This window comes from Halostella pelagica, from assembly GCF_004762015.1.
Lineage (GTDB): Archaea > Halobacteriota > Halobacteria > Halobacteriales > Natronoarchaeaceae > Halostella > Halostella pelagica.
In genome coordinates this window covers 111,718-164,349 of record NZ_SJES01000005.1, presented here as the reverse complement: position 1 = coordinate 164,349, position 52,632 = coordinate 111,718, and the positions used below count along the sequence as shown (strand labels likewise).

At 65.9% G+C, this 52,632-nt stretch carries 60 protein-coding genes and 1 tRNA gene (2 of these 61 cut by a window edge); 33 read left to right on the top strand and 28 right to left on the bottom strand.

All coding sequences use genetic code 11. The annotated features are described in order from the left end of the window. The 3 genes from EYW42_RS13315 to EYW42_RS13305 all read left to right on the top strand — a co-directional run. Window positions 1-314: the 3' portion of a TIGR04053 family radical SAM/SPASM domain-containing protein gene (locus EYW42_RS13315; RefSeq protein ID WP_237561333.1), read on the top strand. Its footprint begins 796 nt before the window's first position; 314 of the gene's 1,110 nt are visible here — the last part of the coding sequence; its start codon lies beyond the left edge, outside the window; the stop codon is at window positions 312-314. A 2-nt stretch (window positions 315-316) separates the two neighbouring features. Then, entirely contained in the window at window positions 317-610 is a 294-nt protein-coding gene (locus EYW42_RS13310; protein ID WP_135535782.1) for a hypothetical protein, read from the top strand. 101 nt (window positions 611-711) lie between these two features. Next, a complete protein-coding gene (locus EYW42_RS13305; RefSeq protein ID WP_135535781.1) occupies window positions 712-1,221 on the top strand; it encodes a halocyanin domain-containing protein in 510 nt (169 codons plus the stop codon). Between the two features lie 332 nt (window positions 1,222-1,553). On the opposite strand, the gene EYW42_RS13300 is transcribed toward EYW42_RS13305, so the two are convergent. From EYW42_RS13300 to EYW42_RS13290, 3 genes are all read right to left on the bottom strand, one after another. Continuing rightward, complete coding sequence (locus EYW42_RS13300) at window positions 1,554-2,750, bottom strand: TIGR04347 family pseudo-SAM/SPASM protein (RefSeq protein ID WP_135535780.1); 1,197 nt, start codon at window positions 2,748-2,750, stop codon at window positions 1,554-1,556. Beyond that, on the bottom strand, window positions 2,747-3,046 hold the full coding sequence (locus tag EYW42_RS13295) for an Htur_1727 family rSAM-partnered candidate RiPP (RefSeq protein WP_135535779.1): 300 nt from the start codon (window positions 3,044-3,046) through the stop codon (window positions 2,747-2,749). The genes EYW42_RS13300 and EYW42_RS13295 overlap by 4 nt, the downstream gene beginning before the upstream one ends. A gap of 90 nt (window positions 3,047-3,136) precedes the next feature. After that, window positions 3,137-3,508 carry a cupin domain-containing protein gene (locus EYW42_RS13290; protein ID WP_135535778.1) on the bottom strand — a complete coding sequence of 124 codons (372 nt, stop codon included), beginning with the start codon at window positions 3,506-3,508 and terminating at the stop codon, window positions 3,137-3,139. A 126-nt stretch (window positions 3,509-3,634) separates the two neighbouring features. Here EYW42_RS13290 and EYW42_RS13285 point away from each other — a divergent pair, with 126 nt between their 5' ends. Next, window positions 3,635-4,432, top strand: coding sequence for a ZIP family metal transporter (locus EYW42_RS13285; RefSeq protein WP_135535777.1), 798 nt, complete (start codon window positions 3,635-3,637; stop codon window positions 4,430-4,432). A 92-nt stretch (window positions 4,433-4,524) separates the two neighbouring features. Here EYW42_RS13285 and EYW42_RS13280 read toward each other — a convergent pair whose 3' ends face one another. Then, window positions 4,525-5,055 (bottom strand): DoxX family protein, encoded by a 531-nt coding sequence (locus EYW42_RS13280; protein ID WP_135535776.1) that lies wholly within the window; start codon window positions 5,053-5,055, stop codon window positions 4,525-4,527. Between the two features lie 462 nt (window positions 5,056-5,517). Here EYW42_RS13280 and EYW42_RS13275 point away from each other — a divergent pair, with 462 nt between their 5' ends. The 7 genes from EYW42_RS13275 to EYW42_RS13245 all read left to right on the top strand — a co-directional run bounded on the left by EYW42_RS13275 (window position 5,518) and on the right by EYW42_RS13245 (window position 14,365). Continuing rightward, window positions 5,518-8,679 carry a molybdopterin-containing oxidoreductase family protein gene (locus EYW42_RS13275; RefSeq protein ID WP_135535775.1) on the top strand — a complete coding sequence of 1,054 codons (3,162 nt, stop codon included), beginning with the start codon at window positions 5,518-5,520 and terminating at the stop codon, window positions 8,677-8,679. Then, window positions 8,679-9,860, top strand: a complete 1,182-nt coding sequence (locus EYW42_RS13270) for a 4Fe-4S dicluster domain-containing protein (RefSeq protein ID WP_135535774.1) — start codon at window positions 8,679-8,681, stop codon at window positions 9,858-9,860. The genes EYW42_RS13275 and EYW42_RS13270 overlap by 1 nt, the downstream gene beginning before the upstream one ends. Before the next feature lie 4 nt (window positions 9,861-9,864). Continuing rightward, a complete protein-coding gene (locus tag EYW42_RS13265) occupies window positions 9,865-10,551 on the top strand; it encodes a TorD/DmsD family molecular chaperone (protein ID WP_135535773.1) in 687 nt (228 codons plus the stop codon). Between the two features lie 80 nt (window positions 10,552-10,631). Beyond that, window positions 10,632-11,567 (top strand): ethylbenzene dehydrogenase-related protein, encoded by a 936-nt coding sequence (locus EYW42_RS13260; RefSeq protein WP_135535898.1) that lies wholly within the window; start codon window positions 10,632-10,634, stop codon window positions 11,565-11,567. Further along, entirely contained in the window at window positions 11,564-12,454 is an 891-nt protein-coding gene (locus EYW42_RS13255) for a HEAT repeat domain-containing protein (protein WP_135535772.1), read from the top strand. The genes EYW42_RS13260 and EYW42_RS13255 overlap by 4 nt, the downstream gene beginning before the upstream one ends. Then, complete coding sequence (locus EYW42_RS13250) at window positions 12,451-13,089, top strand: hypothetical protein (protein ID WP_135535771.1); 639 nt, start codon at window positions 12,451-12,453, stop codon at window positions 13,087-13,089. Before EYW42_RS13255 ends, EYW42_RS13250 begins: the two co-directional genes overlap by 4 nt. Window position 13,090: 1 nt before the next feature. Continuing rightward, window positions 13,091-14,365: a P-loop NTPase gene (locus EYW42_RS13245; protein WP_135535770.1), complete on the top strand. Its 1,275-nt coding sequence runs from the start codon at window positions 13,091-13,093 to the stop codon at window positions 14,363-14,365. Between the two features lie 100 nt (window positions 14,366-14,465). Here EYW42_RS13245 and EYW42_RS13240 read toward each other — a convergent pair whose 3' ends face one another. Further along, the gene (locus tag EYW42_RS13240; protein ID WP_135535897.1) at window positions 14,466-14,858 is read right to left on the bottom strand and encodes a MoaD/ThiS family protein; all 393 of its coding nucleotides are present in this window, start codon (window positions 14,856-14,858) and stop codon (window positions 14,466-14,468) included. An 88-nt stretch (window positions 14,859-14,946) separates the two neighbouring features. Between EYW42_RS13240 and EYW42_RS13235 the strand changes: the two genes are divergently transcribed. From EYW42_RS13235 to nirK, 3 genes are all read left to right on the top strand, one after another. Then, complete coding sequence (locus EYW42_RS13235) at window positions 14,947-16,341, top strand: hypothetical protein (protein WP_135535769.1); 1,395 nt, start codon at window positions 14,947-14,949, stop codon at window positions 16,339-16,341. 203 nt (window positions 16,342-16,544) lie between these two features. After that, the gene (locus EYW42_RS13230) at window positions 16,545-16,844 is read left to right on the top strand and encodes a cupin domain-containing protein (protein ID WP_135535768.1); all 300 of its coding nucleotides are present in this window, start codon (window positions 16,545-16,547) and stop codon (window positions 16,842-16,844) included. Between the two features lie 171 nt (window positions 16,845-17,015). After that, entirely contained in the window at window positions 17,016-18,083 is a 1,068-nt protein-coding gene (gene nirK / locus EYW42_RS13225; protein ID WP_135535767.1) for a copper-containing nitrite reductase, read from the top strand. Window positions 18,084-18,233: 150 nt separating this feature from the next. Here nirK and EYW42_RS13220 read toward each other — a convergent pair whose 3' ends face one another. Together EYW42_RS13220 and EYW42_RS13215 are read right to left on the bottom strand one after the other, a co-directional pair. Continuing rightward, window positions 18,234-18,845: a hypothetical protein gene (locus EYW42_RS13220; RefSeq protein WP_202613900.1), complete on the bottom strand. Its 612-nt coding sequence runs from the start codon at window positions 18,843-18,845 to the stop codon at window positions 18,234-18,236. Between the two features lie 138 nt (window positions 18,846-18,983). After that, entirely contained in the window at window positions 18,984-19,307 is a 324-nt protein-coding gene (locus EYW42_RS13215; protein ID WP_135535766.1) for a DUF7521 family protein, read from the bottom strand. A gap of 100 nt (window positions 19,308-19,407) precedes the next feature. On the opposite strand from EYW42_RS13215, the gene EYW42_RS13210 reads away from it, so the two are divergent. Together EYW42_RS13210 and EYW42_RS13205 are read left to right on the top strand one after the other, a co-directional pair. After that, entirely contained in the window at window positions 19,408-19,827 is a 420-nt protein-coding gene (locus EYW42_RS13210; RefSeq protein ID WP_135535765.1) for an SRPBCC family protein, read from the top strand. A gap of 153 nt (window positions 19,828-19,980) precedes the next feature. Continuing rightward, window positions 19,981-20,295, top strand: a complete 315-nt coding sequence (locus EYW42_RS13205) for an MTH1187 family thiamine-binding protein (RefSeq protein ID WP_135535764.1) — start codon at window positions 19,981-19,983, stop codon at window positions 20,293-20,295. 21 nt (window positions 20,296-20,316) lie between these two features. On the opposite strand, the gene EYW42_RS13200 is transcribed toward EYW42_RS13205, so the two are convergent. Continuing rightward, the gene (locus EYW42_RS13200; protein WP_135535763.1) at window positions 20,317-20,715 is read right to left on the bottom strand and encodes an arsenate-mycothiol transferase ArsC; all 399 of its coding nucleotides are present in this window, start codon (window positions 20,713-20,715) and stop codon (window positions 20,317-20,319) included. Between the two features lie 106 nt (window positions 20,716-20,821). Here EYW42_RS13200 and mch point away from each other — a divergent pair, with 106 nt between their 5' ends. The 3 genes from mch to EYW42_RS13185 are packed head-to-tail and all read left to right on the top strand — an operon-like array spanning window position 20,822 to window position 22,952. After that, window positions 20,822-21,754, top strand: a complete 933-nt coding sequence (gene mch / locus EYW42_RS13195) for a methenyltetrahydromethanopterin cyclohydrolase (RefSeq protein ID WP_135535762.1) — start codon at window positions 20,822-20,824, stop codon at window positions 21,752-21,754. A gap of 12 nt (window positions 21,755-21,766) precedes the next feature. Further along, window positions 21,767-22,249 (top strand): hypothetical protein, encoded by a 483-nt coding sequence (locus EYW42_RS13190; protein WP_135535761.1) that lies wholly within the window; start codon window positions 21,767-21,769, stop codon window positions 22,247-22,249. Between the two features lie 31 nt (window positions 22,250-22,280). After that, window positions 22,281-22,952 (top strand): HAD family hydrolase, encoded by a 672-nt coding sequence (locus tag EYW42_RS13185; protein WP_135535760.1) that lies wholly within the window; start codon window positions 22,281-22,283, stop codon window positions 22,950-22,952. Between the two features lie 9 nt (window positions 22,953-22,961). Here EYW42_RS13185 and EYW42_RS19885 read toward each other — a convergent pair whose 3' ends face one another. From EYW42_RS19885 to EYW42_RS13175, 3 genes are all read right to left on the bottom strand, one after another. Beyond that, window positions 22,962-23,135 (bottom strand): DUF7556 family protein, encoded by a 174-nt coding sequence (locus EYW42_RS19885; protein ID WP_202613907.1) that lies wholly within the window; start codon window positions 23,133-23,135, stop codon window positions 22,962-22,964. Window positions 23,136-23,294: 159 nt separating this feature from the next. Further along, window positions 23,295-24,239 carry a M48 family metallopeptidase gene (locus tag EYW42_RS13180; protein WP_202613899.1) on the bottom strand — a complete coding sequence of 315 codons (945 nt, stop codon included), beginning with the start codon at window positions 24,237-24,239 and terminating at the stop codon, window positions 23,295-23,297. A 111-nt stretch (window positions 24,240-24,350) separates the two neighbouring features. After that, entirely contained in the window at window positions 24,351-25,157 is an 807-nt protein-coding gene (locus EYW42_RS13175) for an SDR family oxidoreductase (RefSeq protein WP_135535759.1), read from the bottom strand. Between the two features lie 85 nt (window positions 25,158-25,242). Between EYW42_RS13175 and EYW42_RS13170 the strand changes: the two genes are divergently transcribed. Next, window positions 25,243-25,899 (top strand): helix-turn-helix domain-containing protein, encoded by a 657-nt coding sequence (locus EYW42_RS13170; protein ID WP_135535758.1) that lies wholly within the window; start codon window positions 25,243-25,245, stop codon window positions 25,897-25,899. On the opposite strand, the gene EYW42_RS13165 is transcribed toward EYW42_RS13170, so the two are convergent. Together EYW42_RS13165 and EYW42_RS13160 are read right to left on the bottom strand one after the other, a co-directional pair. Then, complete coding sequence (locus tag EYW42_RS13165; RefSeq protein WP_135535757.1) at window positions 25,896-27,521, bottom strand: GTPBP1 family GTP-binding protein; 1,626 nt, start codon at window positions 27,519-27,521, stop codon at window positions 25,896-25,898. The genes EYW42_RS13170 and EYW42_RS13165 overlap by 4 nt on opposite strands. Window positions 27,522-27,627: 106 nt before the next feature. After that, the gene (locus EYW42_RS13160; protein WP_135535756.1) at window positions 27,628-28,179 is read right to left on the bottom strand and encodes a J domain-containing protein; all 552 of its coding nucleotides are present in this window, start codon (window positions 28,177-28,179) and stop codon (window positions 27,628-27,630) included. Between the two features lie 90 nt (window positions 28,180-28,269). Here EYW42_RS13160 and EYW42_RS19880 point away from each other — a divergent pair, with 90 nt between their 5' ends. Then, window positions 28,270-28,431: a zinc finger HIT domain-containing protein gene (locus EYW42_RS19880; protein ID WP_135535755.1), complete on the top strand. Its 162-nt coding sequence runs from the start codon at window positions 28,270-28,272 to the stop codon at window positions 28,429-28,431. A 67-nt stretch (window positions 28,432-28,498) separates the two neighbouring features. On the opposite strand, the gene pyrF is transcribed toward EYW42_RS19880, so the two are convergent. After that, complete coding sequence (pyrF, locus tag EYW42_RS13150; protein WP_135535754.1) at window positions 28,499-29,314, bottom strand: orotidine-5'-phosphate decarboxylase; 816 nt, start codon at window positions 29,312-29,314, stop codon at window positions 28,499-28,501. A gap of 24 nt (window positions 29,315-29,338) precedes the next feature. Continuing rightward, a complete protein-coding gene (locus tag EYW42_RS13145; RefSeq protein ID WP_135535753.1) occupies window positions 29,339-29,815 on the bottom strand; it encodes an HTH domain-containing protein in 477 nt (158 codons plus the stop codon). A gap of 193 nt (window positions 29,816-30,008) precedes the next feature. Here EYW42_RS13145 and EYW42_RS13140 point away from each other — a divergent pair, with 193 nt between their 5' ends. Further along, a complete protein-coding gene (locus EYW42_RS13140) occupies window positions 30,009-30,677 on the top strand; it encodes an HAD family hydrolase (RefSeq protein WP_135535752.1) in 669 nt (222 codons plus the stop codon). Here EYW42_RS13140 and EYW42_RS13135 read toward each other — a convergent pair. Then, complete coding sequence (locus EYW42_RS13135; RefSeq protein ID WP_135535751.1) at window positions 30,674-31,111, bottom strand: hypothetical protein; 438 nt, start codon at window positions 31,109-31,111, stop codon at window positions 30,674-30,676. The two genes, EYW42_RS13140 and EYW42_RS13135, sit on opposite strands and share 4 nt — an antisense overlap. Window positions 31,112-31,192: 81 nt before the next feature. Then, complete coding sequence (locus tag EYW42_RS13130; RefSeq protein WP_135535750.1) at window positions 31,193-31,645, bottom strand: DUF2240 family protein; 453 nt, start codon at window positions 31,643-31,645, stop codon at window positions 31,193-31,195. Window positions 31,646-31,844: 199 nt separating this feature from the next. Between EYW42_RS13130 and EYW42_RS13125 the strand changes: the two genes are divergently transcribed. Further along, window positions 31,845-32,219 carry a 30S ribosomal protein S8e gene (locus EYW42_RS13125; protein ID WP_135535749.1) on the top strand — a complete coding sequence of 125 codons (375 nt, stop codon included), beginning with the start codon at window positions 31,845-31,847 and terminating at the stop codon, window positions 32,217-32,219. A 5-nt stretch (window positions 32,220-32,224) separates the two neighbouring features. On the opposite strand, the gene EYW42_RS13120 is transcribed toward EYW42_RS13125, so the two are convergent. Next, on the bottom strand, window positions 32,225-33,475 hold the full coding sequence (locus EYW42_RS13120) for an outer membrane protein assembly factor BamB family protein (protein WP_135535748.1): 1,251 nt from the start codon (window positions 33,473-33,475) through the stop codon (window positions 32,225-32,227). A gap of 68 nt (window positions 33,476-33,543) precedes the next feature. Beyond that, window positions 33,544-34,539 carry a PhoU domain-containing protein gene (locus EYW42_RS13115; RefSeq protein WP_135535747.1) on the bottom strand — a complete coding sequence of 332 codons (996 nt, stop codon included), beginning with the start codon at window positions 34,537-34,539 and terminating at the stop codon, window positions 33,544-33,546. Window positions 34,540-34,829: 290 nt separating this feature from the next. Here EYW42_RS13115 and EYW42_RS13110 point away from each other — a divergent pair, with 290 nt between their 5' ends. From EYW42_RS13110 to phoU, 5 genes are read left to right on the top strand one after another with little or no spacing between them, the layout of a single operon-like run. Then, window positions 34,830-35,798, top strand: a complete 969-nt coding sequence (locus EYW42_RS13110; protein ID WP_135535746.1) for a PstS family phosphate ABC transporter substrate-binding protein — start codon at window positions 34,830-34,832, stop codon at window positions 35,796-35,798. A 34-nt stretch (window positions 35,799-35,832) separates the two neighbouring features. Then, complete coding sequence (gene pstC / locus EYW42_RS13105) at window positions 35,833-36,768, top strand: phosphate ABC transporter permease subunit PstC (protein WP_135535745.1); 936 nt, start codon at window positions 35,833-35,835, stop codon at window positions 36,766-36,768. After that, window positions 36,769-37,650 (top strand): phosphate ABC transporter permease PstA, encoded by an 882-nt coding sequence (gene pstA, locus EYW42_RS13100; RefSeq protein ID WP_135535744.1) that lies wholly within the window; start codon window positions 36,769-36,771, stop codon window positions 37,648-37,650. 2 nt (window positions 37,651-37,652) lie between these two features. Then, window positions 37,653-38,519 carry a phosphate ABC transporter ATP-binding protein PstB gene (pstB, locus tag EYW42_RS13095; protein ID WP_135535743.1) on the top strand — a complete coding sequence of 289 codons (867 nt, stop codon included), beginning with the start codon at window positions 37,653-37,655 and terminating at the stop codon, window positions 38,517-38,519. A gap of 6 nt (window positions 38,520-38,525) precedes the next feature. Next, window positions 38,526-39,203: a phosphate signaling complex protein PhoU gene (gene phoU / locus EYW42_RS13090; RefSeq protein ID WP_135535742.1), complete on the top strand. Its 678-nt coding sequence runs from the start codon at window positions 38,526-38,528 to the stop codon at window positions 39,201-39,203. Between the two features lie 11 nt (window positions 39,204-39,214). On the opposite strand, the gene EYW42_RS13085 is transcribed toward phoU, so the two are convergent. Next, window positions 39,215-39,775, bottom strand: a complete 561-nt coding sequence (locus EYW42_RS13085) for a hypothetical protein (RefSeq protein ID WP_135535741.1) — start codon at window positions 39,773-39,775, stop codon at window positions 39,215-39,217. 219 nt (window positions 39,776-39,994) lie between these two features. Between EYW42_RS13085 and EYW42_RS13080 the strand changes: the two genes are divergently transcribed. Together EYW42_RS13080 and EYW42_RS13075 are read left to right on the top strand one after the other, a co-directional pair. After that, window positions 39,995-40,357: a DUF7344 domain-containing protein gene (locus EYW42_RS13080; RefSeq protein ID WP_135535740.1), complete on the top strand. Its 363-nt coding sequence runs from the start codon at window positions 39,995-39,997 to the stop codon at window positions 40,355-40,357. A 140-nt stretch (window positions 40,358-40,497) separates the two neighbouring features. Continuing rightward, on the top strand, window positions 40,498-40,707 hold the full coding sequence (locus EYW42_RS13075) for a hypothetical protein (RefSeq protein ID WP_135535739.1): 210 nt from the start codon (window positions 40,498-40,500) through the stop codon (window positions 40,705-40,707). A 292-nt stretch (window positions 40,708-40,999) separates the two neighbouring features. On the opposite strand, the gene EYW42_RS13070 is transcribed toward EYW42_RS13075, so the two are convergent. After that, entirely contained in the window at window positions 41,000-43,786 is a 2,787-nt protein-coding gene (locus tag EYW42_RS13070; RefSeq protein WP_135535738.1) for a M14 family zinc carboxypeptidase, read from the bottom strand. 345 nt (window positions 43,787-44,131) lie between these two features. Further along, window positions 44,132-44,283 (bottom strand) — tRNA-Met (locus EYW42_RS19510). Between the two features lie 105 nt (window positions 44,284-44,388). Between EYW42_RS19510 and EYW42_RS13065 the strand changes: the two genes are divergently transcribed. Further along, window positions 44,389-45,405: a DUF7115 domain-containing protein gene (locus EYW42_RS13065; RefSeq protein ID WP_135535737.1), complete on the top strand. Its 1,017-nt coding sequence runs from the start codon at window positions 44,389-44,391 to the stop codon at window positions 45,403-45,405. A 28-nt stretch (window positions 45,406-45,433) separates the two neighbouring features. Here the strand turns inward: EYW42_RS13065 and EYW42_RS13060 are convergent, their stop codons facing one another. Next, window positions 45,434-45,787 carry a DUF5830 family protein gene (locus EYW42_RS13060; protein ID WP_135535736.1) on the bottom strand — a complete coding sequence of 118 codons (354 nt, stop codon included), beginning with the start codon at window positions 45,785-45,787 and terminating at the stop codon, window positions 45,434-45,436. An 83-nt stretch (window positions 45,788-45,870) separates the two neighbouring features. Between EYW42_RS13060 and EYW42_RS13055 the strand changes: the two genes are divergently transcribed. Next, window positions 45,871-46,527, top strand: coding sequence for a TVP38/TMEM64 family protein (locus EYW42_RS13055; RefSeq protein ID WP_135535735.1), 657 nt, complete (start codon window positions 45,871-45,873; stop codon window positions 46,525-46,527). Between the two features lie 32 nt (window positions 46,528-46,559). Here EYW42_RS13055 and EYW42_RS13050 read toward each other — a convergent pair whose 3' ends face one another. The 3 genes from EYW42_RS13050 to EYW42_RS13045 form a co-directional block, all read right to left on the bottom strand. Further along, window positions 46,560-46,739 (bottom strand): hypothetical protein, encoded by a 180-nt coding sequence (locus tag EYW42_RS13050; RefSeq protein WP_135535734.1) that lies wholly within the window; start codon window positions 46,737-46,739, stop codon window positions 46,560-46,562. Window positions 46,740-46,814: 75 nt separating this feature from the next. Beyond that, window positions 46,815-46,949 carry an HVO_2523 family zinc finger protein gene (locus EYW42_RS20355; RefSeq protein WP_259371295.1) on the bottom strand — a complete coding sequence of 45 codons (135 nt, stop codon included), beginning with the start codon at window positions 46,947-46,949 and terminating at the stop codon, window positions 46,815-46,817. 90 nt (window positions 46,950-47,039) lie between these two features. Beyond that, window positions 47,040-50,195 (bottom strand): adenosylcobalamin-dependent ribonucleoside-diphosphate reductase, encoded by a 3,156-nt coding sequence (locus tag EYW42_RS13045; protein WP_135535733.1) that lies wholly within the window; start codon window positions 50,193-50,195, stop codon window positions 47,040-47,042. Between the two features lie 470 nt (window positions 50,196-50,665). Here EYW42_RS13045 and EYW42_RS19875 point away from each other — a divergent pair, with 470 nt between their 5' ends. Continuing rightward, window positions 50,666-50,863, top strand: a complete 198-nt coding sequence (locus EYW42_RS19875) for a hypothetical protein (protein ID WP_135535732.1) — start codon at window positions 50,666-50,668, stop codon at window positions 50,861-50,863. A 4-nt stretch (window positions 50,864-50,867) separates the two neighbouring features. On the opposite strand, the gene trpG is transcribed toward EYW42_RS19875, so the two are convergent. Both trpG and trpE read right to left on the bottom strand, forming a co-directional pair. Then, window positions 50,868-51,515 (bottom strand): anthranilate synthase component II, encoded by a 648-nt coding sequence (gene trpG / locus EYW42_RS13035; protein ID WP_135535731.1) that lies wholly within the window; start codon window positions 51,513-51,515, stop codon window positions 50,868-50,870. Further along, window positions 51,512-52,632, bottom strand: partial view of an anthranilate synthase component I gene (gene trpE / locus EYW42_RS13030; protein ID WP_135535895.1) — the 3' portion only. 556 nt of this gene lie beyond the right edge of the window; the window shows 1,121 of its 1,677 coding nt (coding positions 557-1,677); the start codon falls outside the window, past its right edge; the stop codon is at window positions 51,512-51,514. The genes trpG and trpE overlap by 4 nt, the downstream gene beginning before the upstream one ends.

The following is a 52,632-nucleotide window of genomic DNA, read 5'->3' as shown; positions in this document are numbered from 1 at the left end:
TCGCGTTCGTCAGCCACGTCGGCGAGGTGTATCCGTCCGGGTTTCTTCCGGCGGCAGCGGGCGACGTTCGCGAAGACAGCCTCGTCGACGTGTACCGACACGACGAACTGTTCCAGTCGCTCCGGAACCCTGACGCGCTGGGCGGGAAGTGCGGTTCGTGTCCGTTCCGCTTCGTCTGTGGCGGCAGTCGCTCGCGAGCGTACGCCCACACCGGCGACCCGCTGGCGAGCGACCCGCTCTGTGCGTACGTGCCGGAGGAGTACGACGGACCGCTCCCGTGGGACTCACCGTCTGATGCCGTCTCTGCGGACTGACCATGTCGGACGACGAACGGAGTGTCGTCGTTGACCCCGACGCCGCGGCCGACCGGATCCGGCGTCGCGCCGAGTCGGTTCGGCGGGCGGAACTGGACGACGCGCTCGGCAAGCTAGAGACAACGGACGGACTCACGCCCGGACAGCGACGGGCGGTTCGACGAATGAGTGAACGGATCACGGAGACGCTGATCGCGTCGCCGATGTCGTCGCTCCGCACCGCCGACGACGCCGAGACGGTCGCTGTTGCGGTCGAACTATTCGGCGGCGACGACGGCCGAGCGGACCAATCCTGAGGCCCCGGGACGACGCTTATAAACCTTTCCCCGGTTCCCACTGGGCAGGGACGTCGCCACTGTCTTAAATACGTGAGGTGCTTCGATTCGAGTGAAGAGAAATGACCGACAGAGACTCACTCGACAGGCGGCGCTTCCTCGCCGCGACAGGAGCCGGTGCCGCAGTACTGATCGCTGGTTGCTCGTCGGACAGTGACGGTTCCGACGACAACGAGGACAACGGGGACAACGGAGATAGCGACGGTAACAACGACGGTAGCGGCGACGCCCCGGCCGCGGTTGACGACTTCCTCGGAGACGCCAACAACTACGACGGCGTCGTCGACGAAACGGGGTCGGATGAGGTGACAGTCTCCGTCGGTGACGGGGGAAGCAACGAGTTCGCCCCTGCCGCGGTCCGTATCTCGACCGGGACGACCGTTACCTGGAAGTGGGACAGCGACACCCACAACGTGTCCGTCAAGGACGCCCCGACGGACTGGAGCGGCCACGAGAACATCGAGAACACCGACTTCACGTACGAGCACACGTTCGACGAGGCCGGAGAGTACATGTACGTCTGTACGCCCCACGAACAGATGGGGATGAAAGGCGCTATCGTCGTGGAGTGACTGCGGGAATTCCGCCTCGAACTCCGGTCGCCGCCGGTTCGTCAGCGGTCGCGACACCAGCGCTCGAACGCGGTCACACGCCCGACCACGCGATTGCGTACGCTCGGATGTAATCCGGTTGTACGCTCCCGTCTTCTGTTATCCCGTCGCGCGGTTGCCGGGCCGTACGGTTTTCCGATACTGCCGGACGCAGTCCGCGTAGGATTTCGGCACTCCGGAGAGTCTAATATCGTCACGAAGATCCGCCCGAGACAGTGTCAGTCTCGGGTCACGTCCTGGACGCCCGCCAGCGTCAGGCTCCGGCCGCGCCTGCCGGCCCGTTCGGGCCGGACTCAAACGGAAACGTCGTCGCCGGCGACCTCCTCACTCGTCAGATAACACTGCGGGTCCGGCCCGAACGGGTGGTCGTGGACGCCGAGCGCGCGCAGTCGCGACGCGCCGCGGCAGACGTCCAGATATCGGCAGTCGGCGCACTTCCCGGTCAGGTGGCTCTCCCGCTCGCGCAGCGCCGCGAGCAGGGGGTTGCTGTCGTCGTCCCAGATGGCGCTGAACGGGCGGTCGCGGACGTTACCCAGCGAGTACCCCTGCCAGAACTGGGTGAGGTGGACGTTGCCCTGATAGTCCACGTCGGCGACGCGCTCGCCAGCCGGATCGCCGCCGTTCCGTCGGAGGTACTCGCGGACGCGGGCGGCGGTGTCGTCGCCGAGTTCGGCGCGTGCGTACTCGACGAGATAGGCGGCGTCGCAGTAGTTGCCCACCAGCAGCGTCTCTATCTCCTCGCCGCGCTCGTGGTACTCCCGAGTCATCTCGCAAACGCGCCGAACGGCACGGCGCTTCTCCGCGGGCACGAGGTCGGCGTCACGGATCGCCGCGCCCCGACCGCCGTAGTCGAGGTGGTAGAAGCAAAAGCGGTCGAGTCCGACATCGTAGAGGAGATCGACCACGTCCTCCAGGTCCGGCGCGGTGCGCTCGGTGATGGTGTAGCGCAGCCCGGTTTTCAGGCCGGCGTCGAGACAGGCCTCGATACCGCGGACTGCGGCGTCGAACGCGCCCTCTTGCCCGCGGAAAGCGTCGTTGCGCTCGCGGAGGCCGTCGACGGAGACGCCGGCGTACGCCAGACCGGCGTCGCGGAGTTCGGCGGCTTTCTCGGGAGTGATGAGGGTGCCGTTGGTCGAGAGGACGGGTCGGATTCCGAGGTCGGCGGCGTACGCGACTAACTCGACCAGGTCCTCTCGTACGAGGGGTTCGCCGCCGGAGAAGAGGACGACCGGAACGCCGTAGTCGGCGAGGTCGTCTAACAGGCGCTTCCCCTCGTCCGTCGAGAGTTCACCGGGGGCGCGCTCCTCAGTTGCCGCGGCGTAGCAGTGCTCGCAGTAGAGGTTACACTGCTTCGTCAGGTTCCAGACGACGACTGGCTTTTGCTGCTTTCGCTCGCGGATCTGGTCGGCATCGGAGTCGGCGGCCGCGTCGTAGCGCAGGCCGTCGCCCTCGGCGTCGAGGTCACAGAGGAGTTTGCTCACGGAGATCATAGTTCGTGTGTCCGGCCCTCCTCGCCGTTCGGATGCGGGGCAGGTGTCGCGTCGTCGTCGAGGTCGTGCGTGGAGAACCGGTGTGTCTCCTCGGCGGGGCAGATCCACACGTCCTCGGCGAACCAGGCGAACAGCCGCGTCGCCTGTTCGTGAGCCACCTCGGGCGAGGGGGCGCTAACGCTGCCGACGTGTCGCATGGGATCAGTATCGTCCTTGCGGACGAACACCTCCCACTCGCGCTGGTCGCCGCCGCGCGGGGAGTCACCGACGTTCGACCGACGTGTTTTCTCGACCATGTGCTGTCGTTCGCCGAAGCGCACAAAACACCTCTCGGGCGTTCCCGGGCGGTGAGAACGCGGTCAAACGTGTTCGGGGTAGCATCGCCTTCACCGCGGGTCGAACTCGCCCCGGCGAAGGCCCTCGCGGACGAGTTGGTGGTCGGCGTCGCTCGGCGGCGGCGCGGTCACGAGCGTCGCTTCCAGCCGTTCGCCCTCGGCCCGGACGCCGCGAGCCTCGCCTGCGGGGACGGCGACCACGTCGCCCTCGCTCACGTCGTGTTCGCGTTCGCCGTCTTTGATCGTCCCGCGCCCGGTGCGGACCGTGATGACGACGTCGCTGTCCGGCGCGTGGACGGGGATGAACTGCCCCGGTTCGAAGAAGCCGAGGACCGCTTTCGCGCGCTCGCTCCGAAATATCTCCCTCGCGGTGAACTGGTCCTCGTCGTACGTCCGTTCGGCGTCGAAGTCGGTCGCGACCATGATCGGAGCGTCGCCCGGCGGCCGATTGACGGTTCCCGCGAACACGTTCGGCGGCCGCGGTTCGACGGGTGCGAGACGAATCTGGTCGGGGGTGCAGTTATACCGCCGGGACACAGTACGAAAGACATGGATCTGCTGGCGAATCTGACACTCGTGTTCGTCGCCGGCCTCGTCACCGCTCTCGCGACCGGTCTCGGGGCGGTACCGTTTTTCCTGGTCGACGACGTGAGCGACCGCTGGAACGTCGCTCTCTGGGGGCTTGCATCGGGAATCATGGTGTCGGCGTCGGTGTTCGGCCTGATCTTCGAGGGCCTCGCCGAGGGGACGATGAGAGACGTCGCTCCCGGACTCCTCGCCGGGGTCGTCCTCGTCGTGGCTGCCCACCGCGTCATCAGCGGGATGGAGGTCGACCCGCACGAGTACGAGGAGGCCGACTTCAGGAAACTCGTGTTGATACTCGGCGTACTCACGGTCCATAGCTTCCCGGAAGGCGTCGCCGTCGGCGTCTCCTTTGCGGATCTGAACGTCGGGCAGGGGCCGGCCGTGCTCGGGTTCACCGTCCCGGTTCTCGCTATCTTCATGACCGTTGCTATCTCCATCCACAACGTCCCCGAGGGCGTCGCTGTCTCTATCCCGCTTCGCGGCCTCGGCGTGAGCGAGTGGAAGATGGTCTGGTGGGCCGTCTTCTCGAGTCTCCCCCAACCGATCGGCGCGGTGTTAGCCTTCGCGTTCGTCAGGGTCGCGCGGGAGTTTCTCCCGTTCGGGTTCGGCTTCGCCGCCGGAGCGATGATCTATCTCGTCGTCACCGAGTTCATTCCGGAGGCGCTTTCTATCGGGGCGTCGCTCCCCGACGGAGGCCGACCGGAGTTGATCGGCGGTCTGTTAGCAGGGGTCACTCTCATGCTACCGCTCGCGTTCGTGTAGCCGTCGACACGAAAGCGGTACCTACGGTCCGTCTCACCCGCTGAGATACCGGTCTCTCAGCGGTCTGTCACAGGAGAAAAAACGACGCGGCGTCAGCCGAGCAGGTGTCGTAGTTTCGGGTACCGCTCGACCAGGTCCAGGTCTTCGAGGCGGGCGTCGAGGCCCGCGATACGGCCCGCGCCGACCGCCCCGAGACCGAACAGGAGCAGGGCGTACACGACGTGGTCGTCGATCACGATTCCGTTCTCCAGCGGCAGGCTGGCCGCCCAGTAGAACGCCATCATCACCGCGCCCCAGAACGCCGCGAAACGGACGAATCCGCCGACGAGCAACGCCGCACCGATGAGCGTCAGCCCCCAGGCGTTGAGGGGGTCGATCAGCCACAGCCAGTCGGCCGCCAGCGTCGCCCAGAGCCCGCCGAAGGGGTTGCCCTCCGGCACGGCGTGAACGAGAAAGCCCTCGGCGGTCCACGCGGGGTCGAGGAGTTTGTCGACGCCCGCGTAGAAGAACGTCCAGCCCATCACCAATCGCAGGGTGAGCAGGGCGTACCCCACGGTGTTGCCCGAGTATTCTACGTCGCGCTCCCGACCGAGCAGGTCGGCTTCGAACCGGTTAGTTGCCATCGGTGGTCACCTCTACATGTGAAACACGTTCGGGGACGCACCTAAACAGGTCAGCAGGTTCTCATCGCGTGGGAACACGCGGAGGGAGTAATGAGCAGCGGCTACCAATCATCGAATACGCTCCTAATCATGGGCACTACACGGTTCCTCTCGGCGATACGCCGCCAGCATCCCAGTCCCGTCGAGGCCCGGTCACGCGCGCTTGTCCGTCGCGGCGGACTGATAGAGCCGGTCGCACGGGGGTTCGGTGTTCGACAGAGCCGGTTGTTTCCGCGGATCGAGGGCGGTGAAATCCGCTACCGAATCACGGCAGACCCTGTGGCCATGCACGGAAGTCCCAGCGCCCGAACAGGTTCGCCCCGGTTCTCGGCCTCTGAAAACCCGCTCGTCGTTTGAACAGGGGATAGGCCAGACGTGTGTCTGTATGCCAACCGAACGTACCGCAACCAGAGGTGATCCGCGGTGAGCCTCTCGCGGCGCGACTTCCTCGCGGCCGCCGGCGCGGGCGCGGTCGGTGCTCTCGTCGGAGCGTCCTGGAACGCGACCGAAGCGGTCGACACCGTGACCCAGGTGGACAACCCCCTCAAGTCGTACCCCAACCGGGAGTGGGAGCAGGTCTACCACGACATCTACGCATACGACAGCGTGGACTGGACCGTCTGTCATCCCAACTGCACGCAGTCGTGTGCGCTGAACTTCTACATGAAAAACGGGGTGCCGATCCGGGCCGAGCAGATCTACCACGAGGAGGAGGGTAGCCCCGGTCCGGGCGGCCCCGGCGGGTACGAGAACGCGGGCGTCACCCGCCACTGGAACCCCCGCGGGTGCATGAAGGGGCTGACGCTCCACCGGCGGACGTTCGAGCCCAGTCGGATCAAGTACCCTATGGTCCGCAAGGGCTGGGATCCCGACGACCCCAACCCGGAGGGGCGTGGCGAGGACGAGTTCGAGCGAGTCTCGTGGGACGAGGCGATAGACCTCATCGCCGAGAAGATGGCGAGTCTCGAGGACGAAAAGCGGTTCCACATTTTCAACGCCATCAAGTCCGACGGGCTGATCACGCGCCACGGTGCCGGCCGACGGCTGGCCTCTATCTTCGGCGGCTGCGAGTGGACGGAGTACGACTGGTACGCCGACCTGCCGCCAGGCCACGTCATCACGACCGGGTATCAGACGAGCGACTCCGATGCGTCAGCATGGCGAGCCGCCGATTACACCATTATTCAGGGGAAGAACCTGATCCACAACAAACTCGCGGACAACCACTTCCTCCAGGAGACCCGCGAGCGCGGCGGGAAGATGGTCGGCGTCTACCCGGACTACTCGCCGACGGTTCAGAAGTGCGACCGGTGGCTGCCCGTCCGGCCGGGCAGTGACCCGGCGTTCGCGCTGGGCGTCGCCCACGTCATCATCGACGAGGAACTGTACGACGCCGAGTTCATGCGGAAGTTCACTACCCTGCCGCTTTTGATCCGGCAGGACGACGGGAAGTACCTCCGCGCCCACGAGGTGTTCTCGGACAACGAGCCCCCCGCCGAGGACAGCGAGGAACGCCACGAGGAAAACGACTGGGGCGACTTCGTCGCCCTCGACGAGAACGGCGACCCAGTCCCCATCACCCGAGAGGAGGTCGGCGACGAGACACCCGTCACACCCCAACTCGAGGCCGATACGGAGATCAGGCTGGCAGACGGCGAGTCGGTCGGCGTCCACACGGACTTCACCCGGCAGAAGGCGAACATCATGGCGAACTACGATCCGGAGACGGTCGAGGATATCACGACGATCCCGGCCGACGCGCTCCGGACGACAGCCCGGGAGTTCGCCGACGCCGACAAGGGACAGTGGTTCACCGGCGAAGGGATCAACCACTGGTTCCACTCGAACGACTCGCTCCAGCGGACGATCTTCTTCGTCCAGTCGATGCTCGGCAACATCGGCGAGCGGGGGGCCGGCTACTACAACTACTCCGGCCAGTACAAGATCGAGATGCTCGACGGCTACCCGTCGTACGTCAACCCTGACGGCAACTCGGCCCACGGGATGTATCCCGGCTACGCGTTCGCGTTCTTCGGCGGCGAGAAACTCGACGCCCACGAGATCCGCGGGGACTTCGACCGCGAACTCGACCTCGTGCCACAGGGTGACGCCGAGGAACCGGTGATGCCGACGAACGCGGAGTCGTACACGATGTCGAAGCCGACGATCCTGTGGACGATGAACTGCAACCTCCTGAACCAGACCAAACATCAGGAACACGTCATCGAGAACTTCGTCAAACATCCCGACACGAGCAACGAACTCTCGATCGTCTCGGACATGCACATGACGTACTCCGCGCGCCACGCGGACATCGTGCTCCCGGTTCCCTCCTGGCTCGAGTGTGACTATCCCGATATTACGGTCGGCCCGGAGAACCCGTTCATCCACATGGACCACGGGGTCATGGACTCGCTGTACGACACGAAACAGGACGGCGAGGCCGTTGCACTCGTTGCCGAGAAGTTAGACGAGAAGATCCCGCCGGAGGAGCGCAACGTCGACTCCTACCGGGCGTACTTCGACAAGTTCCTCGACGACGACAAGGACGTCCGCGACTACATCCAGCAGACGCTGGATGCGGGGATGACGACCCGCGACATCGACGTCGAAGACATCGAGGACGGCCCAGAACGTCTCCAACTGAAGACGTATCCGCGGATCCCGTTCTACTCGCAGATCCACGAGGACCGCCCGTTCTACACGAAGACCGGGCGGATGGAGTTCCACAAGGAGGAAGACCGGTTCCTCGAACTCGACCGGGCCGACCTCGACCACATCGAGAGTCCCGAGGGAACCCCTTACGGGGTGAACCAGAAGTGGGACGAGGCGAAAGACGAGGAGAACCCGCTGTACCACGACGAGGAGTACCAGTTCTACTACAACACGCCCCACCCGAAGTACCGGACCCACTCCTCGTGGGGGATGACCGACTGGAACCTGATCTGGTCGGCGCGGGACTTCGGGTCGACCAGCGGCGATCCGGACGGAACCGAGCGACTAGTCGACGACTTCTCGTTCCCCACGGGCGAGGGCGACACGGAGGACGCGCCGCCGCTCGGCGAGGCGTTCGTCGAGATGCACCCCGAAGACGCCGCGGACATCGACGTCGAGAACGGCGACTACGTCCGTATCAGCGGGAAGCGCGGGGACCTCGTCGTTCGCGCGATGGTGAGCGAGCGCCAACGGCCCCGGTCGGCCGGCGACATGGGCCAGCTAACCATCTGGCACGGCTGGTGGCCGCAGCACTTCCCCGACGACGAGGAGGACGAGGACGGAGTCAAGGGGTACAACGTCACGACGAACATCTGGCTCGACCCCGCACAGGAGACCGACGACCTCGTTCACAAGTCGGTCTTCGGCGACCCGAACATCTCCGAGGAGGTCGAGGACGACATCGCCTGGCACGGGGCCGAACTGGAACACGGGTACGAAGAGACCGTGTGGGCACCGACCGGGACTAACCGCGACGACCTCGTGGAAGTCGAGAAGTACGAGGAGGCGGACTGGTGGCCCGGCGACGCGCGCCGCGACGATCTCGTCCAGAACTACATCGACGGAACGCTGCAGGGAGGTGACAGCTGATGCCCGAAACCTACAACCCCCAACTCGGCCGCGAGCACAGCTACCCCTACGAACACCGCGACGAGGAGCGCGACTGGCACTGGGGGATGATCATCAACACGAACCGGTGCATCAACTGCAACACCTGCTCGTTCGCCTGCAAGTCCACGTGGACCAGCGGACGCGGCGAGGAGTACATGTGGTGGATGAACGTCGAGACGGAGCCCTACGGCGGCTATCCGATGGGCTGGGACATGCGTCTGCTCGACGACCTCGACGGAGACGAGACGATCTTCGACGCCGCTGACCAGACTGAGCAGGTCAAGGGGTACGTCGCCCAGAAGGAGGAGTGGGAGTACCCCGCGCTCGGCGACGACCAGGTTCACGGCGAGTATCCGACGGGCGATGTCGTCGAGAGCGACCCCGAGAACGAGCAGTACCACGACATGTGGCAGTTCTACCTGCCCAGGCTCTGTAACCACTGTAAGAACCCGGCCTGCCTGGCGGCGTGCCCGCGGAAGGCCATCTACAAGCGCGAGGAAGACGGCATCGTCCTGCTCGACCAGGAGCGCTGTCGCGGCTACCGGAAGTGCGTGAAGGGGTGTCCGTATCACAAGCCGATGTACAATCCGGAGACGGGCGTGTCGGAGAAGCCGGTCGGCTGCTTCCCGCGCATCGAGGAGGGCAACGTCCCGCGCTGTGTCTCCTCCTGCATCGGGAAGACGCGCCTGCACGGCAACATCAATCGCGGGCCGGACGCGGGACACCCCAACGGCGTGAAGTCGGCGGCGGACGGCCGGAGTCCGACGAATTACCTCGCCAAGAGCGACGAGAAGGTCGCGCTGCCGCTGTACCCGCAGTTCGGCACCCGCCCGCAGGTGTTCTACATGCCGCCGTACCACGTGCCGCCGGAGTTCCTCACCCAGATGTTCACCCCGAACACGGACCAGAAGCGCAACGACTGGCCCGGAAGCACCTACGAGGAGTCGGTGAAGATCGTTCAGGAGCGCGTCCGCGACCCCAGTCACCACGTCCTCGGGATACTCCAGTTGTTCGGCGCGACGACCCGTCTCATCGAGACGTACACCGTGAAAGAACACCGCGTGAAGGGATGGGACCGCAAGGGGAACCAGGTCGTCGACATCCCGTTCGAGGAGGAACTCGAGGTCCGCGAGGGCGAGATGTGGACCAACCAGCCCTAAAGCCATGCACCGAAACACCGACCCAGAGTACCACGCCGCGCGGGCGACGCTTTACTGCGCCGCCGCCGCGGCGTTTACCTATCCGGACGAGCGTACCGTGAGCGAACTGACCGATTCGGAGGCCCGAGAGGGGATCGAACGCGCCGCCGAACGACTCACCGTATCCGAGGAGGCGAGCGCGCTACTCGCCGGCATCGCGCAGACGCCGCTCGACGAGTTGCAGTCGGCGTACAACGACCTGTTCGGCGTCCCGGCCGACGAGGGAACGTACGCGGTGATACCGTACGAGGCCCACTACACGACCCGGGACGAACTCAGCATCGAACAGCGGCGGATCGCTACCGTCGTCGGGCTGATGGAGGAGTTCGGCGTCGAGCCGAGCGACGACTTCGCGGAGCGCCAGGACCACGTCGCGGCCGAACTCGAACTGGCGCAGGTGCTCGCCGGCCAGCGGGCCGTCGCCCTCGACGGCGGCAACGCCACCGCTGCCGACCGCATCGCACAGGCGGAGGCGACCGTGCTCGCGGACCACCTCGTCGAGTTCGTGCCGGCGTTGGCGTACGACCTGCGCCGGGCTACCGACGACACGGCGTACGTCGCCGCGGCGGATCTGGTCGAGGAGTTGGTGACCTACGACAACGGGAAACACCCGGAACAAGAGGAGCCCGCAGTCGGGGGTGAAGCACCGTGAAACGCCGCCTCCGCTCGCTCGTAGGCGTTTCGGTCGACCGCCGCGCCGCCCGGCGCGCGACGAAGTTGGCAGTCGTCGTCATGTGTCTGGTGATGGTCGCTCAGGTGGCGCTGGTCAGCGTCGTCACGGCGGGCACACAGCCCGTCGAGTCGGTCGAGCAGGTTCCCGCCGCGCCTGACGCGGCGAAGTGGGAGGACGCGCCGACCCGCGACGTGTCGCTGTCGCAACAGCAGATGGCGCTCCCCTACGGCGGGGGAAGCGTCGACGAGATGACGGTCCAGACCGTCACGAACGACACGCACGTCGCCTTCCGTCTGGAGTGGGAGGACCCGACGAGCGACATGAACATCAGCGAACCCGGGGCCTACAGCGACGGGGTCGCGGTGATGATGCGCGGCGGTAGCAAACCGCCGATCACGATGGGTGCGAACGGCGACCCAGTCAACATCTGGTACTGGCGGGCCGCGTGGCAGAACTCCGGCGACGAAGGCGGCGGGGACATGTACAGTTACCCCCACCCAGACGACGAGACTCGACCCGGAACGGCCGCCGGGAATCCGATGTCGCAGTCCGACTACGAGCAGAACGCCCAGAACTATTACGCGAAGGGGTACGGCTCGCTGACCCACGCGCCGACACAGGACGTCTCGGCGAACGCCGAGCGCACGGACGACGGCTGGGAAGTCGTCTTCGTCCGCGAACGCGGCGCTGACGGCGAGTTCGACGCCGCCTTCGAGGAGAGCGACCAGATGTATCTCGCGTTCGCCGTCTGGAACGGGAGCGCGGACGAGGTGAACGGACAGAAGTCGATCACGCTCCAGTACTCCGTCCTCGACACCGAGAACAACGAACTGAGCGCCGCGGAGAACGGCGGCGACGGTGGCGCGACCGAGGTCGCCGAGGAGACCGGCGAGTCGGTGATGTGGCTGGCGCGGTCGGCGACGAACTGGATCACCGCGCTCGTCCTGGCGACGGTCGCCGCGTGGCTAGTCAGTTACTGGAGGCTCAGACGATGACCGAGTACGCGAACCGCAGCGCCCGCGGCCGGGCGGTCACGGAAGACGAGGCCGAACTGTGCGACCAACTCGACGCCCAAGGGGAGCGCGACCGCGAACGCGCCGCCCTGGGGCTCGTCGATATCGCCGATAGCGCCGGTCTGGAACCCGAGACGACCGTTCGACTGGCCGAGCGGGCGACCGGAGACGAATCGGAGGAAGTCCGTCAGTTCGCCGTCGAAGCGCTCGGCCACGCGGCAAGCGCGGGATCGGAGGCAGACGGAACTGCCGAGGCAGCGATTCGGACGGCACTGGACGACGGGCACGAGTGGGTGCGAGCCGAAGCCGTCGTCGCACAGTCACGGGCCGCGCCGGGCGACGAAGAGACGCTCCGCGCGGCGCTTTCCGACGAGAGCGGGTGGGTGCGGCGCAACGCCGTCGTGGCGCTCGCGAAGACGGGAGCGGCGTCCCAAGAACTGCTCGTCGAGCGGATCAAGTCGGACCCGCATCAGGGCGTTCGGGAGTACGCCGCCGACTTCCTGCGGGAGTACGCCGACGACACGGGCGAAGCCGTGCGAATTCTCGCCGCCGTGCTGGCCCGCGACCCGGAGGCGTTCGTCCGGGCGAAGGCGGCGAGCAGCCTCGGCGACCTCGGCACGGACCGCGCGGAGGAGGCGCTGGAGCGTCACGGCCTGAACGACCGGAGCGACGACGTACGGCGGTCGGCCAAGCGGGCGCTCGCGACGGCCCGCGGCGTGGACCCCGAGCAGATAGACGCCGACCTGGACGGTCCGGCCGCCCCCGGCGGCGGCCCGGGGTCGAAACGTGACCGCGGCCGGCAAGGCCCCGGCGGCGGTCCGGCCGACGTGAACGACGGCCTGACTCAAGGACAGCGTGACCGACGATGACTGACACCTACGACCTCGACACTTCGACGGACGAAACGCACCGTGACCACGAACACGGCGACGCCGCCGAAAGCGACCGTAGCGATGAAACCGCGAGCCTCGACGAGTCGCTCGGCGTCACCGTTCCGGAGGACTACGTCGGCGCGTTCGTCGCGGAGGCGTTCGAGGACGTCGAACGCTCGACCGAGTGGGCCGACGCCGTCGACGCCGTCGTGGCGGACGGGGCCCGCGACGAGTGGGAGGCGCTCGCCCCCCGGGAACAGGTCGTCGAGATGTTGCGGATGGCAGACGAGTTCGACCGGAAGGCCGTCGAACGGTTCGACGGTATCCCCCTCGACCGCGGCAGTCCGACCGACGAGATGCGCGAGCGGTTCGAGGAGGGGAAACGTCTGCGTCGGAACGCCGACGTGCTCCGGGACGGCATCGCCGCGGCGTACGCCGACGGGTACGTGAGCGACGACGACCTCGTCGAGGCAGTCGAGTCGTTCGGCTTCGACACCGACCGGGTCGGCGCCCGCGAGGACGCGCTCGACACCGTCGCCAATGCGTACGACATGGATTTCCGCCCGTACGGAGGAACCCTGATGACCGAGCGTGAATCGGACGAGGACGCGGAAGAGTTCGAGGCGTGGTAGCATGGCCGAAGAGAACGTAACGCCGGACAGAGGCGACCGAGTCCGCGATGCGCTGACCGCCGTCGAGGACCCAGACCTTGGGACGGACGCGGTCGCATCGGGTCTGGTGACCGACGTGAACGTGCGCGACGGCGCGGTGACGATCGGCGTCGACCTCGCCGGGTTCGACGAGGCGACCGCGGAGGACGTGACCGAAGCGCTCCGTCGCGAGGCCCTTTCCACGCCGGGGGTCGAACGGGCGACCATCGAGGGCGAGACGCCCGACGCAGACGGTGACGGCCGAGTCGACCGTCCGGACGACATCGACGCGGTGATCGCCGTCGCGAGCGCGAAAGGCGGCGTCGGAAAAACCACCGTCTCGACACAACTCGCCCGGGCGCTGGCGGCGGACCCCGACCGCGACGTCGGTCTGTTCGACGCCGACCTGTACGGTCCGAACGTGCCCGAACTGCTCGACGTGGCGGGGCCGGTGTCGGCCAACGACGAGGGGGACGCCGAACCGATAGACGTTGGCGGACTAACCGCGATGAGCGTCGGCCTCATCGCCAACGACGCGCCGATAGCGTGGCGGGGCGCGATGGCCCACGAAGCCGTGACGGAACTGTTCGAGGACACGGCGTGGGGCGACCTCGATGTCCTCGTGGTCGACCTTCCGCCGGGCACCGGCGACATCGTCCTGACGGTGTTGCAGACGCTCCCCGTCGACGGCGCGTTGCTGGTCACCACTCCGTATCCCACGAGCGTGTCGGACACGGGCCGGAGCGCCACTCTGTTCAAGGAAAACGGCGTTCCGGTGCTCGGAACCATCGTCAACATGGCCGGGTTCACCTGCGACTGCGGACGCGAACACGACCTGTTCCCGGCCGCGGACGTCGAGGGGGAACTGGACCTGCCGGTACTTTGCGAACTCCCGTTCGATGACGACGTGCGGGATATGGACGGCGACGTACCGGACGCCGTGGCGACGCTCGGCGACGAAGTACTCGAACGCCTCGACGACCGGGCGGAGTTCGCTGTTCCGGACCACGCGCTCGACATTCGCGGGCTCCCCCCGTCCATTCGGCACGAGCAGGCGATCGAGGAGTTCCGGGCGCTTGACCCGGGCGAGACGTTCTACCTCGTCAACGACCACGATCCGTCGCCGCTGGCCTCGATGCTCGCAGAGGCGGTGGGCCACGACGGCCCCCTCGAAGACGCGTTCGACCGGTGCGACGTGCGGCGTGCGGCCCCCGACGAGTGGGTCATAGCCGTCTCGCGGCCCGCCGGGAGCGCCTGATCCGTCGACGGCGGCGGTCGCACTTCCCGTCGGGCTTTCTGTTTCAGCTATGTCGCGGTAGCATCCCCGCGAAGCGTTCAGCGACTCACGACAGCCAGTATCAACAGCAGAAGATGAACGGGTAGATCAGGGCCACGCGGTCGCCGTCGTCGAGTTCCGTGTCGAACCCGTCGAGATGCTCGTTGAACTTGCCGTTAACGGCGACCCGAGCGTAGGTTCGCGTCTGTTCGCCCTCCGGGTTCTTCTCCCAGGTTCCTGGCAGTTCCTCGGGCGGGTCGGCCCACCCGTCCGTCGACGCCTCCTCTTCCGTCTCCGCGACGAGCATCTCCTCGACGTCGTACGACTCGAAGAAGTCGTCGAGGAACTCTCCCAGCGTGTCCCCCTCGAACGCGTACGAGAACTCCGGTTCGCCGACCGCCGTGCGGACGTGGCCGGTGCATTTCACCGTGACCGTCGTCCGTGCCGTCTCGGTCGACTGCGTGGCCGTGGTCATGTCGGAGAGTTCGGGCGGCTCCCCTCTGGTTCCCAGTGCGAACACGTTCGGGAGTACGGGCAGGGCGCGCGACGCCGAACGAACCACCATGAGCGTCGTTCCCGGCAACGTCGAAACCGATACCCAGCCGCCGATGTCGGTGCCGCTCCGCCACTTCGTCGTCGCACTCGGGTTTCTCGTCGCCGCGGTCGTGGCGAGCGAGTTCACGGGCGAACCGTCGGAACCTCTCGCTCACGTCCATCTCCTGCTCGCCGGGTGGGTCTGTATCACGATCATGGGCGCGATGACGCAGTTCGTCCCGGTGTGGTCCGGAACCGAACTGCACTCGCGTCGCCTGGCGACGGCCCAGTTGTGGCTCGTCACGGCCGGGCTGGCGGGGTTCGCCGGTAGTCTGCTGACGGACAGGTACGACCTTCTGCCGTACGCAGGGGGGTTCATGCTCACCGGCTTCTGGACGTTCGTCTACAACGTCGGCCGTACGCTGGCGACGGCGCGACCGCTTGACGTGACCGAGCGCCACTTCGCGCTGGCGCTGGCGTACTTCCTCGTCCTGACGGTTCTCGGGCTGTCGCTGGCTGTCGGATTCACCCGCCCCCTGTTCTACGACAGCCCGGTCGCGCGGGGCGACGTCGTCGCGACCCACGCGACGCTCGCCGTCTTCGGCGCGGTTCTGACGACGGTGTTCGGCGCGCTCTACCAGCTCGCGACGATGTTCACCCAGACGGAACTCCACGGGATTGACAGCTCTCTTCGGACTGTCGAGGAGGTCGGCTATCCGGTCGGCGTCGTCGCGCTCGCAGTGGGGCGACTGTTCGGGAACGTCTCACTGGCGCGCGTCGGCGGCGTGCTCGTCGTCGGAAGCGTCCTCTGCGTCGCCGTTATCCTCGCCCGGAAACTGACCGAAACGAGCGTCGAGTGGACGCCGATGCTCTCACGCTACGCCGTCGCCGCAGGCGCGATGGCGGTCTGGGCGATCCTGACGCTTCCCGCATGGGTCGCCGACCCGCTCGCCCGCGACGCGACGTTCGGCGCGCCCGGAGCGAGAACACTCCTGTTGTTCGGCGTCGTCGGGTTCGTCGTGTTCGGCACCCTGTACCACGTCGTTCCCTTCATCGTGTGGGTCCACAGGTACAGCGACCGCCTCGGCTTCGAACCGGTCCCGATGATCGACGACCTCTACGACGACCGGATCGCCGCGGCCGACTTCGTCGCCCTCGTCGTCGGCATCGGCGTGCTGGCGGCGGCGGACCTGCTCGAGGCGGCGGACGCACAGTCGGTTCCCCGGTTCGGCGTCGACGCCGCCGGCGCGTTCGTTCTGGTCGGCAGTCTCGCGTTCGCGACCAACCTCCTGCTCGTACTGCGGCGTCACGGCCCGCAGTCGCTCCCCGCGGTTCTCGTCGGAGGGCGCGTCGGCAACGGCGATGCCGCCGGCGACGACGGGGGAGACGCAGGCGATACCCTCTCGTCCGGCGGCGAGCCGTGACCGGCGCCCGCTCTCGGCAGCAGAGACTGATACTGTCGGCTGTACTCCCTTGCAGAATATCGGACCCCCCGGAGGTCCGAGTATCGTACCGAAGGTACAGCCGACAGTATGACCAACTGGCGAACTGTGGCCGACCACAGGCGAACGGGTGCCGAACTAGTTCGGGTGAACGCGGAGGCACCCGGCGGACGTTTTTTCGAACGATGCCAGAACAGACAGCAGTCGACGAACTCGAAGAAGCCCCCCACGCCGAGGTGTTCGAGGAGCGGAGTCCGCGGACGGTCCGCCTGCAACTGGACGCCGGCGAAGCTGTGCCCCCACATCAACACCCCGGACACGACATCGTGCTGTACGGGATCGAGGGGTCGATCGATCTCCGACTGGACGACGACAGCTACGGCGTAGACCCCGGCGACGCCGTCAGGTTCAGCGGCGAGCGCGAGATATCGCCGAAGGCCGTCGACGACGCGACGGCGCTGGTCGTGTTCGCGCCGTCGGAGTGAGCCGTTCGGAACTGACGGCGAACGTCGGATAACGTATCGCACGGCCGCCGAGCGATCCCGGCGACCTTTTTCGGGCGAACGTGTTCGTCCCGTTCTCGCGCCCTGGGAACAGTGAAACCGTTTGATAGTGGTTAGGCGACTATCTCCACCTGTAAGGGAGGAAAAAGGACAATGCTCGAAACTTCGCGGCGACGCGTGCTCCAGGCAGTCGGGATCGGCGGTGCGACCGCCGTCGCCGGCTGTGCGAACGCCCCCACTGCCCAGGAGCGCACGGAACAGCGCGACCGAATGGAACAGGCGGAGACGCCGACCGTCGAACGGGTCGCCGCGGATCCCACTGACATCCCGGAACCCATCGAGCGGGACGAACCCGCCGAGGTCGACGTCGAACTCGTCCCCAGAGAGGTGACCGCCGAGGTCGAGGACGGTGTCACCTTCGACTACATGACCTACAACGGTCAGGTGCCCGGACCGTTCATCCGAGTCCGGCGGGGCGACACGGTGAACGTGACGTTCCGCAACCCCGAGGAGAACACGATGCCGCACAACGTCGACTTCCACGCCGTGGCCGGCCCCGGCGGCGGCGCGGAGGCGACGATGACTATGCCCGGCGAGACGGAGCACCTGCGGTTCAAGGCGACGTACCCCGGTGCGTACATCTACCACTGCGCCGTGGCGAACCTGGACATGCACATCAGCGCGGGCATGTTCGGCATCATCCTGGTCGAACCCGAGGACGGCATGCCGGACGTCGACGAGGAGGTGTATCTCGGACAGCACGAGATCTACACGGACACGGACGCCGGCGAGGAGGGTCACCACGGGTTCGACATGCAGGCGATGGCCGACGAGGACCCCACCTACGTGGTGATGAACGGCGAGGCGTACGCCACGACGCCCAACAGGTACGGTCCGGCGGCGACCGTCGACACCGGCGACACCGTCCGGACGTACTTCGTCACCGGCGGCCCGAACCTCACCAGCAGCTACCACCCCATCGGCAACGTGTGGGAGAAGCTCTACCCGGAGGGGTCGCTGAGCACTGACCCGCAGACCCACATCCAGACCAAGCCGGTCGCCCCCGGGAGCACGACCATCGCGACGATGGGCTTCCAGGTCCCCGGCGATTACAAGCTGGTCGACCACGCGCTGAGCCGGGTGGCGCGCCGCGGCTGCATGAGCGTCGTCCGCGCCGAGGGAGAGGAGAACCTCGACGTGTTCGACCCCGACCCGAACTGAGCGGCCATCCCTCGCTGTTGTTTTTGGCTTTCGATACGTCTCATAGCTCGTTGTAACTGTGTGCAGGTGTTCGCCGACCCCGCGTCGACGGACTCCCGGACTGACTAAACAGCCCCTATCACGGCGTTGGAACCGCCCGAAAGCGCGGCGTCAGAACGGAGACGTGGGTCCGCTGCTCGGTTCGTCTCCCGTCGATCCCCCGCTCGGTTGGCGCGTCGGCGAATCGGCGGCCTCGCCGACCGAATCGGTCTCCAGATACGTCGCTTCGAGGTCGCGCATGTCCTCGTTTATCTCCTCGCTGTTGTGATGCATCCCATCGACCCGCACCCGGACGAGGTCGTAGTCGTGTCGCTCCGACAGCCCGTTCCACGCGCGGAACGACCCCCGGGCGAGCGTGTCACTCTGGGGGCAGAACTCCGTCGTCGGCGTGAATTCGGCACGGAGAACGGTGCTGTCGGCTCCGTTCGAGTCAGACCCCAGCGCGCTTTGCTCTACGGCGTACCGGTACCCCGCACCGGGATGCCGGCGGTCGAGATTCAGTCTCGCGAGGTTGTAGCCGAACGTCATGTCGTAGACGCCGCGCTCCTCGAAGAGGTCGCGCGTCAGTTCATGGAACTCGAGGTGCGCGTCGTCGGCGAGAACGTCGTGGCCGTCGAGGAACGACCCCGGTTCCGGGAGGGACTCAGGAACGTACTCGTCGTATTCGTCGAACGTCTCGTCGTCCGCCTCGTCGGTCGAGAACGGCGAGGGGATTCCGGTCATACCGAACGTCGGTCCGCAGCGTCTCTTGGCGTTCCCCCGAACCTGTTCGGTAGCGCCCGGAGACCGATCGGTCGTTCTTACTCGGCACGACAGCCGCGGAACGTTCGCCGGCGAGGACGGTCGGTCTGACGGGCGCGGTCACGGGTCCGTTCGCCGTTCCACGACGCTGGTGTCGCTGTCCGGTTCGGAGCGAGCGTACAGCGAGTAAGCCAGAACGACGTAACCGAGAGCGCTGAACGTACTCTGGACGGCGACGCCGGTTCTCAGCGACATGCCTACCAGACGGTGGAGTGCGCCCGCAATCAGTGCGCCGACAGTGACGAGACCGAGACCAAACGCGAGCGCCCGCAACGCCGGCGATCCCGTCCGTTTGGAGGCTCGGTAGGCAAGCGACGTGACGAGACCGCCACACAGTAACGTCGCCGTTTTGCTCGCGACGATCAACAGTTCCTGAGGCCGCATAGATAGATATTGCGCGACACAGCGTCGTAAGTAGCGGTGTGCGTTATCAGTCCGTGAGAACGGGAGCGACGTTCAAGGAGTGTACTACCGATTCAGTACCATGGAGACCGTTTCCGTTACGCGAACGACTGACGGGTCCGCGGCAGCGGTGACTGAACGATTCGACGACAGAAAGGAGTTCATGGAAGCGGCGGGGTTCGACGAGGTGACGGTCGACGGCGACCGCATCCAGATCGCGAACAACGTCGGCCTCGCGACGATGGAACTCACGGTGGACGTAGTAGAGACGGACGCCGCGTTCGCCTACGAGCAGGTCGACGGGCTCTTCGAGGAGATGGTGACTCGCTACGAGATCACAGAGGCAAACGGGGAGACGACGATCGCCGCGACGACGGAGTTCGAAATCGCCGCGCCGTTCGTCGGGAAACTGCTCGACGCCACCGTGATCACGAGACAGCGACGGCGCGAACTGGTCGCACAGCTATCGTATCTTGACCCGAACGACAGCGCGGAAACGTAACCGCCCTCGATGTGCCCGCTCCCGGAAGCTTGGCCTACCAGTCCCAGACCGGGAACGGGTTTCGGGGGCGGCCCCGCGAGACACCGAGTGTCCGACTCCGCTACCGACGCCGCGACGGCAACCGCTTTGTCCCCGGCGCGTCTCCACCGAACCATGACGACTGTAGCGCTCCTGTCGGTTGCACCGGTCATCGAAGACAGCATGGCGAGCGAGGTCGCGAAGGCCGTCGAGGCCCTCGAAGGGTTCGACGTGACGTACGAGACGAATCCGATGGGGACAGTTATCGAGGCCGAGGCGGCGAGCGAGGTGTTCGCCGCCGCGGAGGCCGCCCACGAGGCGGTCGACGGCGACCGCGTCTCGACGTTCCTGAAGATAGACGACAAGCGCGAGAGAGACAGCAGCGCCGGGGCGAAAGTCGAGGCCGTCGAGGACGAACTCGGCCGAGACGCGCGAAGCGACCGAGAGTAGGCGTCGGGGTCACCGGGCCGGTCACGCCGCTCGCTGGGCCTCGATCTCGTCGAACAGTTCCGCGACTCGGCGCTCGATCTCGTCGCGTTGCTCGCGGGTCTCGTTGGCCTCCAGATCCCACTTCCGACTCTCTCCCGACCATCCCTCGGGTCGGAACTGGTCGACCGAACAGCCCATCGTCACGACGTAGTCGGCGTCCTCGATGTCACCAGGCGATATCTCTCGGGGAGCGCGGTCGCCGATGTCGATATCGACCTCTCGGAGCGCCGCGACGACCTCGTCGTGTACGCTTTCGGCCGGGTCGACGCCACCGGTGACGATCGCAGCGTTCACCCCTCGCTGGTCCCGTTCCCGTTCGGCCAGCGCGGCCGCCATCTGGCTCCGACCGGCGTTGCCGACACAGACGAATGCGAGCTTCATCGGGAGAACGTAGGAGGCGAAGCGCCAAGAACGTGGGTGCTCGTATCCGGTCGCGAGCGCTGCGCCGACTGACAAAGCCCTTGTGCCGGGCGCTCTTTCTCCGCATATGGACAGTCTCAACCGGATGGCCATCGAACTCGTCGACGAGGCCATCGACTTCGCCGAGGAACTCGGCATCGGGGCGTATGAACTCGACAACGATGCGACGGTGCTTGACTTCGGCGTCGACGTCGAAGGCGGCATCGAGGCGGGCCTCCTGCTCGGCGAGATACAGACCGCGGGTCTCGCGACGATCCAGACCCGGATGGACGACGTCGCGGGCGCACCGCTTCCCCACGTCGAACTCTCGACAGACCACCCCGGACTCGCGATGCTCGGCTCCCAGAAGGCCGGCTGGGAGGTAAGCGTCGGCGAGTTCGAGGGCCTCGGCAGCGGCCCCGCCCGCGCGCTCGTCGCCGAGGAGGACGAGTACCGTCAGATCGGCTATCACGACGCCTTCGAGTTCGCCGTCCTCGCGGTCGAGGCGGACGAGTATCCCGACGAGGCCGTCGCCGAACACGTCGCCGACCTCGCTGAGGTCGATCCGGGCGGCGTGTTCCTCGCCGTCTTTCCCACCGCGAGCGTCGCCGGAAGCGTCACGATGGCCGCCCGCGCCGCCGAACTCGCCGTCTTCCGCCTGACGGAGCTCGGATACGACCCCCTCGACATCGTCACCGCGACCGGGAGCGCGCCGGTCGCACCCGTCGCGGAGTCCGAGGAGGCCGCTATCGGACGGACGAACGACGCGCTGGCGTACGGCGGGCAGGTCCACGTCGTCGTCGAGGAGGAGTTCGACCGCTTCGACGAGGTGCCGTCGACCGCGACGGCGGAGTACGGCACGCCGTTCGAGCAGGTGTTCGAGGACCACGACTGGGAGTTCTACGACGTGCCCGAGAGCGTCTTCGCGCCGGCGCAGGTGACGATCGACGTGGTCGGCGGCGGGACGCACGTGCTCGGCGAGCGAAACGAGGACCTGCTGGCGGAGAGTTTCGACCTGTGAGGTGACCCATCCGTGAGATTCAAGGAGATCCCGGCCCCGCCGGAATCGCTCGATTTCCTCGCCGAGGCCCAGCGCGCGGTCCCGCTCGTCCCCGAACCCGAGAACGACTGCTGCGCCCGCCTGACGGACCGCACGTCGGTCAGCGAGCGCGAGACCGCCCGGACGTGGCTTACGTTCCTCCGGGCACTGGAACTCGTCGAGGAGACGGACCGTGGCTACGCCCGCGTTCGCGGGGATCCGGACCCCGACGAACTGGCGGGGGCGTTCCGCGAGCGCGTCTTCGGCGCGAGAGAGGTGCTGTCGCTGCTGGGGGACCACCCGCTGACCGTTGCGGAGGTGTTCGAGCAGTTCGAGCCGACGGTCCCGCAGTGGGAGCGCCACCGGAACCCGCAGACGTGGCGGTCGCAGTGGAAAACGCGGGTCGAGCGACTGCTGGAGTGGGCCGCGCTGTTCGGTCTGGCGGAGCGGACCGGTTCGGGGTACGAAGCCGCCTGATTTTTACCGGTTCGCTGCCACTCTCCGCGTAATGACTGCCGTCGACGCCGTCCTGTTCGACCTGGACGACACCCTTTGTGAGTACCGGCGTAGCGGCGAGGAGTTGCTCGCCGCCGCGTTCGACGACGTCGGTGTCGAACACTTCTTCGACGCGAGCGAGTATTACGCCCGCTACGAGGAGTTCCTGGAGGCGACCGACTCGATGGTCGACCTCCGTCGGGAGTGTTTCGCCGCTATCGCCGAGGAGTGCGACCGCGACCCCGCTCTCGGGCGCGCCGTCGCGGACGCCTACGCCGCCGAGCGCGACCACGGGAACGTCCGCCCGCTACCGGGCGCGGGCGATGCCGTCGAAGCGCTATCGGTGGACCATCGGCTCGCAGTTCTGACCAACGGCGCGCCGGAGATGCAGGGCGAAAAGCTGTCGCAACTTCCCTTCCGCGACGCTTTCGAGGCGGTCGTCCACGCGGGTTACGACGCGCCGCGGAAGCCGCAACCGGACCCGTACCACCACACGCTCGAACTGCTGGACGCGACGCCCGAACGGGCCGTCCACGTCGGCAACTCGCTAACGACGGACGTCCCCGGCGCACACGCCGCGGGCGTCCGGTCAGTGTGGCTTTCGGACGGCTCCGACCCCGACCCGGTGCCCGACTATCGTCTCGACTCGATGAGCGATCTGGCGACGCCCCCGTGGCAGGAGTAGTCCGCGGCCCTACCGCCAGTCGCCCAGAGAGACGCTCGCGGTCTCGGCTGTCGAGATCCAGGCGTCGTCCCGTGCCACGTCGGCGATAACGAGATGCGGGCGGCCCTCGATCTCGTCGATCGCCGCCATCACATCGCCGTTTTCGCCTCCGCGCCTCATGACCGACTCCATTTCTGAGGCCATGTTTGTGTTTCTTCTCTACTCCGGGATGAACGTTTTGATGTGTATTCTCCGACTGGACGAATGGCCATATATATTCGAATATAGTCATTGGATCCACCGTATTTATCTCCGCAGTCGTCTCCGGCTGTAGACCGGCGGTTCGGCGCGTCGTCGTCCGTGTCACCGGACGGGGGTCCCGTTCGCCGTCCGCTCGGCGCGCTCGACCATCCGCTCGATGCGGTCGTCCATCGGCGGGTGCGTGGCGAGCAGTCGCGCGAGCGCGTCTTCCTCCTCCTGGCCGTAGATGTACAGCGACGAGAGCGGACCGTGTCGCGGCCGCGAGGCGCGCTGGATGCGCGTCAGCGCCCGGGCCAGCGCGAGGGGGTCTCCCGTCACCGCGACGGCGCGGTCGTCGGCGGCGAGTTCGCGACGCCGGGAGTGCGCACGGAGTGTCAGCGTCAGGGCGAGCAGGAAAACGAGGACGAACTGCGCTACGCGGAGGTGGATCCGGACCAGGTGGCGGTCGAACGGGTCCGGACGGCGTCCCAGGAGCCACGCCGTCGCGCGCTGGACGCCGGCGACGACGAGTCCGGCCGGGAGGAGGAGAACGAAGAGGACGCCGCTGACAGTCTGGACGAGACTCGATCCGAGCGTCTGGAGGAGGGCGTCCCGCGTTTCGAGGTGGGCGAGTTCGTGGGCGAGGATCGCCTCCATCTCGTCGCCGTCGAGGATGCGGAACAGGTCGCGGTCGAGCACTACCACGCCCTCGCCCGCGCCGACCGCGAGTGCGTTCGGTGCCGGAAGCGCGGCGACGTAGATTGAGGGGTTCCCCGCATCCATCTCGGCGGAGAGGCGGTCGAGGCGGCGGTAGAGCCACGGCGCTCGCGAGCGCGGCAGTTCGACGGCACCCAGCCCCGAGACGATCCGCTTCGCCCCGGCGCGGTAGCTCGTGTAGCCGAACACCAGCGCCGACCCGACCATACCTCCGACGAGAACCCACGGGTCGGGTCGCACCGCGAACAGCCACGCGGCCGCCTCCACGACGACGAGACCGACCGCGAGGTAGACGCCGAGCAGGCCGAGACCGACGGTCGCCATCAGAATCCGCGCCACGAGCCGTCGCATACCTCGGGATACGAAAGGCGGCGAGAAAAACGACCCGGAGCGGGACAGTCCGGCGTCTCCGATTCGCCCGGCGGTACTCGACGGCGGCCGAATCGCCCCTGCGCGGTCCTGTCACGACGGCGACGCGGACGGGGTCGTCGCCGGACCCTCGGAGCCGTACCGCTCCGCCAGCCACCGCTCCCACGTCACCGTCCCGACGGCACGGTCCGGGCGCGTTCCGTCGCCGGCCCGGAACCCACCGGCGACGTTTCCGGGGACCGGCAGGCGGACGATCGGCCGCCGCAACCCCCTTGCGCTCCGGTAGGCCGACGCGATCTTGCCGAGGGTCAGCACTTCAGGGCCGCCGCAGGGGGCGACTCGGCCGCCGGGTTCCGTAGTCGCGTGCTCGACGACCGCGTCGGCGGCCTCGCCGACGTCGATCGGTTGCAGCCGAAACCGGGTCGGCAGCGGCCAGACGGGGAGACGCGACAACCCACCGAGGAGGCCGTCGATGAACGAATGGAACTGCGTCACCCGTAGGACCGTCCCGGGGACATCGCTTTCCTCGACGGCTCGCTCGGCCGCCAGTTTGTGCTCGTAGTACGATAGCGGTATCTCGTCGACGCCGACGATCGAGACGTACAGGACGTTCGCGACGCCGGCCTCGGCGGCCGCCGCCAGCAGCCGCTCAGTCCCCCGAACGTCGACCGCCTCGCTGTCACCCCGCGGCGCGGTGGCGGCGTGGACGACGACGTCGACGTCCGCGACTGCGGCGTCGACGCCGCTCCCGTCGGCCAGGTCCAATTCCACCCACTCCGCGTCGCCGTCGCTCGGCGGTGACCGACTCGCCGCGCGCACGTCGTGGCCGGCGTCCGCAAGCCGCGGTCGCAGCGCGCTCCCGAGCGTTCCGGTCGCACCGGTCAGTAGCGTTCGAACCATACCGTACCGTACGTTCGACTCCACCGAACCGATGGTGCAGGAGTGGCACGGGGGATTTAAGTCGCGGCTCTCGAACGGTGACGCTATGAAACACGTCCGGCTACGGATCAGCGCGGGCGGCCGGGAGGACGAGATCCACCCGATGTACGACGTGATGGCGAACGCCGAGTTCGTCGAGTACGCGACGGCGCTCCAGTGGAACTTCACGGGGGAGGAACTCGGCATCCTGCACTACGTCGAAGGCGACCCCGAGCGGTTCGAGGCGGCGGTGCAGTCTTTCCCGGAAGTGCTTGACTACGAACTCGAACGCGCGGGCGACCGGGCGTTCTACGCCTACATCCGGGACGACACGAACGCTGCAGTGCAGGAACTCTGGGGCGTAACGGCCTGGCGCAGTCTCGTGTCGGTTCCGCCCATCGAGTACCGCCCGGACGGGACGGTCACCTTCTCTATGTTCGGGCCGAGCGACGAGATACAGGCCGCCATCGACGCCGTCCCGGACCCGGTGTCAGTCACCGTCGAGGAGATAACCGGGCTGCAGGCGATGCCACACACCGTCGCGTCGTCGGTGACCGATCGTCAGCGCGCGGCCGTCGAGGCGGCAGTGGGCGTCGGGTACTACGACGTGCCCCGAACCGGGTCGCAGGCGGACGTTGCCGAGCGCCTCGGCTGTGCGCCCTCGACGGCGGCGGAACACCTCAGGAAGGCGGAAAGCAGGATACTACGCGGCCTGTTCGGTTAGTCGACGTCGGTCACGTCCGTCACCGTTCCGACGCCTTTCGACCGGCCCTCGCGGAAGACGAACCGCTGGCCCTCCTCGACGAGGTACGGGCGGAACTTGAACCGGACGCGGGTCTTCCCCGTGTCGCCGGGGAGTAGCCGGCCGCCTTCGGGGTAGAACGCGGCGGCCTCGCTGACGGTTTCGAGGTGGACGACCGGTTCGTAGCCGTCGCCGATGCGGGTCGGATGGTTCAGCACCATCACCTCGGCCTCGAACTCGCGGACCGGGTCGGGGTCGGCCTCGCGTGGCAGCAACACCATTCCGCGCTCGATATCGGCCTCGCGGACGCCCTTGAGCGCGATGCCGACGATGCGTCCGGCCTTGGCCCGGTCGACGCGGTGGTAGTGCATCTCGATGGAGCGGACCTCCACCTCGCGGAACGCGCCGTCGGCCATCGGGCCGATCAGGAGTTCGTCGCCGGCCTCCACTTCACCGGACATGATCGTTCCGGAGGCGACGGCCCCGACGCCGGTGACGCTGTACGTCCGGTCGATGTACATCCGGAAATCCCCGTCGACGCCGGCGGTCTTGGGGAGGCGCTCGAACAGTTCGTCGAGCGTGTCCAGGCCCTCTTTCGTCACGGCGCTCGTCGTGAGGACGGGGACGACGGTGTCGTTTATCTCCTCGACGGCGGCGTCGACGCCGTGGCGGTCGACCCGGAGCGGCGTCTTGTCTACGTCCCGGAGCACGCGTTCGACCTCGCGTTCGACCTCGGCGACGCGCTCGTCCGAGACGGCGTCGGCCTTCGTGATCGCGACGATGGTCGGCAGTTCGGTCGCAAGCAGCACGCCGAGATGCTCGCGAGTGGTCTTCGTCGGCCCGTCGTCGGCCGCGACGGTCAGCAGGCCGTAGTCGAGTTTCTGCCCGACCAGCCCACGGATGGTGGTGCGGAGCCACGGTTCGTGGCCGACGGTGTCGACAAAGGACACTAGCCGGTCCGACTCCTCGACCACGCGGGCACGGTCGGACTTGCGGTGCGGGTTGTCCATCCTGACCGGGCCATCCCCGTCGAAGCCGTAGACGCCGTACGAGAGGTCGGCCGAGAGGCCGCGTTCGACCTCGTGGGGCTGGACGTCCATGTAGCCGCGCGTGCTCCCCTCGCCGTCGTCGGCCTGTCCGGTGACGAGACTGCCGACTAGCGTGCTCTTGCCGTGGTCGACGTGGCCGGCGGTGCCGATGACGATGTGCTCGTCGTCGGTGTCCAACATGGCCCCCTCGCGGACGGTCGCGACGCCGACGATGCCCCGCCCGTCCCCGTCGTCTTCGACGCCGTCGACTCCCCACGTCTGCACGTCTTCGATGTGAGCCCCGGCCTCCTCGGCCAGTAGCGAGAGCACGTCCATGGATTCGGAGAAGTCGTCAGGTTCGATCCCGGCGAGGCCGCCGTCGTCCGTCACGCCGACCACGTAGGTCGCCTCGCCGTCGCCGGAGAGAACGCGGTGGCGAAGCTGTGCGGCCAGACTTTCAAGTCGCCCCTCGGAGAGGTGGAGGTCCTTGGTGAGTCGCTCTTTGAACTCGACGTTGCCGCCTTCCTGCTCGCCGCGGTCCAGGGCCTGTTGAAGAACGGCCCGGTCAGGGCTCATATCCCCGGGTTAGTGGACGGTAGACAAAAACCTTCGCGTCACGCGGTAACGTACCTCACACGGGCGTTCGAGGGGAGCGCCCGCGGCCGTCGCTGACGCGTCACGTTCAGCGGTTCCGCGCTCCGCTCGTCCGCCGGGAGTCCCCGTCGGTGAGACGCTCGTAAGCGTCGTTGACTCGCTTGAACCTCTCCTCGTCCCCGCCCTCGGCGTCCGGGTGAACTTCTTTCACCTTCTCTCGATAGGCGGCTTTCACCCGGTCGTCGCTCGCGTCGGGCGACAGGTCGAGTATCTCGTAGGCCGTTCGCTCCGACGGTCCACTGGACGGTTGCGGTCCGGGAGGCCGACGGCTTCTGCGGCGTTCTCTCCGGGCCTGCTGTCTGGCTTCTCGGCGGCCGCGAGTCTCGCGGGCGGCACGCCGCGCACCGGCCCCGAAGCCCGCGTCGCGGGTCGACTGACGGCCGTTCGTCGCCGCCCGTCTGCGCGCTCGCTCGGCGAGTTTCCCGGTCCCCTGGTACCACAGCACGTACGACAGGAACGCAAATGGCGCGGCGAGAATCAGGACGAACGGGTTGCGCTGGACGAGCGTTAGGATACCGAGTACGGCGGCTAATCCCGCGAACACCGCCGCGAGTCCGACGAGGAGAGGTCCTCGCGACACGGGGCCACATTAGGTCTACAGCCAAGTAAGCCTCCCGCCCGGGCGGTCGCCCGCCCTAGGTACAAGCCCATCGATGTGGTATCAGTCCACATGAGCGTTACCGGACTGTGTCAGATCTGTCAGTCGCGCGAGGCCGAGGCGCGCTGTGACCGCTGTGGCACTATCGTGTGCAGCCAGCATCTAGAGGAGTCACTCGGGATCTGTGCGGACTGCGCAGCCGAGTCCGACCCCACGGGCGGCCGAACGTTCTAACGGGACTCGACCGCCGAGACGAGTTCTAACGCGACTCGGCTCCCGAGGCCGGGTCGACGCCCCCGCGCTATCGGTACCGGTTCAACCGCTCCTTCAGTCGCTTCGCCGCCTGTCCGGCGGCGCGGTCGAAGTCCTCGCCGGCGTCTTCCCCGGCGAAGATGATCCCCCGGGACGAGTTGACGAGGCCGACGCCGGCGGAAAGGCCGTATTCGACGGCCGCCTCGGCGTCGCCGCCCTGCGCACCGACGCCCGGGACGAGAAACGGGATATCCGGCACCCGCTCGCGGATCGCTTCCAGTTCGTCGGTCGTCGTCGCGCCGACGACGAGGCCGACGTTGTCGCGTTCGTTCCACAGGTCCGCGAGGGCGGCGACACGTTCGTACACGGTCTCGCCGGAGGCGAGTTCGAGGTCCTGCAGGTCGGCACCGCCGGGGTTCGACGTACGACAGAGGACGAACACGCCGCGGTCCGCCTTCGAGAGGAACGGCTCAAGCGAGTCCCGGCCCATGTACGGGTTGGCAGTGATGGCGTCCGCGGTCGGCCCCTCTGCGTCCTCGTCAAGCAGTTTCGCGTACTGGCGGGCGGTGTTGCCGATGTCCGCCCGCTTGGCGTCGAGCAGGACGGGCACGTCTTTGCCGTGCGCGTAGGCGATGGTCTCGCGGAGCGCACGCCACCCGTCCGGGTCCTCGTAGAAGGCGGCGTTGGGTTTGAACGCCGCCGCGTGTTCGTGGGTCGCGTCGATGATCCGGCGGTTGAACGCCCATCGCGGCAGGTCGTCGTCGCGCAGATGGGCCGGTAGCCTGTCCGGGTCCGGGTCGAGGCCGACGCTCACAACGCTGTCGACAGCGTCGATCCGGTCTCCGAGCCGTTCGAAAAAGGTCATACCCCCGCGTCTGCAGCGCCTGCACTACAAGGTTCCTATTTTCCGCGTATCGAGGCCCGGAACCGCAACGTCCTCGTCGGCCAGCGCCGCGATCCCGTCGTCGACGGTGTAGATATCGTCTCCGTCGGAACAGGGAAGCAGCGTCCGGAGACCGTCGTCGTACACTGCGAGACACATGATCGGTAGCTCGACGATCTCTGTCGGCTCTTCGTTCGGGTCTATTCGGCTGGTCCGTCTCGTGAACGCGGGTTCGAGGCTGCAGTCGTGCTCGTCGGCCCAGGATTCGAATGTTCGGAACTTCTCTCTCGCCGTCTCGGTCGCGTGGTGACTCCAGTCGTCACCGTCCAGATCGAGTCGCTTGCCCCAGATCTCGACGTCGAAGTCCGAGATGTAGTTCTCCTCGTCCAGTTCTTGGAGTCTGCGCACCATAGACTGTTGTCTGTTGTGCGTGCCGTACACCGGTTCTCGCATCAGTAGCTCGACGCTCAGAGTTGTTGACATCTATCCCCTTCCCCTGTGGTGCATTACCGCGATCCAGTACTTAGTCTTTTCCCGGATAGAATTGCCTCTTTTCGGGCGGGCACTGATACCGCCGGACGCCCTGTTTCAGCTACTTCGAGGGGGTGTCTCGGCGGGATCTCCACTGCCGTACGTCCGCCAGTATGAAACCGCCGGCCGCCGTACGCTGGGACGAATGGCGATAGGAGCAGTCGTCTTCGACCTGGACTACACGCTCGCGGTACCGAACCGAACCCGCGAGACGCTACTCGACGAGGCGACGGCGACCGTCGGCGCGCCGGAGATCGACCGCGAGTCGTATCTGGCGGCCCACCGGCGCAATCTCACCGGCGAGACGCGCGAACCGATCTTCGCGTCCCTGCTCGAAGACCGCGACGCCGACGCGGACCCCGACGAACTCACCCGAGCGTACAGGACGGCCATCGCCGATGCGCTGGAACCCGTCGAGGGCGCTTCGTCCCTCGTGAGCGACCTGCGCGAACGGTACCGCGTCGGCCTCCTGACGAACGGCCCGGTCCGCGCTCAGCGGAACAAACTCCAGACGCTCGGGTGGGAGGACCTGTTCGACGCTGTAGTCATCTCCGGCGATCTCGACGCTGGCAAGCCCGACCCGCGCGCGTTCGAGGCCGCGCTCGACGCGCTGGGCGTCACCCCTGACGAGGCCGTGTACGTCGGCGACGAACCGACGGCCGACATCCGCGGCGCGACCGAAGCGGGCATGGCCGTGATACAGGTCGTCTCTCCCGACGGACCGGATCCGGACACACGGGCGACGGCACACGTCGACCGCGCCGAACTCGCTGCGCGGTTACCGTCGGTGATCGAGGATCTGGACCGTTATTAGGCGCTAACCGCTTCAGTCACGGCCTCGACTACGTCGACCGCGCGCTTGACTTCGGCCCCGCTCTCGACGAACACGAGCGTCTGCGGCGGTCGAACCGCCTTCGGCCGCACGCGCAGTTCCAGTTCCTCGGCCGTCTCGGCGGCCGTATCCTGTCCGTCGCGGAACTCGATCCTCGCGCGGTCCTCGTGAATGTACACTTCGGCCAGCAGTTCGCTCCGTGAATCGTCGGGCGCGTGTTGCGTTCGAGCGTCGTCCCAGGCCCCGTCGACGGCCCGCGCCACGTCGTAGGCGCGTTCGCCGTCGGGCGATCCGGTCGCTGACCGGTCGGGGTTCACCACCGCGAGGGCGTCGAGAACGCCGTCGACGCGACCGTCTACCTCGGACGCGAGCAGTTCGGCGATGCGGCGGCCGTCGGCCACGCTGTCTTCGACCATGCAGGTCTCTCGGCGGGCGCGGTTTATCAGTGGTTGGTAGTCGTCGTCCGACGGTCGCGAGACGGCGCTCGCGCGCCGACTTCAGTCGCTATCGCCCAACTCCTCGATGGCCGCCTCCGCCGGGTCGTCGATGTCCAGTCCGCGCCGTCGAGCGTAGACGACCGCCGCGGCTTCGACGGTAACGGCCAGTTCGGTCTGGAGTCGGTTGATGCTCGCGACGGCGTCCTGTTTCTCGATGCCGTCCGCGACGACGTGGTCGAGTACCTGTTCGAACGTCGACTGCGCCTGCAGGATCGATTCGTCCGGGACGAACTCCTCGGGGACGGCAACGTCGTCGGGATCGAACTCGACGACCAGCGTCCCGTCGTCGCGAGAGAGCAGGCCCTGTCCCGTCGCCACGTCGATCAGCCGCTTCGCCTGGTCGGGCGAGAACCAGTCGCGGTCGAGCGACAGCGCCACGACGTACTCGTTTTCGCCGATGCGCTCGACGCCGCGCTGGCGGAACGGTGCGGCGACTGCCGTCCGGAGACTCATCGGCTCGGACTGTCGGCTGTACTCACGTAAAGAGTTTCGGAACGTCGGGTCCGATAGCTCTCGTTAACGCGACAGCTGTCGGTGGCTGGCACCGCTCACGCGCCGGATGAACCACTCGGTTCAGCGCCTCGGTTCGCCCGCCCGATCCCTCCACCGGGAAGTCGTACGATTCAAGTAGTTCCTGGGACTCTGTTCGGGTATGACAGACCAGGGACGCTCCACGCGCAAGCGAACTGGCGGCCGACTCCGACCGAACTCCGACCGCAAGAAACACCAGATCGGGCGCAGCCCGACCGAGACACAGGTCGGCGAACCGAACCTGAAAACAACCGACGCTCGTGGTAACACGACGAAGACCCGCGCGCTCGCGACGAACATCGCGCAGGTCGCCGACGCCGGCGAGACGGTCGAGGCCGACATCCAGGACGTCGTCGAGAACGAAAGCAACCCGAACTACGTGCGCCGAAACATCATCACGAAAGGCGCGGTCATCGAGACGAGCGAGGGACGCGCTCGCGTCACCTCGCGCCCCGGTCAAACCGGTCAGGTCAACGCCGTCCTCGTCGAGGAATAACGCGGTTACTTCTCTCCGAGCGCAACCACGTTGCCGTACTCGTCGCCGTAGAACACCCGTCCGTCGCTGACACTCACAGCGCCGGTGACGGCGTAGTCGGCGTCGTGGTGCCACAGTTCCCGACCCTCTGCTACGTCGACAGCGAACACCGCCTTGGATTCGTGGCCGAAGTAGAGGACGCCGTCGGTGACGACGGGCGGGGAGCCGAAGATCCCGTCCGTCTCGAACGTCCAATCGACCGTCCCGTCAGTGGCATCGACCGCCGCAGCGCTACCGTGAGAGAGGAACACAGTCCCGTCGACGACAGCGGGCGTTCCGCCGGCGGCCCGCTCGCGCACCTCCCAGTCTAAGTCGCCGCTCTCCGCGTCGATGGCGTACAGGTACGAGTCGGTGTCGGCGACGTACACCGTCCCGTCGACGACCGTCGTGCCGTGTCCGCCGCCGTTGCGGACCTCGTATTTCCATCGTTCGTCGCCGCTCGTGACGTCTATGGCGTACACGTAGTCGTCGTGACTCCCGACGTAGATGGTACTGTCCGTCACGGTCGGGTGTGAAGCGACCGGGGCCGCGGTGCGGAACCGCCAGTTCGTCTGTCCGTCGGCGACGTCCAATGCGTACAGATGGTCGTCGCTACAGCCGACGTACAGCGTCCCGTCGACGACGATAGGGGTACTCCGAACGGGGGCTCCAAGGTCCGTCCGCCAGTGAACATCGCCGCTTGCGGCGTCGACCGCGAGCAGCCGTCCGTTCGAGTTCCCGACGAACGTCACCAGTCCGTCGCTCGCGCCTTCGACGCTGCCCGGAACCACGACCGGCGGCCCCGTCGAGACGCCGCCGCCGGTGTCGACAGTCCATTCGGTCGTCCCCTCCGTCGCGTCGACGGCGTACAGCGTGTCGTCCCAGCTTCCGACGTAGACGGTGTCGTCAGCGACGACCGGTGCCCGCGTCACCCGGTCCTCGGCGGTTACGCGCCACAGTTCCTCGACGGAGTCCGCCGGGCCGCTCGGTTCGTCGAGGGACCCGGAGTTCGCCGGGGTGCGCTGGAACGACGGCCACGAACCTTCGACGCGTACGTCTCGGTCGTCAGTTTCCGAGTCGTCCCTGTCAGTCGTGGACCCCGCACGAGCCGTTTCGTCTGCCGACGGCTCGGCGTCAGTACCTCCATCGCCCGACAGCGATTCGACACACCCCGAGAAACACCCGATACCAGCGACGCCCGCCGCGCGCAGGAGCGTTCGTCTGCTCGTACGTTCCATACAGCACCGATTCGTATTTAAGCTGATAAATGGTCGGATATCCTAGCGCTGTACCTAAGCGGCGGCGGTCAGGGGCGCGGTGCGGCCTTCTGCAGCGCCGTCTCTGCGATGTTGCCGCCGTAGTCGGCGCTCCGCGACAACGAGTCGACGACCAGCCCCAGCAGTTGCGCCGCCGCGGGGTCGAGGTCGCGGAGTAGTTCCCGGAGGTCGCGGGTGCGCTCGTCGATAGCGAGAATGGATTCGCGCGCCTCGTTGGCCAGTGCAGTCGAGCGGTCCGGGTCCTCCATGAACAGCGCGTCCATCGACTTGTTGATGACGTCGGCGGAGTCGTCGTGGACCGTCTGCAGGCCGTCAGTGACGCCGTCGGGAACGTCGCCGAGTTCCAGCGCGAGGTGGGCTATCTTCGCGGCGTGATCGGCGATCCGTTCGAGTTGGCGGGCGGAGGAGTGATAGTCGAAACATACCTCTCGCGGGAGTCCGAGTTCCTTGGCCGCTCGCGGCGAGCGCAGCGTCGCCCGGAAGATGCGCGACACCACGAAGTATAGCCTGTCCACGTCGTCGTCGCGCTCGATCACGTCGCGGGCCAGGTCGTCGTCGTTCTCGACCAGCGCCGTCACCGCGTCTTCGAGCATCGACTGGGAGATGAGCCGCATCCGCGTCACCGCGTTTTCGATGGACAGTTCGGAGGAGTCGAGCAGGTCCTGAAGAACGACGCGTTCGCTGGTCTCTTCGAGTACTTCCACGCCGACGAGGCCCTGGACCGCGTCGCGGATGGCCCGGCGCTGGTCCGTCGTGATGCGATTGGCCTCTAGCGCGATGATGTCGAACCCGCTGACGTACATCGTCATCACCGCGCGGGTCAGCTGTTCGCCCTCTAGTTCCGACACGTCGAGTGACCCTTCGACTCGTTCGGAGTCGCTGCGCGGCGTGAGCAAGAGCGTATCATCTTCCGGATAGAACACGACCTCGCTTCCGGCGCTAACATCGTTGTCTGTCGCCCACGATTTGGGGAGCGAAACAGTGAACGTCGATCCGCCGGTGACCTGGACCTTTCGGGTCTCCATATCCGTCAGTACGGGAACGACAATATAAAAACACACGATTATATATATCCGCACGGAGTCGGCTCGTTGGTTTTCCGCTCATTCCTCGGCGGGCGATTACGCGTTCGGAGCCGTCGAACCCAAACCGAGCCGCCGTTCTTGTTTTCCGCAGTATCTATCCGAAAACGCGGGGGAGAGCGCGTCGTTTCCGCGCACCGTTTGCCGAATACGCGCTATAGACAGGATAAATATGTAGTTCTATATAGCGATCATAGCAGACTACTTATTAGTCATTCCCCGTCTTTCAAGCGATGTCGGAAGACACGTCGCGTCGCCGGTCAGAGTTCTCTCGACGGGGGTTTCTGGCTGCGGCGGGAGTTGCGAGCGTTACCGGGTTAACTGGATGCGCTCGGGTGTTCGGCAGTGAGAACAGGCAAGTAAACATCGCCGGTAGCAGTACAGTGTTTCCGATCGCCGAGGCGGTCGCGTCCGACTATACGCAGAAGAACCCCACCGTAAACGTCTCGGTCAGCAAGACCGGCAGCGGCGGCGGGTTCTCGAACTTCTTCTGTCCCGGTATGACGGACATCAACAACGCCAGCCGTCCGATCGCCGATGCGGAGCGAGAGCAGTGCGCCGACAACGGCGTCGACCCCGTCGAGTTCGTCGTCGGGACGGACGCCCTCACGGTGGTTGTCAACGACGAGGCCAACTGGGTCGACTGCATGACGGTCGACGAACTCCGCCAGGTGTGGATGGCGGGCGGGGCCAAACAGTGGAGCGACATCCGCGACGAGTGGCCCGACGAGGAGTTCAAACTGTTCGGACCGGCCACCGTCAGCGGCACGTTCGATTACTTCCGCGAGACGATCGTCGGCGAGGAAGAGAACCACCGGAACGACTACTCGGCGACCGAGAAGGACCGCACTATCGTTCGCGGCGTGCGCGGGTCGCAGTACGCGATGGGCTACTTCGGTTTCGCCTACTACAGCGAGAATCCGGAGACGGTGAAAGCGGTTGCCATCGACGACGGGTCGGGCTGCGTCGAGCCGTCGCTCGAAACGGCCAAGAAAGGCACTTACCGGCCGCTCTCGCGCCCGCTGTTCACGTACGTCTCGAAGCAGTCGCTGGCGGACGAGACGGTTCGGGATTTCGTCCGGTTCTATCTGGAGAAGGCGGCGACGGACCTCGTTTCCGAGGTCGGCTACGTGCCGATAACGGACGAGACGCTAGAGGAGAACCTGAACAAACTCGACGCGGCCGTGGAGGACGTGCAATGACCGAGCCGACTTCGACCGAACCCGAGGTGTTCGAATGAGCAGCGCGAACGCCCCCGACCTGTCCCGAGACGACGGGCGGACGAGACGAGAGGCCGTGGTCAGACTGGTGTTTTTCGTCTGTGCAGTACTTTCGGTGCTGACGACTATCGGTATCGTCTTGACGCTGCTGTCCGACTCTGTGGCGTTCTTCGCCGAGGTGTCACCGGTACAGTTCCTGACGGGAACGTCGTGGAGTCCGGCGAACGACCCCGTCAACTTCGGTGTCCTACCGCTCGTCACCGGGACGCTCGTCATCACCATCGGGGCCGCCGCCGTCGCGCTTCCGATCGGACTGCTCACCGCTATCTACCTGAGCGAGTACGCGAGCGACCGCGCGCGGTCGGTGCTGAAGCCGGCTCTGGAGGTCCTCGCTGGCGTCCCGACGGTCATCTACGGCTACTTCGCGCTGGTGTACGTCACGCCGGCGCTCGCAACGATATTCCCCACTATCGACACGTTCAACGCGCTCTCCGCGTCGCTCATCGTCGGCATCATGATAATCCCGATGGTGTCGTCGATCAGCGAGGACGCGATGAGCGCGGTGCCGGACTCGCTCCGTAACGCGAGTTACGGCCTGGGAGCGACGAAGTTCACCGTCTCGACGAGCGTCGTCGTCCCGGCGTCCGTGTCGGGTATCGCCTCCTCGTTCATTCTCGCGCTCTCGCGCGCCATCGGCGAGACGATGGCCGTCACCATCGCCGCGGGGAACACGCCGCGTCTGGTCGACCTCACCGACCCCGCGGGCGTGTTTCTGAACTCCATCCAGACGATGACCGCTGCGATGGTACAGCTCGGCGCGAGCGACGTGACAGGACAGTCTATCGCGTACAAGAGCCTCTTCGCCGTCGGGCTCACGCTCTTCGTAATCACCTTCGCAATGAACCTCGTCAGTGAATGGATCGCTTCGCGCTACAGGGAGGAGTACAGATAGATGGCGACTGATACGCGAGATTCAACGTCGTTCGAGCGGGTCAGTCGCGCGAAAGACATCGCGTTCGAGTATCTGACGCTCGGAGCGACGTTGCTCGGCATCGTCGCGCTCGCGGTGTTGCTGAGCTACGTCGCGGTCGACGCGGTCGGGTGGCTGAACTGGCAGTTCCTCACCAGCCCGCCCCATCCGATGCCGGAGAAGGCCGGTATCTTCCCGGCACTCGTCGGCTCTATCTTCCTGATGCTGCTTATCGCTCTCATCACGTTCCCCCTCGGTGTCGGCGCAGCCGTCTACCTGGAGGAGTACGCGCCTGACAGCCGCCTCACAAAGTTCATCCAGCTCAACATCGCAAACCTCGCCGGCGTTCCGTCCGTCGTGTACGGACTGCTCGGGCTCGGACTGTTCGTCCAGTTAATCAGCCTGGGCTATGGGTCGCTGCTTGTCGCCGGCTTTACCATCTCGCTGCTCATCCTGCCCATCGTCATCATCTCCGCCCAGGAGGCGATCCAGTCCGTGCCAGACTCGATGCGACAGGCCTCGTACGGGATGGGCGCGACGAAATGGCAGACGATCAAAAACGTCGTCCTGCCCGAGTCGCTCCCGGGGATCCTCACGGGGACTATCCTGGCGCTCGGTAGAGCGATCGGCGAGACGGCTCCGCTGATCATGATCGGCGCGCCGACGACGGTGTTCGGGGTTCCGAACGGACCGCTGGCCAAGATCAGCGCGATGCCCATGCAGATATACACGTGGGCGGAGTACCCTGACAAGGCGTTCCAGCACGGGGTTCTCGCCGCCGGCGTGGTGACGCTGCTGGTCGTACTGCTTTCGATCAACTCCATCGCGATACTCATCCGCAACAGATACCAGACCCAGAGCTAACAATGACACAGCAAAACGTGACGACATCGGAATCGGACGACGACAGTTCGACCGCGTCGCCGGAACCGGGTTCCGGAATCGCTTCAAACGGTACCGCAGAAGCCGAGACAACCACGACTCGCTCCGTCATCGAATCCCGCAATCTCGATGTCTACTACGGCGAAGAGCGAGCGCTGCAGGAGATAGACATCGAGATACCCGCGGAGAAGGTGACGGCGATCATCGGGCCGTCCGGCTGCGGGAAATCGACGTTCCTTCGGTGTATCAACCGGATGAACGACCTGGTTGATTCGGCGCGCGTCGAAGGCGAGTTGCTGTTCGAGGGGAAAAACGTCTACGACGCGGACGTGGACCCGGTCGCGCTCCGGCGGCGGATCGGGATGGTGTTTCAGGCACCGAACCCGTTTCCCAAGAGCATCTACGACAACGTCGCGTACGGACTCCGAGTGCAAGACGACACGGAGAACCTCGACGAGCGCGTGGAGACGGCGCTGCGCCGCGCGGCGCTGTGGGACGAGGTCAACGACCGCCTCGACGAATCGGCGCTTGACCTCTCGGGAGGTCAACAGCAGCGACTCTGTATCGCCCGCGCCATCGCGCCCGACCCCGACGTCCTCCTGATGGACGAACCCGCCAGCGCGCTCGACCCCGTCGCCACCTCCCAGATCGAAGACCTCATCGAAGAACTCGCCCAGGACTACACCGTCGTCATCGTCACCCACAACATGCAACAGGCCGCACGTATCTCCGACAAAACCGCCGTCTTCCTCACCGGCGGCGAACTCGTCGAGTTCGACGACACCAGCGTCGTCTTCGAAAACCCCGAACACCAGCGCGTCGAAGATTACATCACCGGTAAGTTCGGATAATCACCTATGGCGAGACAGAACTACCAGGACAAACTGGACGAACTCCGTGAAGACGTCCTGTACATGAGCGAGGTCGTCCTCGAACGTCTCAGGATGGCGCTCGACGCGCTGGAGCGCAAGGACAAGGGGATGGCCAAGGAGGTCATCGACGGCGACGACGAGATAAATCAGATGTACCTGGACCTCGAACAGGACTGCATCGACCTCCTCGCTCTCCAACAGCCAGTGGCGAGCGACCTCCGCTTTATCGCGGCGACGTTCAAGATCATCACCGACCTCGAACGGGTCGGCGACCTCGCCACCAACATCGGCGAGTACACCTTCCGTGCGACCAAGGACGTGTTCCCCGAGGTAGACGTACAGGAGATCGGGACCGTCACCCTCGACATGGTCGAGGAGGCGATGGACGCGTACGACCGCGAGGACACCGATCTGTGCCGCGACATCGCGGCGGCTGACGACGACCTCGACCAGCTCTGCGAACGGGCGAGCGAGATAGTCGTCCGTGACCTGATCGAACGCGAGCTCGAAACGACCGACGAAGAAGACGTAGAGGACCTCCTGCAGGACGTCTCCCGTCTCCTGCTCACTATCCGCGACCTGGAGCGTGTCGGCGACCACGCCGTCAACATCAGTGCGCGGACGCTGTACATGGTCGAAAACGACGACGAACTGATCTACTGATCGGGCTGTCTCTACTGGTCGTCTATCGCAACGACGTCGTCCTCGAACCGCCACGTCGTCTCCGACCGCCAAGTCGGTGCGTCGACGCCCGGGAGCGTTTTCAGGCGCGGTCGAACCATCGCCCACCACGGTTCCGGGTCGTCGTAGCCCGCCGACTGCGCCGGATACACGTCCTCCCTGAACGACGGTTCCTCGACGGGGCCGTTCGCCGCCAGATAGTCGAAGGCGGCACGGACGGCGTCTCGCCGCCAGTCTCGCATCATCCTACTCGTCCCAGGAACCTCCAGGTCGTCGATCGCCGACGACAGCGAACGCTCCGTTCTCTCGTCGCTCGGCCCGAACGCGGAAACCGGTCGAAACCAGACGGATCGGTCCTCGTCGACCGTCTTCCGCCGGACCTGCCGCTTCCCGGCGAGTTCGGTCAGTTTGGCCGCCGCCGTCTGGTCGGAAACCTTGGCGGCAGACGCGATTTCACCCGTCGATAGCGGGTCCGCGTCCTGAAAGACGCTGAGGATCCGCTCGTCCGACACCCCCTCGACGTATCCCCACGCACTCTCGTCGTCACCGCTCATACGCGAGGATACGGACCTCCTCCTCTTGGGCTTTTGGTGTCACTGGTTCCGCCTCAGCGAGCACCGACGACGGCCGTAGCCCAGCCGAAACCGGTTGCTGAAACGGGGTAATCGCCGCTTGAACTCGCTGTACGTCGGACAGTGCCCGTGTCTCCGGCTACTAACCTCCCAAAGTGATTTGGCTCCGGACTTTTTCCCCTGTCGCTTGAAGAGATGAGTATGGCAGAGAGTAATCAGCAGGTCTCACAGAAACGTTTCACTAACTCAGCAACCGACCTGCCGCTCGACAATGTATTCGAGGTCCTCGCGGACCAGCGGCGGCGAAACCTGTTACGCTACCTGCTAGAGTGCGATCCTCCGGCGACAGTCACGGAGATGGCTGACGCCCTCCTGGCGGATGCCGGAACCGAAGGGGTCGAGGAGCGGCGAAACCTGCGAATCTCGCTCCATCACGTCCACCTCCCGAAACTGGACGAGACGGGCTTCGTCGACTACGACGCGGAAACGAACCGAGTCGTCGGCCGGAACGGCATCGACCAGATAGCACCGTATCTCGACATCACCGAGACTCTCGAACGCTGACACGACCGACCGCGAGTCACCGGTGTGCCATCCGCGCTCGGAACTGAGTCGCCTCTCGTTCTCGTCGGACTGGGACGACAGATACAGAGACGCGTACGGACGCCCGACAGTATAACTTGTTCAGCGTGGTAGTGGGCCGTATGGAGCTGGGACGTCCAACGCGCGATTCCGAGGCTGACCGCGAATGCCCGGAGTGCAACAGCCAGAACACGGTTCGGCGCGGCGAGGAACGCGAAACGTTCGAAAACGGGCAGACCGTCGTCAAGCGCGAGCACTACACCTGTAAAGACTGTAACGCTAGCTGGTGGGTGGACATCTGGCCGGACGACCGCGTGTACGTCAGCGGGTGACGGTCACGCCGGAGGAACGTTCGCGGTTTCAGGCGGCGAAGCCGACACCGTCGGTACGGCTCGATACGTGAGGTCCGCCATCTCCGCGCCGTAGTTTGACAGGGTAGTTACTCGCCGCCGACGCACTGCGAGCGTGCGGAGATTTTCGGATCGGCTGATACTGTCGGCTGTACCTTCGAAACGATACTCAGTTCCCGGAGTCCGAGGTTCTTCAAGGGATTACAGCCGACAGTATGAAGCCTCTCTGTCGACCTCGGCCGGTCGGCGAAAGCGCAGAAACGGAAGACCCGTTTCAGAACGACCCGACTTCGTCCCCGTCGACGTAGCGGTGCTGGTCGTAGCCGAGCGCGTTCGTTAGCATGGACTGAGCGAAGAACGAGGCCGTGTAGCTCTCCATGCCGAAGGGGTGGAGTTCGGTCTGGTTCGCCGAGGGGAGCATCCCGCTGATGAAGTGGATGTCTCCGCTCTTCCGGCCGTCAGTGATCGATCCGGCTGCGACCGGCGGGTCGTCCGGGACAGGCGCGAACACGTTCTGGTGGCAATAGCCGGCGGCGGTCCCGCCGGCGTCTTCGAGCGCGCCTTCGTCGAGCACCGTCATCGGGGACGCGCCGGTGAAGTCCGCCGGATAGCCGATCGGCGAGGGCTTCCAGAGCTCCCGCTGAATGTCTCGGGTCCCCTCTAGCAGCGGGTGTCCGAGGTTTTTGTCGGTGAGTTGCGCGACGTACACCTCCTGTTCGGTGATCGCGTCCGACGAAACCCCGGTGACGAGGTCGTTGTCCATCGCCGCGAGCAACTCGACGCCGGTGTCGGTCAGCACCACGTCTCCGCCGGCGTCGACGAACCGATCGAGCGCGTCCACATAGTCGTCGTCGTCTCCGCCGTGCGCGTGGACGACGACGACGTTGTCGTACGCTCTCCTGTGGCTGTTGCCACGGAAGAGGGCACCATCAGACACATCATCGACGCTGACGGGATCGACCGTCGCGTTCCCGCCGCCGTTGCCGCGACCGCGGCCGTTCGAGCGACCGGATCCGCCGCCGGACCCGTCGACGATATCGGCGTAGTCCTCGAAGAAGTCGAACGGCGTCGATTCGTACGACCGCTGTTCGTACCCGAGGACCTCCCGCGGGTCCGGTGCCTCGACGCCCGAGCCCTCCGACAGGACCGTATCGACGGAGACCAGAACGGTGTTGTGAGCGGTTCCTTTCAGGTTCTGGAGTTCGATCGTCCACTCGCCGGGAGTCGGGTCACTGACGAACCACTCGCCCCGCTCGCTCTGGTCCCGTAGCTGGTTGAACCGAGCGACGGTCGCGCCGTCGGGGTCGCGCAACGATGCCTTCAGGTGGTCGGTTTCCGGGTCGAGAGTGAACGAGACGCTGTTCGTCCCCGGAGCGATATCGACTGTCGTCGTCTCCGTACCGCGGGTCACCGTGATCTCATCTCTGGTGCTGACGGACTCGGTGCCCGCGAAAGAGAGCGACCCGGACGTCCGCGTCAGCGCGTCAGACGTCACGTACGCCGTCCTCGTCCCACCGGTCTCGACCTCGGCCTCGACGTCCCGGGCCGCGTGAACCGCGAGTTCCCGCAAAACGACCGTGTAAGCGGCCACGTTAATGTCGACCAGTTCCGGAACTGCGGGGTTGACCGCCGGGAGTTCGTACGCGACGGTCTTCACGTCGAGTCCGCCCATCTCACTGGACTGTGACATCCACCCCATCAGGCTCCCGGTGGTCGAGTAGCCAAGCGTGGATAGCAAGGTACCGTACTCGAACGGCACCGTCGCGACGTCAGACCCCTCGTCTTCGCCCAGGAACTCGAGGATCGTGTCCCGGCGTTCGTCGAGGAGCGCACCGACCTCGTCGTCGAACTGTGGTTTGATCTGCCGGTTCAGCTCGTAGATCTCGTGGAGGTGTTCGAGGTCGTACTCGCCGTTGATGACGAAGCCGTAACAGTAGGTCTCGGGCCAACCCATGTTGTGGAGGTCGGCGCAGTACTCCAGGTTGTCGTAACTCCGGACGTGCTCCGCGATGGCCAGCCCGTCCGGCATATGCTCTTTGACGGCCGGCGGAACGTCGTCGTCGATCCCCGGCTCGTCGTCGACGAGGTTCGCACCGTCCGGCTCAGAGGGGTAGTTGCTCTGGCTGATCCAGCCGAGCGAGGGATACTGGCGGTTCGTGTCCCCGACGCCCGCGTTCCCCCGGGTGTTCTCTCCGAGGTAGTCCTCGATGGAGTCGTCTGCCGTCCGCGTGAACTGTGGCTCGCCGAGCCGCCAGCCGTCGGGGTTCGGCAACAGGAAGACGAGTGCGACGTCGTCCAGTACCGCTTCGACCTCCGGTTGTTCGCCGGTCAGGAGCCCCTCGATGAACCGCAGGCCCCCCTCGACACCCGCGCGTTCGTTCCCGTGGATCGACAGCACGGACATCGCCTTCGTCTTCTCCCGGAAGCTATCCTCGTCCCCGACGTCGTTCGTGACCTCCGCGACCAGAACATCGTCGCCGTCGCCGTCGTCGAGGAACTGGTCGTAGAACCCCGGCGACTCGCCGATCGAGTAGACGTCCATCCGGTCGCTGTGACGGCCCCCGAGGTGATGCAGTCCGGCGACGGCTTCCTCGTAGCCGATGTGGTCGACGCTCTCGATGGCGTCGGGGAAGACGTCGCCGTCCGGATACCCGTCGAGCCGCCAGAACGGGTTTGCCCCGTGAGTGAACTCCAGAACGGTTACGGCATCGACATCGAGGACCGTCTTCACCTCTGAGGGCGTCAGCTCTGCGTAGGCCGCCGTCTCGGGATCAGTCGTCGTTCGGATTTCGATCCCTGCCGACTCGAGTTCCGCGAATCCGCTCTCGTCGTCGAGGCGAACGAGCGTCGACACGGCGTACTCGTCGGGTGTGTGATCGACGACGAACTCGTAGAGGTCAGTCGTCTTCGGGGACGATAGCTGGCCCGCGGCCGTGCCAGGCAGTGCGATCGCGCCGCCGGTTATCGCGACGAGCCGACCGAACTCTCGTCGTGATACCGGACTGTTAGCAAAACGGCTTTGTTCGTCGGTGTGAGTACTCTCTGACGGTTTCTTTTCCATGGTGGAATCCGATAGAAGTGTCGAAATATCGCCCCTTCGTTATACGCTGTATAATATATCTTATAATTTCTGGTGCCGTGTAAACGGAATAATCGGGCGTTTATACGGGATATAACCGCTTCTGTCGCAGTTTTCCGAGCAGATAGTTCGCAGTAGCCGTCAGACGGTCATCGGTTACGATGCGGCTACGTTGCACGCCGGCGGAGAGGACTGCGAACGGCGGGAAGGGCAGGCTCCTCTCATCTGCGCTCGCTTCGCTCGCGCAGATCCGACGGGTACGTCACCGGGTCCGGCGACGAGGCAATACGCGTCGCTCACACGAGGTTCGCAACGATAGTAGAATCATGCCCGGGGAGGGCTCCGAACCCTCGATCTCCGCATGTCCCAGGTTCGAGGCTCGGCGGGCCTCAGGGACACGGAGGCTTCCTAGGCGAGATACCGCACCGAATCTCTGAACCCTATGAGTGCGGCGCTATGTCCAGCTAAGCCACCCGGGCTCACTCTCCGATAGTTGACTGGTAGTCTTTAAACTTCTCATATCCGGCAACGGAACGCGGCCGACGGCCCTCGGTTTTAAGACACATCCAGCGAACACTGTTTGCATGGACGTTCCCGGAATCGTGGAGTCTTCCCTCGGCGACGAGAACGTCGCCGCCCGGGTATCGATCGGCGGCGAGGACGAACTGTTCGTCACGCCGACGCGGACGCTGATCTATCGAGCGGACGGGCTCCTGAGCGACGAAACGGTCAACGAATACCCCCACGACGCCGAGCGGTTGACGCTCTCGGAGGGCCGACGCAAGACGAAGGTCCAACTGGAGTATCCGATCGACGGCGTACGCGAGTTCTCGCTGTCGTCGTCGGAAGCCGACAAGGCGCTCCATCCGGTGCTTGCGGGGATGTTGAACGCGAGCGGCGTCACCGACCCCGGCGAGTCGGTGAATCAGACGTTCCGGTTCAGCGAACTCACACTCGTGATCACGAGCGAGCGTCTCGTCAAACACGTCGGCGAGGTCGTGTGGGACGACGAGTACGAGGAGTACCACTTCGACGACGTTACCGGGCTGGATTTCGAGGAGGGCAGCGTCGCCACCCAGATCGTACTGGAAGTGAACGGTCGCCCCCAGCGCATCAAGACGCCGAACAACGAGATCGGCGAGGTCAGACAGCGCCTGACGCAGGCGCTGTGTACGTACTACGACGTCTCCAACGAGTCAGAACTCGCCGAAGCCCTCGCCTCCGTCGAGGACGACGACGAGCCCGCCGAGACCGGCGGCATGGGCTTCGGCGAGGGCGTCGACCCGCTCAACGCCGACCCGGAACCGATGGAGGGACGCGACGGAAGCGCCGAATCCGCGTCGGAACCCGCCGACGCCGACGGCAACGAGACGCGCGTCGGGACAGTAGAGTCCCAAAGCGACGGCGAAAACGACGCGGGGAGCGACGAGGGATTCGACGAAGCCGGCTTCGAACCGGCGACCGCCGACACCGAAGCGGACGACGACGTAGCCGAGGAGATCGCCGACCTTCAGGACGTAGTCGAACAGCAGAACGAACTGCTGAAGCGCCAGCAGGAGACGATAGAGCAACTGATCGACGAACTTCGCCGCGGTCGGTGATCCGGCGGCCGTAGCCGTCACGCCGAAGCTACTCCCGTCCGGTCACCTTCCGGATGCAGGAACTTCCGAAGGGGCCGACTTCGCCGGACTCGAACTTGATGAAGTGACCCGTCGACAGCCCAGCGCCGCAGCGCTCACACGTGAACTCCCCCTCCTTCTGAACGACCTGCCGCTCGTACCGAACGAAAACGCCCCCGGACGGGCGGATAATACCGTCCTCTCGCTCGATGACGCCGCGTTTCTCCGCTTCGTCGAGGATGGTCCGCGTGAGCGTGGGGTTGGTCGTTATCGTCTCGATCCGGTCGACGGCCTCGGCTACCGATAGCTCCTCGTGTTCCAGGTTCCGCAGGAGTTCGACGCCGAGTTCGACCGCGTCGTCCATCTCCCCGAGAGTCGCTCGCCGACTGGATTAAAACTTGCGCGGCGACCACAAGGCGTTCAAGGGACGACGACGAACTCAGGCCGATGCGTTCGCTCGACCGACGTACCGTCGCCGGATTCGTCCTCCTCGGCGCGGTCGTCGCCGCCGGACTCTTCTCGTCGCCCGAAGCGACCCTGCGGGCGGCGTCGCGGGCGGCGGCGGACCCGTTTCTGTTCGCCGTCGTCCTCGTCTGTCTCTATCTCGCGCGCCCGTTCGTCGCGTGGCCGACGACGGCCGTCGCGATCGTCGTCGGGTATGGATACGGAATCGCTCTCGGCGTCCCCGTCGCCCTCGCCGGTGCCGTCCTCACGTCGATGCCACCGTTTCTGGGCGTGCGCCGGTTTGCCGGTGACGCCGGGTTCTGGGGACGCCTCGGCGACGCCGGCGACCGGTTTTTCGATTCGGCAGGGCACGTGCGCGGCGTCACCGTCGCTCGACTACTCCCCGTTCCGGCCGACGCGGTCACCTGCGCCGCTGCGGCAAGCGGCGTCTCGCTTCCCGCGTTCGCGGTGGGGACCGTTCTCGGCGAACTCCCGTGGACCGTTGCCGCCGTCGCCGTCGGGAGTTCGGCCGAACGCGTCGCGACGCAGGGCCTCGGCGAGGTGGGATTCCCGGTCGTCGTCGCCGCGGTCGCGGCCGCGGGGCTACTGCTCGCCGGGCCGGCGTACCAGTATTTCGGCGAGTCTGATATAGCGGTGTGAGTTGCGTCCGCACGACCTGTGCTCCGACGCGATCAGAGGTCGACCTGACAACGGGCACCCGTTACTAACCCCTCGTCGTCGATGTGGGCTGACAGACAGGCGTAATTGCAGAACTGCCCCGCCGGTTCGCGGTCGTCACCCGTGCCCTCTTCGACGAAGACGGGGTCGTGATCGTACACGTCGCTCCCACAGTACGTGCAGTCGTTGCTCATACGGGTGCGTAGAGATCCGGGCACTCCAACGTTACTCGCTCGTGTTCCCGCCGCGCGATAGCGCCGGAGAGTGCTCTACACCCAGAAATTGTCGCTACAGTCCATCACGACGCCGTGTTGCGGACAGACGTACTTGCAGTGCCGGCGGTACATCGGCGTCTCGCACATCGGGCAGGGCCGCCCGCCATCGCCGCTGGCGTCGTCGTCCATCGCGTACAGGTTCGGGGCGGACGGTGCTAAACGCTTCGGGCGAGGGACGCAGAGAGAAACGAAAAAGAACCGCAGGTAAGCCGCGCTATCTCAGCACTCGCTCCAGCCGCAGGACTCGCACGTCTTGCAGCCTTCGGAGTAGTAGAGACTCATCGAACCGCAGTCCGGACACTCCGGGCTCTCGCCGGCGTCGATGATATCCTGCTGGTCGGTGTCGCCGGCGTCGGCGTGCGGACCGCTTGACTGCTCTCTCGTCTCGCCGGACCCGACCTGCGTTCCGGAGTCCATCGACTCCAGTCCGCCGTCCGGTTCCGGCTCGGCGGGGCTCTCGCCCTCGTCTATCTCGGTGAGGTTCTTCTGCTGCGGGTAGGCCTTCTCGATCTCGCCGTCGAGGTAGCGACGCAGGCCGGTGCCGATGGCGTCCGGGATGGACTGGATCTGCTCGCCCTTGTCCCACGCCACCTTCGGCGACCGGATCCCCTGGAGGTCGTCGGCGATCTCGTACGGGTCGACGCCCGAGCGCAGGGCGAAGCTGATGATCTTCGCCAGCGCCTCGGTGAATGAGGCGGTGAAACCGCCGGAGTTGCCGATGTTAGCGAATAGTTCGAACGGTTCGCCGTTCTCGTCCTCGTTGATGTTGACGTACAGTTTCCCGTAGCCGGTGTCGATGCGCTGGGTGACGCCGTGGAGCACGTCGGGGCGCGGGCGCTCCTTGGCGTAGGCGTCGCCGGTCCCGTCGGCTCCCGAGAGGATCTCGTCGACCTCCTCGTCCAGTGCGGCGCGGACGTCCTCGTTGTCGAGGAACGCGTCGACGCCGCCGAAGACCTCGTTGATCTGCTCGACGAGGGCCTCCGCGGCCTCGCTCTCGTCGGCGAATTCCTTGTTCTCGGCGCGGGTCGTCAGCACCTGCTTCGAGCGGGTGCCGTCGCGGTAGACGGTGACTCCCTTGCCGCCGTTCTGGTAGATGTAGCGGTACACCTCGTCCATATCCGCCTTCGAGGCGTCGTTCGGGAAGTTACAGGTCTTCGAGATGGCGGAGTCGACGCCCTCCTGGCAGGCGCACTGGACCGCTGCGTGGTCCTTGCCGGCGAGGTCCGAGGTGACGACGAACAGCTCGCCGATGGGGTCCGGAACCGTCTCCAGCCCTTCGACGCCGTCGAACTCGTTTTCGGCCATCTGCTCCTGGGCTTCCTTTTTCACCGCGTCGACGTCGAGGTCGTTGTCCTCCAGCACGCGGAGGAAGTAGTCGTCGAACTCGACGAGCATCTCGTCGCCCTGAACGTCGTCGGAGACGTTCTTGTAGTAGGCGACGTTGTAGATAGGCTCGCAGCCGCCCGTCGTGTTGCCGACCATCGACGTGGTACCGGTCGGCGCGATGGTCGTCGTGTTGTGGTTGCGGATGGCGAAGCCGTCCGCCCACTCGTCGGCGTCGAGGCCGGTCTGCTTCTCGAACCACTCGGCGTACTCGGTGGGGTTCGCGTACTTCGATTTGTCCCACTCGTCGAACGTACCGCGCTCCTCAGCGAGCTCGTGGGAGGCCCACTTCGAGCCGTGGTTGATGTGGCGCATGACCTGCCGGGCGACCTCGTTGCCCTCGTCGCTGCCGTACTTGATGCCGAGCTGGATGTACAGCTGTGCGAGGCCCATGACGCCGAGGCCGATCTTCCGCATCTCGCGGACTTTCTGCTCGATGTCGTCGACCGGGAAGTCCGACATGGTGACGACGTTTTCGAGGAACCGCGTCCCCATCTCGATGCGGCGGTCGAGTTCCTCGACGTCGATGGCGTCTTCGAGGAAGTCGTCGACGGCCGCCGAAAGCGAGTCGTACTCGTCGGCGTGGTCGTCGTACCAGACGCGCCAGTCCGGCGCGTGGTCGTCCGCGAGCGTCGAGAGGTTGATGTGGCCGAGGTTACAGGCTTCGTACTCTTCGAGCGGCTGCTCGCCGCAGGGGTTCGTCGCGAGGATGCGGTGGTCGGGGTGTTCCTCCACGTCGAAAGAGTGCTCCTTGTTCACCCGCTCCAGATAGATGACGCCGGGTTCGCCGTTCTCGTGCGCGCCCTCGACGATGTCCTCCCAGACGACCTCCGCGGGCATCGACAGTTCCTCGCCGACATCGACGTAGTCGCCGAGGTCGAACATCTCGTACAGCTCTTTCGTCTCCTCGGTGGCGATGTGTGGTTCGCCCGTGCGCGGGTTGGTGAACGTGAACTCCTCGCCGGCTTCCAGTGCCTCCATGAAGTCGTCGGTGACGCCGACGGAGATGTTGAAATTAGAGAGATGTCCCTCGGCGGCGTTGCGGAGATGTTTGGGGACTTTGCCGTCGTCGGTGATGAGTTCCCGGGCTTCCGCCAGCGCGTCCTTGAACGAGTTGTGGGTGTAGTCGTCGGGGTCGTTCAGTCGGAGCGAGTGCGCCAGCGAGACGTCCTTGTTCTTGGCGTGAATGAACTGAATGACGTCCGGATGCGAGATGCGCATCACGCCCATCTGCGCGCCGCGGCGGGCCCCGCCCTGGGCGATGGTTTCGCACATCTGGTCGTAGGTGCGCATGAACGTGATCGGCCCGGACGCGATGCCGCCGGTCGATCCCACGGCGTCGCCGTAGGGGCGCAGACGCCAGAACGCGTAGCCCATGCCGCCGCCGCTCTGGAACACCTGCGCGGCCTCCTTGGCGGTCTGGTGGATGTCGTCGATGTCGTCCTCGGGGCTGTCGACGAAACAGGCCGATAGCTGCTGGAGTTCGTCGCCGGCGTTCATCAGCGTCGGCGAGTTCGGCATGAAGTCGAGGTTCTCCATCATTCCCTGGAACTCGTCGGCGACTCCCTCGACGTGGTCGCGAACGTCGTCGGGGAGTTCCGGGACGATAGTCTCGTAGGAGAACTTGTTGACGTTGTAGACAGAGAGCGTCGTCTCCGCGTCGTCAGTCGCGGTGGTACCCGCACCGAACACTTCCTCGGCGAGTTCGTCTCGCCGGGGGTGGTCGGGCTTCAACTGGTCGGGGGTGACAGTGATAGTCTCGCCCTGTTTCTCCGCCTCGTAGACGGCCTCGGCGAGCGCGATGTTTTCGCCGACGCGTTCGAACAGGTCCTCCTGTTGCTCGATAAGTTCGCCGTCGGCGTCTTTCCGGAGGTAGCGGGCGGGGAGGATGTTGTGGTAGGCGTTGCCCGTCAGGCGTTCTTCGAGAGTGTCGCCCTCGGTCCGTTTGATCGGGAGCGTCACTTCGTCGGCCGAGAGGTCCGCACCACTCATGTGTCACGTACCTCCGCTGGTCGTCGTGCGATTCGGTCGTCAAACTGGGTCGTATGTCCGTTCATTCGTAACGAGGATTTCTTACTGAAGCCTGCTAATTAACAGTTTGCTTTGATCGCTGCAACCTGATTTGGATTGGGCTGTCGCTGTACGGTGAATTGCGGTCGTTTTTGCCGGCCGATCGTCCCCAGACGGTGGCCGTTCGGTACGACAAATACTCTCTCCGGACGTATAATAATCCTGTGCAAATACCGGGGTGAAAGTAGAGAGTCGATATTCGCCTGCCGCCGCTCCGAAACGGTAGATGCTGCCGGTGTGAGTGGTAGCATCTCCCCCCGAGAACGCCCGTCGTCGCCGGCGGGGTCGGGACACGCGGTAGCGTTCCATCGATCGAGGGTAGGGGCGCAGTCGTGGTAACGCTACCCCGATCCGACAGCAAACTTATGGTACGGGAGTGAGGTGGTGGAGGTATGCTGTCAACGCTCCCTCTCGCGCTGTTGCAGGTCCCCGGCGTCCTGAACTCGCCGCTTGGCACACTGTTCGCCGCTATCGTGGCGCTGCTCGTCATCATCACCGTCGGCCGGGTCGTACTGAGCGTCGCCTGGAAGCTACTGGTGGTCGCGGGTATCGGCGTCGGCGTTCTGTACGCCGCGAGTCTCGTCGTCTGATCGGTCAGTCGAGTCGGTACTCCCGCAGGAAGTTCTCGATGACGTCGTGACCGACAGCCGTGAGGACGCTCTCCGGATGGAACTGAACTCCTTCGATGGGGTACTCCTCGTGGCGAACGCCCATCACCAAGTCGGATCCCTCGTGGGTGGTCGTCGCCGTCACGTCGAAGCAGTCGGGAACCGCCGTCGCGACGAGCGAGTGGTAGCGGCCGCCGCGAAAGCCCTGATCGAGGTCCGCGAAGACGCCCACTCCGTCGTGTTCGACCGGGAACGCTTTGCCGTGGATCGGTTCGGGCGCGCGCCCGACCTCGCCGCCGTACGCGTAGACGGCCGCTTCGAGGCCGAGACAGACGCCGAGGGTCGGAACCTCGGGGCTCACCTCCCGCAAGACGTCGTTCGTGACGCCGATGTCCCGTTCGTTCGCCGGGTGGCCTGGGCCCGGGCTGATAACGATGGCGTCCGGGTCGACCGCGCGGACCTCGTCGAGCGTCGCTGTGTTTCGCAGGATTTCGGTGTCGACGCGTTCGCTCACGGCTTCAGAACCGCGTTCCGAACGGCCCGAAGAGGCGAGTAACGACTCCTCGACGTACTCCACGAGGTTGTACGTGAACGAGTCGAAGTTGTCGACGAAGAGGACGGTCGGCCGGGTCACGCGTCGCCCTCCGGGGTTGTCCCTGCGTCGGCACCGGCGGCGTCGTCCGCCGTTTCGATCTCCTCCAGGGCGACTAGCACGCCGCCCATCTTCTTCTCAGTTTCCTCGTACTCCGCGGCGGGGTCGCTGTCGGCGACGATACCCGCGCCGGCCTGTACGGTAACTCGGTCCGCGGTGCCGTCGCCGGATAGGTGTTCGGCGTCGGCCCTGTCGGGCAGGGTTGCGTCGCTTTCGACCGTCGCGGTGCGGATGACGATGGCGAAGTCGGCGTCGCCGGTCCACGAGTAGTACCCCACGCCCCCGCCGTAGAGGCCGCGCGGTTCGAGTTCGAGGTCGTCGATGATCTCCATGGCGCGTATCTTCGGCGCGCCCGAGAGCGTGCCGGCGGGGAAGGAGGCCCGCGTCGCGTCGAAGGCGTCGGGTGGCTCAGTCTCCCGACCCGCCGAACGCGGGGCGGCACCGTCCGACTCGTCCGCGGCGAGCGTCCCCGTCACAGTGCTCTCGATGTGCTGGACGTGGCTGTACTTCAGCACGTTCATGAACTCGTCGACACGGACGCTTCCGGACTCGCTCACCCGCCGCACGTCGTTTCTCGCCAGGTCGACGAGCATCGTGTGTTCGGCCCGTTCTTTCCCGTCTGCAAGCATCTCCCCGGCGAGGCGGCGGTCCTCGACGGGACTCGCGCCGCGGTCGCACGTGCCGGCGATCGGGTTCGCCATCACTTCGCGTCCGCGGACCGAGACGAGCGTCTCGGGGCTCGCGCCGACGACGTGCACGTCGTCGTAACCGAGCAGGTACATGTACGGCGAGGGGTTCACGTCCCGCAGCGCGTCGTACAGGCCGAGCGGGTCGATGTCGCCGTACAGCTCGCGCTTGCGGGAGATGACGCCCTGATAGATGTCGCCGTCGAGAACGTGTTCTTTGGCTTTCCGGACGCTCTCCTCGTAGTCGGCCTGCGGACCGGCGGTCTCGGCCGCCTTTCGGAAACCGCCGGGGTCCGGGTCCGCAGCGGCGGCGAGCAGCGACTCGACGCGCTCGACCTCCGCACACAGGTCGTCGTAGGTCGCTCCGGCGTCGTCGCCCGGGCGGAGGACGGGCGTACAGACGAGTTCTAACG

Bases quoted from the DNA above. Each gene is read 5' to 3' on its own strand.
- EYW42_RS13140 (WP_135535752.1), top strand. From the start codon at position 30,009: ATGGCGATAGGAGCAGTCGTCTTCGACCTGGACTACACGCTCGCGGTA.
- EYW42_RS13295 (WP_135535779.1), bottom strand. From the start codon at position 3,046: ATGGTCGAGAAAACACGTCGGTCGAACGTCGGTGACTCCCCGCGCGGC.
- EYW42_RS13120 (WP_135535748.1), bottom strand. From the start codon at position 33,475: ATGGAACGTACGAGCAGACGAACGCTCCTGCGCGCGGCGGGCGTCGCT.
- EYW42_RS19880 (WP_135535755.1), top strand. From the start codon at position 28,270: ATGAGCGTTACCGGACTGTGTCAGATCTGTCAGTCGCGCGAGGCCGAG.
- EYW42_RS13075 (WP_135535739.1), top strand. From the start codon at position 40,498: ATGGAGCTGGGACGTCCAACGCGCGATTCCGAGGCTGACCGCGAATGC.
- EYW42_RS13210 (WP_135535765.1), top strand. From the start codon at position 19,408: ATGGAGACCGTTTCCGTTACGCGAACGACTGACGGGTCCGCGGCAGCG.
- EYW42_RS13165 (WP_135535757.1), bottom strand. From the start codon at position 27,521: ATGAGCCCTGACCGGGCCGTTCTTCAACAGGCCCTGGACCGCGGCGAG.
- EYW42_RS13175 (WP_135535759.1), bottom strand. From the start codon at position 25,157: ATGGTTCGAACGCTACTGACCGGTGCGACCGGAACGCTCGGGAGCGCG.
- EYW42_RS13220 (WP_202613900.1), bottom strand. From the start codon at position 18,845: ATGACCGGAATCCCCTCGCCGTTCTCGACCGACGAGGCGGACGACGAG.
- EYW42_RS13170 (WP_135535758.1), top strand. From the start codon at position 25,243: ATGAAACACGTCCGGCTACGGATCAGCGCGGGCGGCCGGGAGGACGAG.
- EYW42_RS13130 (WP_135535750.1), bottom strand. From the start codon at position 31,645: ATGAGTCTCCGGACGGCAGTCGCCGCACCGTTCCGCCAGCGCGGCGTC.
- EYW42_RS13115 (WP_135535747.1), bottom strand. From the start codon at position 34,539: ATGGAGACCCGAAAGGTCCAGGTCACCGGCGGATCGACGTTCACTGTT.
- pstB (WP_135535743.1), top strand. From the start codon at position 37,653: ATGACACAGCAAAACGTGACGACATCGGAATCGGACGACGACAGTTCG.
- mch (WP_135535762.1), top strand. From the start codon at position 20,822: ATGGACAGTCTCAACCGGATGGCCATCGAACTCGTCGACGAGGCCATC.
- EYW42_RS13230 (WP_135535768.1), top strand. From the start codon at position 16,545: ATGCCAGAACAGACAGCAGTCGACGAACTCGAAGAAGCCCCCCACGCC.
- EYW42_RS13270 (WP_135535774.1), top strand. From the start codon at position 8,679: ATGCCCGAAACCTACAACCCCCAACTCGGCCGCGAGCACAGCTACCCC.
- EYW42_RS13255 (WP_135535772.1), top strand. From the start codon at position 11,564: ATGACCGAGTACGCGAACCGCAGCGCCCGCGGCCGGGCGGTCACGGAA.
- EYW42_RS13205 (WP_135535764.1), top strand. From the start codon at position 19,981: ATGACGACTGTAGCGCTCCTGTCGGTTGCACCGGTCATCGAAGACAGC.
- EYW42_RS13080 (WP_135535740.1), top strand. From the start codon at position 39,995: ATGGCAGAGAGTAATCAGCAGGTCTCACAGAAACGTTTCACTAACTCA.
- EYW42_RS13285 (WP_135535777.1), top strand. From the start codon at position 3,635: ATGGATCTGCTGGCGAATCTGACACTCGTGTTCGTCGCCGGCCTCGTC.
- EYW42_RS13110 (WP_135535746.1), top strand. From the start codon at position 34,830: ATGTCGGAAGACACGTCGCGTCGCCGGTCAGAGTTCTCTCGACGGGGG.
- EYW42_RS20355 (WP_259371295.1), bottom strand. From the start codon at position 46,949: ATGGACGACGACGCCAGCGGCGATGGCGGGCGGCCCTGCCCGATGTGC.
- EYW42_RS13310 (WP_135535782.1), top strand. From the start codon at position 317: ATGTCGGACGACGAACGGAGTGTCGTCGTTGACCCCGACGCCGCGGCC.
- EYW42_RS13070 (WP_135535738.1), bottom strand. From the start codon at position 43,786: ATGGAAAAGAAACCGTCAGAGAGTACTCACACCGACGAACAAAGCCGT.
- EYW42_RS13260 (WP_135535898.1), top strand. From the start codon at position 10,632: ATGTGTCTGGTGATGGTCGCTCAGGTGGCGCTGGTCAGCGTCGTCACG.
- pstA (WP_135535744.1), top strand. From the start codon at position 36,769: ATGGCGACTGATACGCGAGATTCAACGTCGTTCGAGCGGGTCAGTCGC.
- EYW42_RS13240 (WP_135535897.1), bottom strand. From the start codon at position 14,858: ATGACCACGGCCACGCAGTCGACCGAGACGGCACGGACGACGGTCACG.
- phoU (WP_135535742.1), top strand. From the start codon at position 38,526: ATGGCGAGACAGAACTACCAGGACAAACTGGACGAACTCCGTGAAGAC.
- EYW42_RS19875 (WP_135535732.1), top strand. From the start codon at position 50,666: ATGCTGTCAACGCTCCCTCTCGCGCTGTTGCAGGTCCCCGGCGTCCTG.
- EYW42_RS13045 (WP_135535733.1), bottom strand. From the start codon at position 50,195: ATGAGTGGTGCGGACCTCTCGGCCGACGAAGTGACGCTCCCGATCAAA.
- EYW42_RS13135 (WP_135535751.1), bottom strand. From the start codon at position 31,111: ATGGTCGAAGACAGCGTGGCCGACGGCCGCCGCATCGCCGAACTGCTC.
- EYW42_RS13055 (WP_135535735.1), top strand. From the start codon at position 45,871: ATGCGTTCGCTCGACCGACGTACCGTCGCCGGATTCGTCCTCCTCGGC.
- EYW42_RS13300 (WP_135535780.1), bottom strand. From the start codon at position 2,750: ATGATCTCCGTGAGCAAACTCCTCTGTGACCTCGACGCCGAGGGCGAC.
- EYW42_RS13265 (WP_135535773.1), top strand. From the start codon at position 9,865: ATGCACCGAAACACCGACCCAGAGTACCACGCCGCGCGGGCGACGCTT.
- pstC (WP_135535745.1), top strand. From the start codon at position 35,833: ATGAGCAGCGCGAACGCCCCCGACCTGTCCCGAGACGACGGGCGGACG.
- EYW42_RS13050 (WP_135535734.1), bottom strand. From the start codon at position 46,739: ATGAGCAACGACTGCACGTACTGTGGGAGCGACGTGTACGATCACGAC.
- EYW42_RS13085 (WP_135535741.1), bottom strand. From the start codon at position 39,775: ATGAGCGGTGACGACGAGAGTGCGTGGGGATACGTCGAGGGGGTGTCG.
- EYW42_RS13180 (WP_202613899.1), bottom strand. From the start codon at position 24,239: ATGCGACGGCTCGTGGCGCGGATTCTGATGGCGACCGTCGGTCTCGGC.
- EYW42_RS13065 (WP_135535737.1), top strand. From the start codon at position 44,389: ATGGACGTTCCCGGAATCGTGGAGTCTTCCCTCGGCGACGAGAACGTC.
- nirK (WP_135535767.1), top strand. From the start codon at position 17,016: ATGCTCGAAACTTCGCGGCGACGCGTGCTCCAGGCAGTCGGGATCGGC.
- EYW42_RS13185 (WP_135535760.1), top strand. From the start codon at position 22,281: ATGACTGCCGTCGACGCCGTCCTGTTCGACCTGGACGACACCCTTTGT.
- EYW42_RS13125 (WP_135535749.1), top strand. From the start codon at position 31,845: ATGACAGACCAGGGACGCTCCACGCGCAAGCGAACTGGCGGCCGACTC.
- EYW42_RS13200 (WP_135535763.1), bottom strand. From the start codon at position 20,715: ATGAAGCTCGCATTCGTCTGTGTCGGCAACGCCGGTCGGAGCCAGATG.
- EYW42_RS13145 (WP_135535753.1), bottom strand. From the start codon at position 29,815: ATGTCAACAACTCTGAGCGTCGAGCTACTGATGCGAGAACCGGTGTAC.
- EYW42_RS13245 (WP_135535770.1), top strand. From the start codon at position 13,091: ATGGCCGAAGAGAACGTAACGCCGGACAGAGGCGACCGAGTCCGCGAT.
- EYW42_RS13280 (WP_135535776.1), bottom strand. From the start codon at position 5,055: ATGGCAACTAACCGGTTCGAAGCCGACCTGCTCGGTCGGGAGCGCGAC.
- EYW42_RS13235 (WP_135535769.1), top strand. From the start codon at position 14,947: ATGAGCGTCGTTCCCGGCAACGTCGAAACCGATACCCAGCCGCCGATG.
- EYW42_RS13215 (WP_135535766.1), bottom strand. From the start codon at position 19,307: ATGCGGCCTCAGGAACTGTTGATCGTCGCGAGCAAAACGGCGACGTTA.
- pyrF (WP_135535754.1), bottom strand. From the start codon at position 29,314: ATGACCTTTTTCGAACGGCTCGGAGACCGGATCGACGCTGTCGACAGC.
- EYW42_RS13060 (WP_135535736.1), bottom strand. From the start codon at position 45,787: ATGGACGACGCGGTCGAACTCGGCGTCGAACTCCTGCGGAACCTGGAA.
- EYW42_RS13305 (WP_135535781.1), top strand. From the start codon at position 712: ATGACCGACAGAGACTCACTCGACAGGCGGCGCTTCCTCGCCGCGACA.
- EYW42_RS19885 (WP_202613907.1), bottom strand. From the start codon at position 23,135: ATGGCCTCAGAAATGGAGTCGGTCATGAGGCGCGGAGGCGAAAACGGC.
- EYW42_RS13250 (WP_135535771.1), top strand. From the start codon at position 12,451: ATGACTGACACCTACGACCTCGACACTTCGACGGACGAAACGCACCGT.
- EYW42_RS13290 (WP_135535778.1), bottom strand. From the start codon at position 3,508: ATGGTCGCGACCGACTTCGACGCCGAACGGACGTACGACGAGGACCAG.